A 56,013-nucleotide genomic window follows, 5' to 3' on the forward strand; every position below is an offset into this window, starting at 1 on the left:
CAGATAGGTCAGCAGCATGACCAGCACCAGGGGCAGCGCATCCCTGGCGGCGGCAAAGGCCTGCATGCCGAAGTTGGCCAGTACGCCCGCCAGGAGGGCGGCAGCGATTTCCATGGGGATGCGGTTCATGACGCGCTCGAACCAGCCTGTGGCTCCCACTAGGATGATCAGCCCCGCGCTGATGATGAAGGCGCCAACGGCCTCGCCCATGGAAAAGCCCCCGGCAAGCCCTGCCGTGGCAAGGACGGCTGCGCCTGGCGTGGACCAGGCGACCATGACCGGCATGCGCAGTATCAGCGAGGGCAGCAGAGAGCACAGGCCCATGCCCAGTCCCAGCGCCCAGATCCAGGACGTGATCTGCTCGGGCGTGGCATGGAAGGCCTGGGCGGCCTGAAAGACCAGGGCCACCGAGCTGGTGAAGCCCACGAGCACGGCCACGAAGCCGGCTGCGAAGGCAGAGGGACTCAAGTCACGGAAAAAGCGCATCGCGCGATTCTGTCACCACAGCCGCCGACCGTGCGATGCGCTGGCGACGCCTACAGCTCGATCTTGGAGCCCAGCTCCACCACGGAGTTGCTGGGCAGGTGCAGGAAGTCGGAGACACGGCTGGCGTTGCGGTGCATCTGGGCAAACAGCTTTTCGCGCCAGGGCGCCATGCGGTGGCTGATGCGCGGGATGATGACATCGCGCGACAGGAAGTAGCTGGTCTCCATGGCGTCGAGCTGGCAACCCCGGGGACGCAGCAGGGACAGTGCCGCCGGCACGTCCGGTTCGTTCTTGAAGCCGTAGTTGATGATGACCTGCCAGCAGTCGCTGCCCAGCGCCTCGATCTCGGTGCGCTTGTCCAGGCCCACCCAGGGAATTTCATGGTTGCGCACCGTGACGAAGATGTTCTGGTTGTGCAGCACCTTGTTGTGCTTGAGGTTGTGCAGCAGGGCGTTGGGTACGGTGCCCGGTTCGCCGGAAAGAAAGACGGCCGTGCCCGTCACGCGCGCCGGCGGATGGCGCCAGACCGATTCGAGGAAGCTCTTGAGGTCGATGGCATCGGCCTGCAGCTTTTCGTGCAGCAGCTCGCGGCCCTTGCGCCAGGTCATCATCAGCGAGAACACCGTGCCGCCGATCAGCAGCGGGAACCAGCCGCCGTCGAACAGCTTGAGCAGGTTGGACGAGAAGAAGGCCAGGTCCACCAGGAAAAAGAATCCGGTGGCCGCGATGCACAGGGCCAGCGGGTAGTTCCAGCGGTAGCGGATCACGAAGAAGGTCAGCGTGGTGGTGATCAGCATGTCCAGCGTGACCGCAATGCCGTAGGCGGCCGCCAGGTTGCCGCTGGAGCGGAACAGCACCACGGCCAGCGCAATCGCCACGAACAGGCTCCAGTTGACCAGGGGCATGTAGATCTGGCCGGTCTCGCGCACGCTGGTGTGGCGCACTTCCAGGCGCGGCAGATAGCCCAGCTGTATGACCTGGCGCGTGACGCTGAAGGCGCCCGTGATCAGGGCCTGCGAAGCGATGACCGTGGCCATGGTGGCCATCAGCACCAGGGGCAGCAGCGCCCAGGCCGGGGCCATCATGTAGAAGGGATTCTTGACGGCGGCCGGGTTGGCCAGCAGCAGCGCACCCTGGCCGAAGTAATTGAGCGTGAGGGCAGGCATGGCCACGGAGAACCAGGCCAGGCGGATGGGCTTCTTGCCGAAGTGGCCCAGGTCGGCATAGAGCGCCTCCGCCCCGGTCACGCACAGCACGACGGCGCCCAGGATGATGAAGCTGGTGCCGGGGTTGTCCCAGATGAAGCGCACCGCGAAGTGCGGGCTGATGGCCGCCAGGATTTCGGGATGGCCCGCGATCTGGTGCACGCCCAGCGCTGCGATGGTGGCAAACCAGACCAGGGTGATGGGGCCGAAAAACCGACCGATCCCCGCCGTGCCGTGCTTCTGGAACCAGAAAAGCAGGAAGAGGATCACCAGGGTGAGCGGGATCACGGCCTTGGTGAAGTGCGGAGAGACCACTTCCAGGCCTTCGACGGCCGAGAGCACGGAGATGGCCGGCGTGATCACGCCATCACCATAGAACAGCGAAGTGCCGAAGATGCCGATGAGCAGCAGCACGTTGCGCAGGCGGGGCTTGTCCTTGACGGTCTGCGAGGCCAGGGCCAGCATGGCGACCAGGCCGCCTTCGCCGTTGTTGTCGGCACGCAGCACCAGGACCACGTACTTGAGCGAGACGATGACCGTCAGGGTCCAGAACAGCAGCGACAGGACGCCGTAGATGTTCTCCTGGGTGAACGGCACATGGCCGGAGCCGAAGACCTCCTTGACCGAATACAGCACGCTGGTGCCGATATCGCCATAGACCACGCCGATGGCGCCCAGGGTGAGCGCGGCCAACGAAGATTTGGTTTTCTGCACAGGTCTATGCGCCATCCCGTGGGGAGATGGCTTCAGTCAATTGAAATGCCGGCATTGTCCGCTGTCCTGATGACGAGCGCATCGGACAGCACCCCGATCAGTCGTAGATTTCCGCGTTGGGGTTGGTCGCCTCCAGCTCATAGCTGGCCGCCAGCATGGCGACCCGGGCCACCACGCCATACATGTAGAAGCGGTTGGGCATGCTGGCACCCGGGCGCGCGCCGATCTGGGGCAGCTGGGTGCTGTGCTGGAAGGCCAGCGGCACGAAGCCGGCTCCGGGCGCGTTGAGGTTTTCGTCCACATCGCGTTCGGGATGCATGCGGTAGAAGCCGCCGACCACGTAGCGGTCCATCATGTAGACCACGGGCTCGGCCACGGCGTTGTTCATGCGCTCCTGGGTGAGCACGCCTTCCTGGATGATCACGTCGTGCACGGTCTGGCCGTCCTTGATCATGCCCATCTTGTTGCGGCTCTTGCGCGGCAGCTCGGCCAGCTCCTTGGCATCGCGCACGGTCATCACGCCCATGCCATAGGTGCCGTTGTCGGCCTTGACGATGGCAAACGGCTTTTCCTTGATGCCGTACTCCTTGTACTTGCGGCGCACCTTGGCCAGCAGCACATCGACCTGCTCGGCCAGGCCTTCCATGCCCACGCCATTGGCGAAGTCGATGCCTTCGCTGCGGCCAAACAGCGGGTTGATCAGCCAGGGATCGATGCCCAGCAGCTTGCCGAAGCGCTTGGCCACTTCCTCATAGCTCTGGAAATGGCGGCTCTTGCGGCGCACGCTCCAGCCTGCATGCAGGGGCGGCAGCAGGTATTGCTCGTACAGCTCCTCGACGATGCCCGGGACGCCGGACGACAGGTCGTTGTTGAGCAAGATGGTGCAGGGATCGAAATCCTTGAGACCGATGCGGCGCTTGCTGCGGATCACCGGCTCCAGCGTCACCGTGTCGCCATGCGGCAGGGTGACGGTGGTGGTCTTCTTGACATCGGGGCTGATGGAGCCGATGCGCACGTTCAGACCGGCCATGTTGAAGATGCGCTTGAGCTGCACCACGTTGGCCAGGTAGTGCGTGTTGCGCGTGTGGTTCTCGGGAATGATGAGCAGATTGCGCGCTTCGGGGCAGATCTTCTCGATCGCCGCCATGGCCGCCTGTACGGCCAGCGGCAGCATTTCGTCGGTCAGGTTGTTCCAGCCCCCGGGAAAGAGGTTGGTGTCCACGGGTGCGAGCTTGAAACCGGCGTTGCGGATGTCCACCGAGCAATAGAAAGGCGGCGTGTGTTCCATCCATTCGAGCCGGAACCAGCGCTCGATCGCCGGCATGGAGTCGAGGATGCGCTGCTCAAGCTCGTTGATCGGGCCGGTCAGGGCCGTGATGAGATGTGGAACCATAAAGACCCTCTGGGTACGACGGTGGGGGGCAATTGTAGAGATTGGACCATGGTCTAGGTGTTTTCCCCAGTCTTTGCAGCGTCAGCGGCGCCAGAAAGCCGGCGAAAGCAAGGCCATGAAGCTGAGGATTTCCAGGCGTCCCAGCAGCATGGCCAGGGTGCAGACCCAGGTCTGGAATTCGGTGAGCACAGCATAGTTGGAGGACGGGCCCACCGCGCCCAGGCCCGGCCCCATGCAGTGCACGCTGGCCAGCACGGCGGAGAAGGCGGTCACCGGGTCCAGGTCGGTGAGCAGCAGCACCATGCTGAGTGTGATCACGGTGGCGCCATAGACCAGCATGAAGGCCAGCACCGAGAAGATCATGCGGTTGTCCACCACGCCGGTGCCCAGCCGCACGGGCTGCAAGGCGCGCGGATGCGCGAGCCGCGTGAGTTCACGCCGCGCCTGCTTGAGCAGGATGAGCATGCGCACCATCTTGATGCCGCCGCCCGTGGAGCCCGCACTGGTGGCCACACCCGACATCAGCAGCATGAGCACGGGCGCAAAGACGGGCCAGGTCAGGTAGTCCACCGTGGTGAAGCCGGTCGTCGTGGCCACCGAGACCACATGGAAGAGACCGTAGCGCAGGGCCTCCACGGGCCCGTACACGCCCTTGGCCCACAGCAGCAGCGCCACGATCAGCCCGCCCCCCAGCAGCACGGCCAGCGTGGCGCGCATTTCCGGATCGCGCCAGAAGCCGTCCCAGCGGCCCTTGCGCATGGCCACGAAGTACAGCGCGAAGTTGCAGCTGGCCAGCAGCATGAAGACCAGGGCGGTCAGTTCGATCAACGGCGAGTCGAAATACGCAAAGCTGGTGTCATGCGAGGACAGGCCACCGAGGCTGACGGTGGCGAACATGTGCATCAGCGCATCCAGCGGCGACATGCCTGCCGCCCAGAAGGCCAGCAGACAGGCCAGCGAGAACACGCCGTACACGCCCCACAGGCCCTTGGCGGTCTCGGTCACGCGCGGCGTCAGCTTGGTGTCCTTGATGGGACCAGCGGCTTCGGCACGGAACAGCTGGGCGCCCCCCACGCCCAGCAGGGGCAGGATGGCCACGGCCAGGATCAGGATGCCCATGCCGCCCAACCATTGCAGGAAGGTGCGCCAGACATTGATGGACACGGGCAGCGCATCCAGCCCCGTGAGCACGGTGGCGCCGGTGGTCGTCAGGCCCGAGACGGCCTCGAAATAGGCATGGGTGAAGCTGATGCTCAGCCCCACATGGCCCATGCCCAGCACCAGGGGCAGCATGGCGCACAGCGGCAAAACCACCCAGACCAGGGTGACGAGGATGACGCCGTGGCGCGGCTGCAGCTCGCGCCGGAAGTGGTCCAGGCCTATCCACAGCGACAGCCCCGCCGCCGCCGTGATGCCGATGGCCCAGGGGTAGATGCGCCAGATGCCGTCGTCGGTGAACCAGGACACTGCAAAGGGCAGCAGCATGGACAGCGCAAACATGACCATGAGCATGCCAAGCACGCGCAGGACGGGTAACAGGTCGCGCATGGTGTCGGCTCAGAAGAAGGTGGCGCTGACGCGAAACAGGTTCTCCACGTCCCGTACCAGCCGCTTGTGGGGCAGGAAGAAGATCACGTGGTCGCCGCTCTCGATCACGGTGGTGCTGCGCGGGATGATGACCTCGGGCTCGGCACCGGCCGCGATTTCGTCGGCCGGCACGCCTTCGGGTATGCCGCGCACGATGAGGCCGATGTGGGCATCCTCGGGCACGCGCAGGTCCTCGACCTTGCGGCCGACCACGCGCGAGCTTTTGCGGTCGCCGCGCGCCACGATCTCCAGCGCCTCGGCCACGCCCCGGCGCAGGCTGTGCACGGCCTGCACGTCGCCGCGGCGCACATAGGCCAGCAGTTCGCCAAGCATGGCCTGGGCCGGCGACAGCGCAATGTCGATCTGCGTGCCGTGCATCAGGTCGGCGTAGGCACGCCGCGTGATCAGCGACAGCACGCGCCGCGCGCCCATGCGTTTGCCCAGCAGGCTGGCCATGATGTTGTTCTCATCGTCGTCGGTCAGGGCCAGGAACAGGTCCACGTCCTCCACGCTTTCATCGGCCAGCAGGTCCTCGTCGGTGGCATCGCCGTGCAGCACCAGCACCTCGGCCGGCAGCAGCGAGGCCAGGTCCTGGCAGCGCTGCTCGTCGGGCTCGATGATCTTGATGTGGAAGCGGCCCGGCACGCGCGACAGCTGCAGCGCCAGGCGCTGGCTGACCTGGTCACCGCCGGCGACCATGATGCGGTAGACCGGGCGCGAAGGCCGGCCGGCAGGCTGGTGGATGGCACGCAGCACCTCGGCCACATGCTCGCGCGCGGCCAGGATGAAGACCTCGTCGCCGGGCTCGATGCGCGTGTTGCCGTCGCAGCGGACGAAGCGGTCGGGCTCGTCCAGGAAACGCCGGTAGATGGCCACGATGCGCATGGCCAGCTCGGGCATGCAGTCGCGCAGCTCGCCGATGCGCTTGCCGACGGCGGGGGCGCCGTCGCGCGCGCGCACCGAGGCCAGTGCGGCCCGCCCGCCCGCGAAGGCACGCACCTGCATGGCTTCGGGAAACTCGATGAGCTTGCTGATGTAGTTGGTCAGCGATTCCTCGGGGCAGATGATGCGGTCGACGCCAAAGCCTTCCTTGCCCAGCAGCGCCTCGTCCTCGCCAAAGCCCGAGGAGCGCACGCGCGCGATGCGTGTGGGAATCTCGAACAGGACCTGGGCCAGCTTGCAGCACACAAGGTTGGTTTCGTCGAGCGCGGCGCAGGCGATCAGCAGGTCCGTGTCCTTGGCACCGGCCTCGGCCAGCACATGGGGATCGATGCCGCTGCCCACGACGCCACGCAGGTCGAAGCGCGACTCCAGCTCGCGCAGGCGCCGTGCGTCGGTGTCGATCACCGTGATGTCGTTGCGTTCGGACACCAGGCTTTCTGCCACGCTGTAGCCCACACGGCCGGCGCCAAGAATGATGATTTTCATGGATTCATTGCAGTGCTGCGGTGCCGGCGCGGGGCATTCCGGCGCGCAGCACGGCTCGGTCAGGTGCGGACTTCGCCTTCACCCAGCACCACGTATTTGAGCGAGGTCAGACCTTCGATGCCCACAGGACCGCGCGCATGGAACTTGTCGGTGCTGATGCCGATTTCCGCGCCCAGGCCGTACTCGAAGCCATCGGCAAAGCGCGTGCTGGCATTGACCATGACGCTGGCCGAGTCCACTTCGCGCAGAAAGCGCTGGGCGTGCATATGGTCGCGCGTCAGGATGGCGTCCGTGTGGTGGCTGGAGTAGCGGTTGATGTGGGCGATGGCCTCGTCCACGCCGGACACGATCTTGACGCTGATGATGGGCGCCAGGTATTCCTCGCTCCAGTCCTGCTCGGTGGCCTCGGCCAGTTGAGCGCCGGCCACAGACTTCAGGATGGCCAGCGATTCGGGGCAGCCGCGCATCTCCACGCCCTTGGCGGCGTAGATGGCGCCGATCTTCGGCAGGAATTCGGCGGCCACGCCGCGCGCCACCAGCAGGCTTTCACTGGCATTGCAGGGGCTGTACTTGTTGGTCTTGGCGTTGTCGGCCACCTTGACGGCCATGGCGATGTCGCAGGGATCATCGACATAGGTGTGGCAATTGCCGTCCAGGTGCTTGATGACGGGCACCTTGGCCTCGCGGCTGATGCGCTCGATCAGGCCCTTGCCGCCGCGCGGGATGATGACGTCCACGTAGTCGGGCATGGCGATGAGCTGGCCCACGGCCTCGCGGTCCGTGGTCTGCACCAGTTGCACGCCGTGCTCGGGCAGGCCGGCTTCGGCCAGCGCCCTGGCGACGAGGGCAGCCAGCGCCTTGTTGGAGTCGATGGCCTCGGAGCCGCCGCGCAGGATGCAGGCGTTGCCGCTCTTGATGCTGAGGCTGGCCGCCTCGATGGTCACGTTGGGGCGGCTTTCGTAGATCATGCCGAACACGCCGATCGGCACACGCATCTGGCCTACGCGGATGCCGCTGGGCATTTGCTTCATGCCGATGATCTCGCCGATCACATCGGCCATGGAGGCCAGCTGCTCACATCCCTGGGCACAGGTTTCCAGCACCTTGGGCGTCAGGCGCAGGCGGTCCACCATGGGAGCGGACAGGCCGTTGGCCACGGCGCGGTCGAGGTCACGGGCGTTGTCGGTCTGCAACGGCTCCACGTTCTCCCGCAGCAGGCGCGCCAGCGCCAGCAGGGCGCGGCTTTTGACGGCAGCCGAGGCTCGGGCCATCTGGGCGGAGGCCACTTTGGCCTGAACGCCCAGGTTGTGGGTGTATTCGACGATATTGAGCGCGTTCATTCCGAGATTCTCGCCGAGTTGCGCCCATTTGCGCACCGAGAGCGGGCATGCCCCGCGCCAACATGCGGCTGGGATGCGGCTGGGATGCGTCCTCGCAGGGCCACTAGAGGGCAAACCCCGCGTTCCGGCGGCCGGCAGGATGTCGCGGCCACCCTACACTGCTGCCCAGTACGCAGAGGTTTTCCCGCCATGTCCACCAGCCACGACACTCTTCTCGCCGCCCAGCAGCTCGCACAGTTGCGCGCGGGCTTCGCCCAACTGGCACAGCAGCAGCTGCCGGCCGCCGTGCTCGGGCAGCAGGCCAGGGCTTCCTCGGAGTTGCTGCAGGCCCTGCCGCCGCGCTACGGCGAAGTGCTGCTCAATCTGCTGGACCGATTGGAGTCCAGCGCGCTGTTCAGCGAGGAAAGCTGCTCCTTCAGCCAGAAGGACCTGCTGGACAACCTCGAGACCTGGGCCACCAAGGCCCAGGCGCAGCTGGAAAAGACGCGCTAGGAACGGTACGTCAGCCCTTGGCGCCGGCCTGGGCCAAGTCCATGGCCAGGCGGCGCAGGGCCTGCCAGCCGTCGCGGGGCCAGCCCTCGAAGGCCAGGCCCTTGACGATGCCGTCCACCGCGTGGGCCGATTGCAGCAGGCGCGCGGCCTGGGCGTCGGTGATGCGCGGCAGCAGGCGCTCGAACAAACGCTCCTTGACGCCCCAGACGCGCTGGGCGCGCAGGGCCATGGGCAGGGGCTGACCTGCGGCCATGGCGTCCTTGACGCGGCAGATGGAGCGGATGTCCTCGGCCAGGGTCCAATGCACCAGCACCTCGGCCGTGCCCTCGGCCTGCAGGCCGTCGAGCATGCGCGAGACGCGCGCCAACTGGCCGGACAGCACGGCCTCGGACAGCTTGAACACGTCGTAGCGCGCCACATTGAGCACTGCCTGCTCCACCTGCGCCTGGCTCAGCTCGCCGGCGGGGTGCAGCAGGGCCAGTTTCTGGATCTCCTGGTGTGCGGCCAGCAGGTTGCCCTCGACCCGGTCGGCAAAGAACTGCAGCGTGCGCTGGCCTTCCTCGCCGGGTGCCACGCGCTGGCCCTGGGCTGCCAGGCGCTGGGCAATCCAGGCCGGCAGCTGGCCGCGCTCTATGGGATCGATCTGCAGCGTCATGCCCTGGGCTTCCAGCGCGCTGAACCAGGCGCCGGTCCTGGTGGCCTTGTCCAGGCGCGGCAGCATGACCAGGGTGAGCGTGCTGTCATTGCCGCGCGCCGCCTCGGCGATCTGCTGCAGCGCGGCGCCGCCGTCCTTGCCGGGCTTGCCCGAGGGAATGCGGATCTCGATGATCTGCCGATCGGCAAACAGCGACAGCGAGCCACCGGCCGCCAGCACGGCGCTCCAGTCGAAATGGGCGCCGGCCACGGTGTAGCTGCTGCGCTCGGTGTAGCCCGCGGCGCGCGCGGCGGCACGGATGGCGTCGGCAGCCTCCTGCTGCTGCAGCGGCTCGTCGCCGTGCAGCACGTAGAGCGAGCGCAATCCCTTGGCCAGATGGCCGCCGAGCTGGTTCAGGGCAAGCTGCATGGGGCTCAGGTCAGGCTCTTGACGGCCGACAGGCGGCGCAGCAACTGCTGGACGATGTCGGTACGCATGTCCTTGTAGAGCATGGCCTCCTCGGCCTCCTTGGACAGCGCATTGGTTTCGTTGTACGTCACGTCGCGCTGCTGCAGGATCTCGGTCTCGGGGATCGGCTCGTCTCCATTGGGCGTGCGCAGCTTGAAGCGCACGCGCAGGCGCAGCTGCAGCTCGCGCACCTGGCCCAGCGCGTTCATGCCGACGATGACCCGCTCCTGCCGCTCGCTGATGATCTGGAAGATCGCATCCGCATCGTCGGGCGATGCCGGATCGCGCAGCACGGTCAGCTTGTCGCTGGCACTGGCCAGGTTGCGAGACAGCTCCCGCGCCACCGGAGAGCCCCGGCCCGCCTGGATGTAGAGCGAGCGGAACACGAAGGTCGGCACCCCCCGCAGGCGAAAGCCGCAGGCCCCCAGCAGCGGAGCCAGGGCCAGGGCGGTGAGCAGGGTACGTTTTTGCATATCAGTTCTCCAAGGCGCTTGCGCCACTCACAGCCCTTGCAACGGTCGCGCCCAAAGCGAGGGACACCGAGCAAGGGCCGCCCCGCAGCGAGGGTGTCGTCCCCCCCGCGAAGCGAGAGGGGGAAGGCGCGCAGCGCCTCAGGGGGCATGCCATGGCCTAGACCACGACGTTGACCAGGCGGCCCGGCACCACGATCACCTTCTTGGGCGCCGCGCCATTGGTGAACTTCTGGCATTCCTCGTTGGCCAGGGCAATGCGCTCGATCTCGGCCTTGTCGGCCGTCGAGGACACGAGGATGGCCCCGCGCAGCTTGCCATTGACCTGCAGCACCAGAGAGATCTCGTCCTGCACCAGGGCCAGGGGATCGACCTGGGGCCAGGGCGCGTCCAGCACATCGCCCAGGTGGGCGGCGTAGCCCAGTTCGCTCCACAGCACATGGGCCAGGTGGGGCGTTGCCGGGTAGAGCACGCGCAGCAGGATGCCGAAGCCTTCGATCAGCGCCACCTGGGCGCCCGCGTCGTCGTGGGACTTGAAGTCCTCCAGCGCGTTGATCATCTTCATGGCGCCCGAGACCACGGTGTTGTACTGCATGCGCTGGTAGTCGTACTCCACCTGCTTGAGCACGGTGTGGATCTCCAGGCGCAGGGCCTTGGCGGCCTTGCCGAATGCCACGTCGTCCAGCGACTTGGCGCCGGCCACGCTCTGCACGGCGCCGGCCATGTCCATCTGCGACAGTTTGGCGCCGAAGTTGTAGACGCGGCGCAGGAAGCGGTAGCTGCCTTCGACGGCGGCATCGTTCCACTCCAGCGTCAGCTCGGGCGGCGCGGTGAACATGGTGTACAGGCGCGCGGTGTCGGCGCCGTACTTCTCGATCAGCTCCTGCGGATCGATGCCGTTGTTCTTGGACTTGGACATGGTGCCCACGCCCTCGTAGTCGATGTCCGTGCCCACGGGCAGCAGGCCGTCGGCGCTGTCCACCTCGGCCTTGAGCCTGGCGCCCACGATCTTGCCGGTCTCGTCGAACACATGCTCGACATCCTTGGGCCAGAAGTACTCCTTGGCACCCTTGGCCGTGCGGCGGCTGTAGATGTGGTTGAGCACCATGCCCTGGGTCAGCAGCTTGGTGAAGGGCTCATCGACCTTGACCAGGCCCAGGTCGCGCATGACCTTGGTCCAGAAGCGCGCGTACAGCAGGTGCAGGATGGCGTGCTCGATGCCGCCGATGTACTGGTCCATGCCGCTGCCGCCGGTGGCGGCATGCTGGTCCCGCATCCAGTAGTCCGTGCCCTTGCCCACCATCTGCTCGCTGTTCCTGGCGTCGCAATAGCGCATGAAGTACCAGGACGAGTCCACAAAGGTGTCCATGGTGTCGGTCTCGCGGCGCGCGCTCTTGCCGCAGCAGGGGCAGACCACGCCGGCGTGGAAGGCTTCGCTCTTGACCAGGGGGTTGCCCGAGCCATCGGGCACCAGGTCCTGGGGCAGGACCACGGGCAGGTCCTTGGCAGGCACGGGCTGGGCGCCGCAGTCCTCGCAGTGGATGATGGGAATCGGCGTGCCCCAGTAGCGCTGGCGGCTCACGCCCCAGTCGCGCAGGCGCCAGGTGGTTTTCTTCTCGCCAAGGCCCTTGGCGGCCAGCAGTTCGGCCACCTTGTCCACGGCAGCCCCATGGGGCAGGCCGTCGAGTTCGCCGGATTCGAAGCAGACAGCGCGCTGCTTGTCGCCGTACCAGTCGGCCCATGCCTCGGTGCTGAAGGTCTCGCCCTCGACCGCGATGACCTGGCGGATGGCGATGCCGTACTTCTTCGCAAAGGCGAAGTCGCGCTCGTCATGCGCGGGCACGCCCATGACGGCGCCGTCGCCGTAGCTCATGAGCACGTAGTTGCCGACCCAGACCTCGACCTGGGCACCCGTCAGCGGATGGGTGACGAACAGGCCCGTGGGCAGGCCTTCCTTTTCCTTGAGCGCGAGTTCGGCCTCGGTGGTGCCGCCCTTCTTGCATTCTTCGATGAAGGCCGCGAGCTTGGGCTGCGATGCCGCGGCATGCTGGGCCAGCGGGTGCTCGGGCGCCACGGCGCAGAAGGTCACGCCCATGATGGTGTCGGCGCGCGTGGTGAACACATACAGGCGCCCGTCCTGGATGGGCTGGCCGTCGGCGCCACGGATGTCGTGGGTGAAGGCGAAGCGCACGCCCGCGCTCTTGCCGATCCAGTTTTCCTGCATCAGGCGCACTTTTTCAGGCCAGCCGGTCAGCGTGGCCTTGTCGCCGCCCACCTGGACATGGTCCAGCAGCTCCTGGGCGTAGTCGGTGATCTTCAGGTAGTAGCCGGGGATTTCGCGCTTTTCGACCGGCGCGCCCGTGCGCCAGCCGCGGCCGTCGATGACCTGCTCGTTGGCCAGCACGGTCTGGTCCACCGGGTCCCAGTTCACGATCTGGGTCTTGCGGTAGGCAATGCCCTTTTCCAGCATCTGCAGGAACAGCCACTGGTTCCACTTGTAGTAGTCGGGATCGCAGGTGGCCACTTCGCGGCTCCAGTCGATGGCCAGACCCATCGCCTGCATCTGCTTTTTCATGTAGGCGATGTTGTCGTAGGTCCACTGCGCAGGCGGCACCTTGTTCTTGAGCGCCGCGTTCTCGGCCGGCAGGCCGAAGGCATCCCAGCCCATGGGCATGAGGACGTTGTAGCCCTTCATGCGCAGCTGGCGCGCCAGCATGTCGTTGATGGTGTAGTTGCGCACATGGCCCATGTGCAGCTTGCCGCTGGGGTAGGGCAGCATGGAGCAGGCGTAGAACTTGGGCTTGGCCTGGTCTTCGGTCACGCGGTAGGCGTCGCGGGCGGACCAGTGGTCTTGCGCTGCGCGCTCAACGTCGATGTGGTTGTATTTCTCTTGCATGGTGCTGCGGCCCCAAGGGCCGGACAAGGTGGCCGGACGAGCCGGATGGCCGGAATCAACCGACGATTTTAGGGCCCCGGCCCGCCGGTGCCGCAAGCAGCCCACAAGCCCGCAGACGGTACTGCGCCATCGGCACCCGGTTGCCCGGCCGCCGCGCGGGGAAAAGCCGCGCTGCGTATGCTTGGCACCCTCTGTGGCAGTGCGCCGCAGACGTTCCGCCATCGCCAGCCCGGACTTGCGCAGGAACGGATACGGACATCCCGGGCATGCCGCCATCGCGCGGCAGGTTTTTCCGCGCCCTGGAGTTTTCTCTTGCTGAACTGGTCTTTGATTTCCGGCTGGGATCCCGTCATGCAGGCCCTGGCTGCGCTGTGCGCGCTGGTGCTGCTGGCCCGCTCCGCGGGTTTTGTCGTGCAATGGCTGCTGTTGCGCGTGCTGCCACGCATGCGCAGCACGCTGGTGGAGATGGAGTGGGCCCAGGTGCTGCTGCACGACAGCGTGCTGCAGCGGCTGGCCAAGGCCGTGCCTTCGCTGGTCATGCAGTCCGGCGTGCAGGCCATACCGCAGCTGCAGCCGCAGTGGGCCACCCTGATCCTGAACCTGGCCATCGCCTGCACAATCTACCACGTGGCCCGCGTGATCAGCGCCCTGCTCAATGCCATGAACGAGGCGCACGACCTCAAGGAAGAGCGCAAGGCCACGCAGGCGCACTCGATCAAGAGCTATGTGCAGCTGGGCAAGCTGCTGGTGTTCCTGATCGCCATCGTGCTCATCGTCGCCACCCTGGTGGACCGCTCGCCGCTGCTGCTGCTGTCCGGCCTGGGCGCGGCCTCGGCCGTGCTGATGCTGATCTTCAAGGACACCATCATGTCCTTCGTGGCCGGCGTGCAGCTGGGCTCCAACGACATGCTGCGCGTGGGCGACTGGATCGAGATGCCCCAGGTCGGCGCCGACGGCTTCGTGATCGACATCGCGCTGCACACGGTCAAGGTGCAGAACTGGGACAAGACCATCACCACCATTCCGACCTGGCGGCTGATGAGCGACAGCTACAAGAACTGGCGCGGCATGTTCGAGTCGGGCGGGCGCCGCATCCGCCGCTCGCTGCACATAGACGCCCACACCATCCGCCTGCTGACGGCAGAGCAGCGGCAGAAATTGTCATTGCTTGAGCCCCTCAAGGACTATTGGAGCAGTGATGGCGGCCTGCGCATGGCCGATGCGCCGGCGGGCAGCGAGATGGCAGCGCAGCATCTGAGCAATCTGGCCGCGTTCAAGGCCTATGCATACGCCTACCTGCTGCGCCATCCGCACATCCACAAGACGCCGAACATGTTCCTGCTGGTGCGCACCATGGAGCCTTCTCCCATGGGGGTGCCGCTGGAGCTGTTTTGCTACACCAGCACCACGGTCTGGGTGGAGTACGAGGCCATACAGGGCGCGATCTTCGATCACCTGATCGGCATGCTGCCGCTGTTCGGGCTCAGTCTGTACCAGCGCTCCTCGGACCATGGCCAGCATCTGCGGCTGGCGGGCAACGAGCGCTGGCCCGAAGGACAGGACTAGGTTCGCGGGCGCAGGCCCGGCGGCGCTTGAGCGCTTGAGCGCCTGATCGCTTCAGCGCCCGGCGCCGGTGGGACCCAGGACGGCTGCGGGTTTTCCATCCTGGTTTCGCGCCGGCTCAGCCACGAAGCCTATGCGCGTCAGCCCTGCCGCGTGGGCCCAGCCCATGAGTTCGGCCACGCGGCCATAGGGCACGGCCTGGTCGGCACGCAGTTGCAGTTCTGCCTGGGGGTTGCGCGCGCCGAGCTGAGCGAGACGCTCACGCAGCGCATCCGCCGTGGCGGGCTGGCCCTGCATCCAGAGCGCGCCCTTCGCATCGACCTCCAGCAGCAGCGCATCGTCCTCGCCCGCGGCGGCCATGGGCTGGGTGCCCTGGGCCTGGGGCAATTGCACGCGCAGCGAGGCGGCCAGCATGGGTGCCGCGAGGATGAAGATAACGACGAGCACCAGCATCACATCCACCAGCGGGGTGACGTTGATGGCGTGCATGGGCTGGGAGGAGCTTTCCTTGCCGCTCAGTCGTCCAAAGGCCATGTGCGCTCCTGGCGAGCCGCCCCGTCAGGGCGCTTCCATGGGGCCGGCCGGCAGGCCGGCGACGGCCATGCCGTCATCGTGCGGCGCCTGCTCCGCCGGCTGGGTGCCGAACATGGCCTGCAGGTCATGGGCAAAGCCTTCCAGCAAGGCCTCCATCTGGGCCGCAGCCCGGCCCAGCAGGTTGTAGGCCAGCACGGCCGGCAGGGCCACGGCCAGTCCGGCCGCCGTCATCACCAGGGCCTCGCCCACCGGGCCGGCCAGTTGTTCGATGCCGATCTGCCCGCTGCCCGCCAGCGTGGCCAGCGCGTGGTGAATGCCCCAGACGGTGCCCAGCAGGCCGACAAAGGGCGCCGTGGCGCCCACCGTGGCCAACAGGGTCTGGCCCCATTGCAGCTGGTGGCTGGCCGATTGCAGCGCCTGGCGAAGCCCCCGCGTCAGGCGGACGGAATGCGCCGCGCGTCCCGCAAGCGCCAGGCCGCTGCCCATGGGTGCCAGCGCCTGTGTCACGGCCTCGGCCATGGGTGCCACCAGTTGCTGGCGATCCCCCTCGCCCATGCGGGCCTGGCCCGAGGCCAGGTCCGGCGCGCTCCAGAAGGCCGCAATGGCCTGGGGAACGCGGCGCCGGCTGGCGGCCATGAACCAGACCTTCCAGACGATGACCACCCAGCTGGCCACCGACAGCGCCAGCAGCAGCAGCGCCGTGCCGCGCGCGACGGCATCGCCTTGCTGCCACCAGAGCCAGAGTGGACCGCTCATGGTCTTACCTTGCCCGTGCTGCGAGCCTCGTCACAGGCCCAATACGGCGTACATGTCGTACTGGCCGCTGGTCTTGCCCGCCAGGAAGCGCGCGGCACGCAGGCTGCCCTGGGCATAGCCGGCACGGCTGCTGGACTTGTGCGAGATCTCGATGCGCTCGCCCGTGCCCGCAAACAGCACCGTGTGGTCGCCGATGATGTCGCCACCGCGCACGGTGGCAAAGCCGATGGTGTTGTCCTCGCGCGCACCGGTGTGGCCGAAGCGCTCGTAGACGGCGCGGTCGGCCAGCTTCGTGCCCTGGGCTTCGGCGATGACCTCGCCCATCTTGAGGGCGGTGCCCGAAGGCGCATCCACCTTGTGGCGGTGGTGGGCCTCGACGATCTCGATGTCGTAGCCGCTGGACAGGGCCTTGGCCGCCATCTCCAGCAGCTTGAAGGTCACGTTCACGCCCACGCTCATGTTGGGCGACAGCACCACGGCCGTGCGCTGGGCGTACTCGGCGATGCGGGCCTTTTGCTCGTCGCTGAAGCCCGTGGTGCCGATGACCAGCCTGACGCCCAGTTCGGCGCAGATGGCCAGGTGCTCCAACGTGCCCTCGGGGCGCGTGAAGTCGATCAGGCAGTCGGCCTTGGACAGCGCGACGCGCACATCGCTTTCGATGACGATGCCGCTGGCCAGGCCCAGGAAGGCCGAGGGATCGGTGCCCAGCGCAGGGCTGTCGGGACGGTCCAGCGCGGCGGTCAGCGCAAGGTCATCGCTTTGCGCGATGGCCTCGATCAGCATGCGGCCCATGCGGCCGGAGGCGCCGGCCACGGCCACGCGCAGGCGCTGGTTGTTGCTGGAGGAAGTGGCGGTCGTGGCGTTCATGTCGGGAAAGAGATGCAAAGGCTCAATGCGTGGAAAGTGGACTGCCCGGGCGCACGGCAGGCACCGCGGCAGCCGCCATCCACGGAAAAACGCCCGCATGCCTTGCGGCGCGCGGGCGGCGATATCAGCGGGCGCCGGGCTCCAGTGGCGGATAGCTGGCCGCCGCGGGCGGCGGCTCGGCGGCCACGGGCTCTTCGACCGGCTTGGCAGCGGGGAACTTGGACAGCTGCTCCTCGCTGGCTTCCAGCTGAGGAATCTTGCCCAGCTTCTTCTTGGAGCCCAGGCTGGCGACGAATTCGGCCTCGGTGGGCATCTCGTCGCCTTCGGAGCGGGCGAACAGGTCGCCGTTGAAGAAGACGGTCAGCTTGCGCACCTGGGAATCGACGCCGGGACGCTTGATGGTGAACACATATTCCCAGCGGTCGGCGTGGAATACGCTGGTGACCAGCGGCGTGCCGAGGATGTCACGCACCTGCTGGCGGCTCATGCCGGGCTGCAGGGCCTCGACCTGTTCGCGGGAGACGAAGTTGCCTTGGACGACCTCGACCTTGTAGGGAGTGACGACATTGGCGACTCGGTGCGCGGCGCCATCGAGGCTGCTGCAGCCTGCCAGCGCCACCCCGATCGACAGCATCAGGGCCGCACTCGTGCGGCAACGGGCTTGAACATGCATTGGTATCAGCATAGGGATATGATCGTGGATCATTGTAGCGGCTGGTCCCTAGGGCTTGCGATCATGCGACGCCCCTGGCACCAGGGCCATTTTGTTCGCCGCCCCGCGCCTGCCATGGTGGCAGTCCAGCGGGCAGTCTCTGCCAAAGACCCAGACATGAAGAACATCGACGAACTCAAGAGTACCGGCCTGAAGGCCACGCTGCCCCGCCTGAAGATCCTGGAGATCTTCCAGACGGGTGCGCAACGCCACATGACGGCCGAAGACGTGTTCCGCGTGCTGCTGGACGAGCGTTCGGACATCGGCCTGGCCACGGTCTACCGCGTGCTCACGCAGTTCGAGCAGGCAGGCATCCTCATCCGCAGCAATTTCGAGAGCGGCAAGGCCGTCTACGAGCTCAATGAAGGCCAGCACCACGACCACTTTGTCTGCACCAGCTGCGGCAAGGTCGAAGAGTTCTACGATCCCGATATCGAAAAGCGCCAGAACCTGATCGCCAAGGCCAAGGGCTGGGTGATCCAGGACCATTCGATGGCCCTGTACGGACAGTGCGCTGAATGCGCGAGCCGGCCCAGCAAATAAGGCAGGGTCCCTCAGAAAAAGCGGAGTGCTTCACACTCCGCTTTTTTTTGCCTTTTACTTTTTGCTACCGGCGCTTTACAGGGCGAAGCACATGGGTGGAGGATGCTGGCGTCCAATGGATGCCCCCTACCCACCGAGACACCATGCGCCGCACTTCGCCGTTCGCCATCGCTCTCACTTTCTCCGCCATCGTCCTGGCCACAGGCTGTGCGCCCTTGCAGGCCCCGCCGTCGTCCGCAGCGGCCGCGCTGCAGGGAGTGGCCGAGGCACCGCTCACCGCCGCGCAGCGCCAGCAATGGCTGGACCGCGTCACCTGGGGCGCCACCGACAGCGAGGATGCGCAGCTGCAGCGCCTGGGCCTCAAGGCCTGGCTGGCACGGCAACTGCAGCCGGTGCCTCAGCCGCTGCCTGCGCAGGCGCAGCAGCGCATTGATGGGCTGGGCATCAGCCAGCGCCCCATGGACCAGGTTCTGCTGGAGCTGGGCGACCAGCGCAAGGCCGTGCAGGACGCCGCATCGGCCGATGAAAAGGCCGCGCGGCAGCAGGCCTACCAGCGCACGCTGAACCAGCTGGGCAGCGATGCCCAGAAGCGCTTCGTGATCCGCGCGCTGTACTCGCCGGCACAGCTGCAAGAGCAGATGACCTGGTTCTGGATGAACCATTTCAGCGTCAGCCTGCGCAAGGCCGATATCCGCGCCTGGGTGGGCGACTACGAGGAGCAGGCCATACGCCCGCATGCGCTGGGCAGTTTCCGCAGCCTGCTGGAGGCCTCGCTGTGCCACCCGGCCATGCTGCGCTACCTGGACAACGCCAGCAATGCGGCGGGCCGCATCAACGAAAACTACGCGCGCGAGCTGCTGGAGCTGCACACCATGGGCGTGGGCAGCGGCTACACCCAGGCCGACGTGCAGGAGATGGCGCGCATCCTGACAGGCGTGGGCATCAATCTGCAGCCGGCCGGCACGGCGCCGCCGCGCATGCGCGGCGGGCGCCAGGGCGACTACCTGCGCTCGGGATTCTTCGAGTTCAATCCCAACCGGCACGACTACGGAGCCAAGACCTTCCTGGGCCAGCCCCTGCAGGCACGCGGCATGGCCGAGGTCCAGGAGGCGCTGGACCGCATCGTCGCCGCGCCGGCCACCGCGCAGTTCATCGCGCACAAGCTGGCGGTGTTCTTCATTGCCGACGATCCGCCGCCGGCCCTGGTGCAGCGCACGGCACAGGCCTTCACGCGCAGCCGGGGCGACATCGCAGCCACCGTGGCGGCGCTGCTGACCGATCCGGAGGCCGCGCGCTTTGGCCGCAAGTTCCGCGATCCGCTGCACTACGTGCTGGCCGCCACGCGGCTGTCGGTGGACCAGCGCGTGGCGGCCGACGTGGCGCCCGTGCTGGGCTGGATCAACCGGCTGGGCCAGAACCTCTACGCGCATGAGACGCCGGACGGCTATCCGCAGATGCAGTCCGACTGGGCCAGTTCGGGCCAGATGGCGGCACGCTTCGAGGTGGCGCGCCAGATCGCCACGCGCAGCGCCGTGCTGTTTCGCGCCGACCCCAAGGAGGCGCTGGAGAAGCCGCCCTACCCCATGCTGTCGGAACGGGCCAGCGTGCGCCAGCGCCTGCCCCAGTGGAGCCAGGCCACGCAGGCGGCACTGGCCCAGGCCCGCAATCCGGCGGACTGGAATACCTACTTCCTGTCCGCACCCGAGATGATGTTCCGCTGAACCCCGGAGACTTTCCATGCAGCGACGCCACTTCCTGACCATGGCATCGGCCCTGCCCTTTGCCGCCCACCTGGGCCGGCTGCAGGCGGCCGCCCTCCAGCCAGCCACGCCGCGCCTGCTGCTGGTGTTTCTGCGCGGTGCCTATGACTGCAACAGTCTGCTGGTGCCCACGCACAGCGACTTCTACTACGAGGCCCGTCCCAGCATTGCCATCCCCCGTCCCGGCGAGGCCGGCGGCGCGCTGGCGCTGGATGGCCGCTGGGGCCTGCACCCGATGCTGGAGGACAGCATCCATCCGCTGTTCCAGGCCGGCCAGGCCTGCTTCGTGCCCTTTGCAGGCACGCACGACCTGTCGCGCAGCCATTTCGAGACGCAGGACTCCATCGAGCTGGGCCAGGGCCTGGACGGGCGCCGCAGCTACCAGTCGGGCTTTCTGAACCGGCTGGCCCAGGTGCTGGGACAGGATGGCCGCACGGCGGTATCGCCCATGGCCTTCACGCCCCAGCTTCCGCTGCTGCTGCGCGGCAGCCTGCCGGCCGCCAACATGGCGCTGGCATCCGTGGGCAAGGGCGGCCTGGACGATCGCCGCAGCCAGGCCATTGCCGCCATGTATGCGGGCACGGCCCTGGGCCCGGCCGTGCAGGAGGGCTTTGCGGTGCGTGATGCCGTGCAGCGCAGCGTGCAGGAGGAAATGGACCAGGCCGGGCGCAATGCCATCAGCGCACGCGGCTTTGCCCTGGTGGCGCAGCGCATGGCGGCCCTGATGCGCGATCGCTTCGACCTGGGCTTCGTCGATGTGGGAGGCTGGGACACGCATGTGGCCCAGGGCGGCGCCACGGGCGCGCTGGCCGGGCGGCTGGACGAGCTGGGCCGGGGCCTGGCCGGCTTTGCCCAGGAGATCGGCCCCGAGGCCTGGCGGCATACGGTGGTGGTGGTGATCAGCGAGTTCGGCCGCACCTTCCGCGAGAACGGCAACAAGGGCACGGACCACGGCCACGGCACGACCTACTGGCTGCTGGGCGGCGGGCTGTCCTCGCGCGCTGGCGGGCGCATCGTGGGCGAGCAGGTCGAGGTCAGCCAGAAAAACCTGTTCCAGAACCGCGACCATCCCGTGCTCAACGAGTACCGCGCCGTGCTGGGCGGCCTGTTCCAGCGCATGTATGGATTGAGCCCGGCCCAACTGCAGCGTGTCTTCGAAGGCGCGACGCCCCGCGACCTGCAACTCGTCTGACTACGGCAGCGCCTGCGGCGGCACTGGCACGCCGGACAGCTTGTCGGGATTGCGCAGCGTGTAGATGCGGCGGATCAGGCCGTCTTCGACCAGCAGCGTCTGCACGGATTCCAGCTCGCCGTCGATGCAGCGCAGCAGGCCCGGCAGGCCGTTGATGCGAGCCAGGTGCAGGGTCTGGCGCTGGCCGTTGCGCCGCATGCGGCGCGTGGTGGCGAAGTACAGCAGGGCCAGGCGCCGGCCGGTCTCCAGCACGCGGCCGAACGAGGGCACCTTGCCGCCGCCGTCGCTGATGAGTTCGGCATCGGGCGCGAACAGCGCCTGGATCTGCGCAAAGTCCCCACCCTGCACGGCCTGCGCAAAGCGCTGCAGCAGCGCGGCATGGGCCTCGGGCGGCGCCGCAAAGCGCGGGCGGCCGGCCTGAACATGGGTGCGGGCGCGGTGCACGAGCTGGCGGCAGGCGGCCTCGCTGCGGCCCAGGGCCTGGGCCACCTCGGCATAGTCGGCATCGAAGACCTCGCGCAGCAAAAAGGCGGCGCGCTCGTCGGGCGTGAGCTGCTCGAGCACGAACATCAGCGCCGTGGACACGTCGTGGGCACGCTCCAGCAGGTCTTCGGCCGAGGGTGCGGACTCCTCGGCCCAGGGCTGGACCAGGGGCTCGGGCAGCCAGAAGCCCTGGTAGTGCTCGCGCTCGGCGCGCAGGCGGCGCAGCCGGTCTATGGCCAGGCGCGTGGTCACGGAGACCAGCCAGGCCTCGGGCTGCTCTATGCCGGCGCGCTCGGCGCCATGCCAGCGCAGCCAGGCCTCCTGGACCAGGTCCTCGGCATCGGCGCGCTGGCCGAGCATGCGGTAGGCCAGGCCGAACAGGCGCGGGCGGTGGCGCTCGAACAGGGCCAGGGGATCGTCGGTGGCGGAGGAGGTCTGCATGCCATCAAGACGCGGGAGCGTGGCGTTGTGTGACAGACAGGGCCGGCATGGTGCTCGGTGCCTTGGTGACTCAGTGGGGCTGCGGAGCCTGCAGCACGCTGGGATCGGTGTGGATCAGCTCCAGCGGGTAGCGGCGGCCGGCCAGGTAGTCCTCTATGCTTTGCATCACCAGCGGACTGCGGTGCTGGGCGGTGCAGGCCTTGAGTTCGTCCAGCGTCATCCAGACCGTGCGGATGATGCCGTCGTCCAGCGGCTGGCCGGCCCGGAAGTCACCCAGCTCGCCCGTGAAGGCAAAGCGCAGATAGGTGATGTCGGAGCCGGTGCGCGTGCGAACGAAGCGGTTCAGGTAGACGCCGACCAGGGCCGTGGGCACGAAGTCGTGCGCCGTCTCCTCATCGACCTCGCGCACACAGGCGGTGATGGGCGACTCGGCAGGGTCGAGATGGCCGGCGGGGGTGTTGTAGCGCACGCCATCGGCCGTGTCTTCTTCCACCAGCAGAAAACGGCCATCGCGCTCAATGATGGCCGCCACAGTGACATTGGGTTTCCAGCGATCGGGCATGGCGCGCATTATGACCAGAGGCGGCCGGCCCGTCCCCGGCCAAAAACCCCATCACCGCGCCTTGCAGACCACCACGCGACAGGGCGCCCTGTAGCACCCTGTAGCGCCCCATAGCACCGCCCTACAGCGGCCGGGCCATGTACAGCGCACCGTCGCCGTAGCTCACCAGGCGCTGCTGCTGCAGCGGATCGGTCAACGCCTGCACGGCATAGCCATGGCGCTCCCAGTAGCCGCGCGAGCCCTGCACCGACACCAGGGCCGTGTGGCGCAGGCCCTCGGCGCGCGCCCGCTCCCACAGCGGAGCCAGCAGCGCACGGGCCAGGCCCTGGCCTGCGGCCTCGGGGTGCACGGCCATGTCGTGCAGGTACAGGGTGTCGGCCTGCTCGACGGCCTCGAAGTCACCGTGCAGCGGCGTGATCTTGGCCATGAGGCTGCGGTAGGCCGCGAGATAGGCTCGCACACGGCCGTCCTGCTCCAGTGCCAGCGAGCAATGGGCCGTGCCGGCCAGGCGCCGCGCAAAGACCTCGCCGCTCTCGGCATAGTCCTCGCCATAGCAGGCCCGCTGGATGTCCAGCAGACCGGGCAGGTCGGCGGCGGTCAGTGCGCGGACATGGAAGCGGTCAGCGGCAGGCAAGGAAGAGGAGGGAGAAGGCGAACAAGACATGGGCAGGACAGGCAGGTGCCGGAGACAGGCCGCCCAGGGTAAGCGATTGCCCAAGCCCCGGCGCACCCTGCCGGAATCGGTTCCCCGTCAATCCTTCCAGCGCTCGCGTATGTCTTCCAGCTGCGGGCGCAGGCCGATGAACAGCGGCACCAGGCGCGGGTCGAAGTGGGCGCCGGCCTGCTGCTCTATGTGATCCATGGCGTCGTCCACCGTCCACGCGTGCTTGTAGGGGCGTTCCGTGGTGAGGGCATCGAACACGTCGGCCACGGCCACGATGCGCGAGGCCAGCGGGATGTCCTCGCCCGCCAGGCCCTGCGGATAGCCCGTGCCGTCCCATTTCTCGTGGTGGGTCAGCGCGATGCTGTAGGCCATCTGCAGCACCTGGGAATCGTGCTCGCCGATGATCTCGGCGCCGATCTGCGGATGGCGACGCATGACGGTCCATTCCTCGGCCGTCAGCGGGCCGTTCTTGAGCAGGATGGCGTCGGGGATGCCGATCTTGCCCACATCGTGCATGGGCGCGGCGTTGAGCAGGTCGTCCGCCCACTCGTCGGTGCAGCCGGCCGCCAGCGCCAACGTCTTTGCGTAGTGGCTCATGCGGATCACATGCATGCCGGTTTCGTTGTCGCGGTACTCGGCCGCGCGGCCCAGGCGCTGCACGATCTGCAGCCGCGTGCTGCGCAGCTCGTCGAGCTTGACCAGCGACAGGTGGTTGCGCACCCGCGCCCGCACCACGGGCGCGCGCACGGGCTTGACGATGTAGTCCACCGCGCCCGAGGCAAAGCCCAGGGCCTCGTCCTGTCCGTCCGACAGGGCCGTGATGAAGATCACCGGGATGCGGGCCGTGTCGGCCTGCGCCTTGAGCTGGCGGCACACGGCGTAGCCGTCCAGCTCGGGCATCATGATGTCCAGCAGGATCAGGTCCGGCTGGTGCTGGGCCAGCTGCAGAGCCTTGCGCCCGTCCGTGGCGAACGAGAGCCGGTAATCCTCGCCCAGGATCTGGCGCAGCACATGCAGGTTGGTCGGGTCGTCATCGACCAGCAGCAGGCGCGGGCGCTTGTCCGTTGCCAATAGATTGGGCGCATTCATGCTCTGTCTCCATCGTTCGAGGGCAGTTGCTGCTGCAACTGCTGGGCGCATTCCTGCGCGCGCTCGAAGTCGAAATTATCCAGTGCCTGCTGCAGCGGCTGAAGCTGTTCGGCCGTCAGCATGCGCACGAGGGCCTGCATGGCCTGCCCGTCCAGCTCCCCGCTGTGCAAGGCTGCCACGATGCGCTCCAGCCAGGGCCGGGCATCGGCAGGCAGGGCGGGTGCGCCCGCCTGGGGCGCCGCATCGCCGTCGGCCTGCGTCCACGCATGGCCCTGCGCCTGGCCCTGCGCCTGGCCCGGCGCCTCGCCCGATGCCGCCCCCTGCGCCTCGGTCATCGGCATGGCGGCCGGGTGGCGCTGGCGCAGCTCGCGCGCTACGGCATCCAGCGCCTGGTGCAGCTGGTCGATGAGGGCAAGCAGCTGCGGCTGCCCGGCGCCCTCCTGCGCCAGGCCTTCCAGGCGCGATGCCAGCCGGTACACGGCCTGCAGGCCCAGGTTGCCGGCCGCGCCGCGCACGCGGTGCGCCAGGCCGATCAAGGCCTCGGGTCCGGGGCGCTGCAGGGCACGGCGCAGGCGGTCGGCCAGGTCCAGCTGTTCGTTGAGGAAACGCCGAATGGCGGCCACCAGCGGATCGACCCGGCCCCACAGCGCAATGCCCGAGGCCCAGTCCACCGTGACATCAGGCAGCCCCGGCTGGGCGCTGGCGGGCGCGGGCGGCCTGGCCTCCTTGAGCGCCACCTGCAGCGACAGCAGGCGTGCGATCTCGGCCTGCAGCCGCGCCATGTCCAGCGGCTTGGAGGCAAAGCCGTCCATGCCGGCGGCGGTGGCGTCGCTGCGGTCCTTCTCCAGCACGCTGGCCGACAGCGCGACGATGGGCACGGGCCGGCGCTGCAGCTGCCGCTCCCAGACACGGATGGCGCGCGCCGCCGCCAGGCCGTCCATGCCCGGCATCTGCAGGTCCATCAGCACCACGTCGAAAGGAGGCTCCTGCGCCTGCACGCAGCGCAGCGCCTCGGCACCGTCGTGGGCCAGCACCATCTGGTGGTTCTGGCTGGAGAAGTTGATCTGCAGCAGCTCCAGGTTCTCGGGCACATCGTCCACGGCCAGGATGTGCAGCGGCGGCAGGCCGCGGCTGGCCGCCCCGCGCTCGGACAGCGGGCTCTCGCCGACCGGCAGGGGCAGGCGCACCTCGAACACCGTGCCCACGCCCACCGTGCTGTGCAGCTGGATGCTGCCGCCCATGAGTTCGGCCAGCTGGCGCGAGATGGTCGTGCCCAGGCCCGTGCCGCCGAAACGCCGCGTGGTCGAGGCGTCGGCCTGGGCAAAGGGGTCGAAGATGCGGTGGATCTTCTCGGCCGCGATGCCTATGCCCGTGTCATGCACATCGAGCTGGAGCACGCCCTGCTCGTAGCGCACGCGCAGCAGCACATGGCCGCGTTCGGTGAACTTCACGGCATTGCCCAGCAGGTTCACCAGGATCTGCTGCACACGCATGCCGTCGCCGCGCAGCGCGGCCGGCGTGTGCGGGTCGTAGTCCAGGCGCAGGTCCAGGCCCTTGCGATCGGCCGTGATGCGCAGCGATGCCAGGATCTGCTGGCACAGCTCGCGCACCGAGAAGTCCTCTATCTCCAGCTCCACCGCGCCCTTGTCGAGCTTGGCCGTGTCCAGGATGTCGTTGAGCAGGCGCAGCATGGAGCGCGCCGCGTAGTGCACCGTGTCCAGGTAGCGCGCCTGCGTGGGCTGCAGCGCGGTTTCGCGCAACGCCTCGGTGAAGCCGATGATGGCGTTCATGGGCGTGCGGATCTCGTGGCTCATGTTGGCCAGGAAGGTGCTGCGCGCGGCGGCCGCGGCTTCGGCATGCTCCTTGGCCAGCACCAGCTCCTGGGCCAGCTTGCGCTGGGCGCTGATGTCGGTGAGCAGCTTGACGATCTTGTAGGGCCGGCCGTCGGCACCACGTATGGGGTTGTAGGTGGCCTGCACCCAGATGCGCCGCCCCTCGTGCCCGCAGCGCAGGAACTCGCCGGCCTGGAACTCGCCCTCGGCCAGGCGGCGCCAGAACTGCACATGCTCGGGCGAATGCGCATAGCCGGGCTCGCAGAACATGCCGTGGTGGCGGCCCGCGACCTCGTCGAGCCGGTAGCCGAACAGGTCCAGGAAATTGCGGTTGGCGCGCAGCACATGGCCGCGCAGGTCGTACTCGATGGTGGCCAGCGACAGGTCGATGGCGCGCACCGTGCCCTCGAACTCGGCATTGCGCGCGCGCGCCGCCGTCTGGTCCATGATCACGCCGTCGATCCAGGTCAGTTCGTCCTGTTCGTTGAAGACGCCGCGCCCGGTCTCGGACACCCAGCGCGTGCTGCCGTCGCGGTGCAGCAGGCGGTAGTCGGCGTTGTAGGTCTGGCGCCGCGCCAGAGAATGCGCCACCGCAGCCTCCAGCCGGTCGCGGTCCTCGGCGTGGATGAGCCGGTCCCAGCCCGTGAGGCCATCGGTGAAATCCTGCTCGGTCCAGCCCGTCAACTCCTCGATGGAGCGGCTGAGCAGCAGCGGCGTCCATTTGCCGTCGTACAGGCAGCGGAACGTGGTGCCGGGCACGTTGTTGATCAGGGTGCGGTACTGCTCCTCGCTGCGGCGCAGCGACTGCAGCATCTGGCGGCGCTCGCGGATATCGGTCACAAAGCCCACGTACAGCGGATCGCCGGCAATCGCCACCCGCCCCACGGCCAGGCGCACGGCGATCTGGGTGCCGTCCTTGTGCATGGCGTTGATATCGCGGCTGGAGCCCAGTAGGCCCGCAAAGCCCGTGGCCAGATGCTTTTGCAGCGAGCCGCCATCGCCATCGCAGCCCGACGCGGGCATGAGCAGGCTTGCGCTGCGGCCCACCACCTCCTGCGCCGTCCAGCCCAGCAGCCGCTCGGCCGCGCCGTTGAACGACACGATGCTGCCGCGCCCGTTGATCATCACGATGCCGTCCACTGCCGTCTCCACCACGGCGCGCAGGCGCGATTCGCTGCGCTGCACCTGGCGGTAGATCTGGCGGTAGCGCAGCGTCATGTTGACCGCGAACACCAGACCGAAGATCAGCACCACCATGCCGACGATGGAGAACACCAGCAGCGCGTGCGTGGGCGACTCCACCTGCGCCAGCACATCGATCTCGGGCTTGAGGCGCAGTGCATACAGGCCCGCATAGTGCATGCAGGAAATGGCCAGGCCCATGACGATGCCGGCCACCAGCGTGGGCCACAGCCGGCCCGTGTTGCCCAGCCTGAAGCGCACCCACAGCGACAGCACGGCCATGCCTGCCGCCACGATCACCGACAGCAGCACGCCCCAGGGGTCGTAGAGCATCGAGGTCCAGGTCTGGGCCGCCGCCATGCCGATGTAGTGCATGGAGCCAATGCCCAGCCCCATGAGCACGCCGCCGCCCACCAGCGCCTGCGTGGACAGCTGCGGCCGCACCATCAGCGTCAGCGCCAGCCAGGACGCCAGCATGCTGGGCAGCATGGACAGCGTGGTGATCCAGGGGTCGTAGTCGCCAAAGGTGCAGGGCACGAAGGCCAGCATGCCGATGAAGTGCATGGCCCAGATGCCCGCGCCCAGGCAGAAGGCGCCCGTGAGCACGCCCACGCGGCGTATGCGCGGCGACGCGGCATCGCGCGCCAGCCCGGCAATCTGCATGGCCATCACCGACGTGGCCACGGCCACCAGCACCGACAGCGTCACCAGGCCCGGATGCAGCCACTGGAACCACTGCGGATGCGGCGCCCAGCCGAGCACGAAAATCTGGTCCCAGCTCATGGCGCGCCCCCCGCATGGCACAAGGCCGCAGCACGCAACCGCCGGCCATCGATAGTATTTATAACTTTGATGATCATTTTCGATTGGCCATAACTATTCCGCGCACCTAGCATGGAGTCTCATCCCGAGGAGAGCCCCATGAGCCGCATCCGCCAGACCCTTCACCACCACCGACGCACGCTGTTGAAGACCGCCAGCTACTACGTCATCCATGTCACCGTGGCAGCGGCCGTGGCCTATGCCGTGACCCGCAATCTCTGGGCCGCGCTGACGCTCAGCCTGCTGGAGCCCACGGTGCAGGCCGTGGCCTTCTTCTTCCATGAAAAGCTGTGGGAGCGCGGCCTGCGCCGCCGTGCCGACGCGGGCGCCGGCATGGCGCCGCCCGCAGCAGCCACTGCGGCTGCGGCCTGAACCCGCCAGGAGCACGAACATGCCCACGCCCCTGCGGTCCTTCAGCGCGGACGCCTCATTCGGCAATTGGCTGACCGAAACCCTGGCAAGGATGGTCGATGGCGGCACGGGCTGAAACCCGGCCCTGCCGTGGCGGCAAGAGAGGTGGACATGGCGGCGCATGGTGGCAAGAACCCGGGAAATGCGAAATCGTTGGTATCAAGGCGCTGCCCGTGCGGCCCATGGCCGGCACGGAATCCATACATGCCTTTCGACCGCATCGGGGCGGACTGAAGCCCCGGCGCCGGTCACAATGCCAAACATTGTCAAGCGCATACGCTGGAAAATATGTGCACAAGCTGTGTGAAAAGCTGTGCATAGCCTCTTCGCAAACCTGTGATTTTCCTCTTGCCAAGGCTGTGGCAAAGCCGTTCATTCACGGTGCACGCCCAGCAGCGCGTCGATGAACACACGGGCTGCACGGCCAGGCACCACGGCACTGCGCCAGACCGCGAAGAAATCACAGAGATAGAAGAACCGGTGGGGGGCCACGGCCTGCAGCAGACCCTGGCCCTCCATGGCCTGTGCGTAGTGGTCGGGCAGAAATCCCAGGTAGCGGCCCGAGCGCACCAGCATGGCAATGGCCTCCTGGTCAAAACCCGTGGCCTGGCGCTGCAGGCCGGCCTGGTGGCTGAGCGCCATATTGGGTGACTGGTAGCCCAGGCCTGCAAAGGCATGTGCGCCCAGGCTGTCCCAGTCCAGCCCGCCATGGTCGGCGCCATGCAGCGGATGGCCGGGAGCGCAGTACAGCTGCATGCGCTCGCCGAACAACCGGGCACTGTCCAGCGCGCTCGAACTGGGTGCAGAGGGCAGCACGCCCACCTGCCAGCGCCCCTCCATCAGTCCGCGCTCGATGGCCTGTATCGAGGCCACGTGCAGCCGCAGGTGCAGTTGCGGCGCCTGATCGTGCAGCAGGCCTATCGCCTCGGGAATGCGTGACTGCGGATTGCCCACGGTCTTGTCGAACAGCGCCACGTCCAGCGTACCGGCCAGCCGGCCATGGATGTCGTCCACCTGGCCCAGAAACCCCTCCACGCCGCCCAGCAGCTGCAGCGTGGCCTCGTAGATGCGGTGGCCTTCGGGCGTGAGCGCGAAGCCGGCGCGCCCGCGCCGGCACAGCGTCAGGCCCAGGCGCTCTTCCAGGTCCTTCATGTGGCGGCTCAGCGTGGAGCTGCCGATGTTCAGCTCCAGCTCGGCAGCCGACATGCCGCCGCACTCGACCACGGCCTTGAACACGCGCAGCAGGCGCAGATCCATGTCGCCCAGCTGGCCCAGCGCCGCGCGCGAACGGCCATCGCGTGCCCGGCGGCTCGCAGGGGTATCCAGAGAAAATTCCGCCATCGCCATTCGCCTCCCGGTGTGCTTGCCGGACATGGCCACCGCTACAGGGGAGCCACTATAGGGGAGCCACGGGGCGGCAGTGGCGACGGATTCCCCCAATGCGCGCACGCCATGCCGCGACCGGCAGGCGCTTGGTCACTTGCAGAAATATGCAAGTAAACCTCGATATCGCGCTCTTCGCGAAATCAAACAGCGCGCTCACAATGGGCCGATCCACATTTCTTCCCTAGGCTCGAGGAGATCGCCATGACCCTGGTTCCCACCGAACAAAGCGCCGCCCCCGCCACGCGCACCGATGCCGCCTGGCTCGAGGCCCACTGGATGCCCTTCACCGGCAACCGCGAGTTCAAGGCGCGCCCGCGCATGATCACCAGCGCCCAGGGCGCCTACTACACCGATGCCGACGGCCGCAAGATCTTCGACGGCCTGTCGGGCCTGTGGTGCTCGGGCCTGGGCCATGGCCGCCGCGAGATCGCCGAAGCCATCGGCCGCGCGGCCCAGCAGCTGGACTATGCGCCGGCCTTCCAGTTCGGCCACCCGGCCTCGTTCGCGCTGGCCAACAAGATCAAGGAGCTGACGCCCGCAGGCCTGGACCATGTGTTCTTCACGGGCTCGGGCTCGGAAGCCGCCGACACGGCGCTGAAGATGGCACGCGCCTACTGGCGCGCCAAGGGCCAGGGCGGCAAGACCCGGCTGATCGGGCGCGAGAAGGGCTACCACGGCGTGAACTTCGGCGGCATCTCGGTCGGCGGCATGGTGGGCAACCGCAAGACCTTCGGCCAGGGCGTGGAGGCCGACCACCTGCCGCACACGCAGCCGGCGCTGGGGTCCTTCCACAAAGGCATGCCTGCCACCGATGGCCGCGCGCTGGCCGACCGGCTGCTGGACCTGATCGCCCTGCATGACGCCAGCAACATCGCAGCCGTCATCGTCGAGCCCTTCTCGGGCTCGGCCGGCGTGGTGATTCCGCCGGCCGGCTACCTGCAGCGCCTGCGCGAGATCTGCACGCAGAACAACATCCTGCTGATCTTCGACGAGGTCATCACGGGCTTCGGCCGCTGCGGCGCCATGACGGGAGCGGAGGCCTTCGGCGTCACGCCCGACATCATGAACATCGCCAAGCAGGTGACCAATGGCGCCCAGCCCCTGGGCGCCGTGGTGGCCAGCAAGGAGATCTACGACACCTTCATGGCAGCGGGCGGCCCCGAGTACATGCTGGAGTTCCCGCACGGCTATACCTACTCGGCCCACCCCATTGCCTGCGCAGCGGGCGTGGCCGCGCTGGACCTGCTGCAGCGCGAGGACGGCCCGGGCCGCGTGCGCGCGCTGGCCCCGTTCTTCGAGCAGGCCGTGCACAGCCTCAAGGGAGCAAAGCATGTGGCCGACATCCGCAACTTCGGCCTGGCTGCGGGCTTCACCATCGAGTCGCTGCCCGGCGAGCCGGCACGCCGTCCCTACGAGATCGCCATGAAGTGCTGGGACAAGGGCTTTTACGTGCGCTACGGCGGCGACACCATCCAGATCGCGCCGCCCTTCATCAGCGAGAAGGCCGAGATCGAGCGGCTGGTCAGCGCCCTGGGCGATGCCCTGACCGAAACGAACTGAGCATCTCCGGCACATGAGAAAAGCCCCTGGGCCGTGAGGCCACAGGGGCTTTTTACATGGCAACGGCAAGGCTGCGAAATCAGTCCAGCGTGATGCCCGCGTTCTTGATCACATCGCGCCACTTGTCCACTTCCACGCGCAGGAACTGGGCCGAGGTATCGGGCTTGAGGCCCGAGGGCAGCACGCCCATGGCATCCAGCTTTTCCTTGACCTCGGGCGCAGGCAGGGCCTTGGCGATCTCGGCGTAGAGCCTGTCCACGATGGGCTTGGGCGTGCCTGCGGGCACGGCCGCGAGGAACCAGGCATCGGCCGTGAAGTCCTTGAGGCCGGCCTCGGACATGGTGGGCACGTCGGGCATGGACTGCAGGCGCTCGTTGTGGGCCACGGCCAGGGCGCGCACCTTGCCGGCCTTGAGCTGCGCGGCAATCGTCACGGCCGTGAGAAAGCCGAAGTCGGTCTCACCGGCGGCCAGCGAGACCACCGAAGGCGCGCTGCCCTTGTAGGGCACGTGGCCGATCTTGACCTTGGCCTGCATGGCATACAGCTCGGCGCCCAGGTGGTTGGGGCCGCCCGTGCCCGACGAGGGGTAGTTGAGCTTGCCGGGCTGGGCCTGGGCCGCCGCCGTCAGCTCCTTGAGCGAGTGGAACGGGCTTTGCGCGCCCACGGTGAGCACCAGCGGGCTGCGTGCCACCAGGCTGATGGGCGCGAAGTCGCGCAGCGGGTCATAGGGCAGCTTGGTGTACAGGCCCTTGGCCATGGCCATGCAGCCCACATCGCCCAGCACCACGGTGTAGCCGTCGGCCGGCGCCTTGGCCACCAGGTCGCAGCCGATGGTGCCGTTGGCACCGGGCTTGTTGTCCACCACCACCGTGGTGTGCATGCTCTCGCCCATCTTTTGCGCCAGCAGGCGGCCCAGGATGTCGGTGGAGCCGCCAGGCGCAAAGGGCACGACCAGGCGAATGGTCTTGGACGGATAGCTGCCTGCGCCCTGGGCATGGGCGAGGGGCGCCGCCAGCGTGGCCGCCAGCGCCAGGCCGCCGGCCAGGGCGCGCCACAGGGCAGGGGTACGGGAAGATGCGAAAGGGGTTTGTCTCATGCTGTTGTCTCGTGAGGGGGTGGAATGCGTGAAGGCCGAGCGCGCGGCAGCATACCAGCAGCGAGCGGCGCGAAACGCGTGGCCTGGGCCGGCAATGACCGGCGCGGGACAGTTCAGGAGGCCGCGCGCTTGCGTGCGGCGGCGGGACGCGCCGACGGTGACTTGGCGGGCGCCTTCGGAGCCGCCTTTGCGGTGGTCTTCGCGACGGCTTTTGCGGCGGTCTTTGCGGCCGGCCTTGCCGTTGTTGTTGGCGCTGCTTTTGCTGCCGGTTTCGGTGCCTTTTTTGGTGCAGTCCTCGGCACTGCCATCGCCGGCTTTTCCACCGTCTGCACGGCGCGTTGCGGACGCGGGCTGCGCAGGCTGTCGGCATCCAGGATGAGCCGCCCCTGGATGCGGCCCTTCATGCGCTTGACGCTGCTGGCCGCATCCCGCATGTGCTGCTGCATCAGCGCATGCACCTTCACGGCATCCCGTTCGCGTGCGGCCTGCACGATGTCGCGGTGGATCCGGGCATTGGCCTCGCCGAAGCGCCGGTGCTCGGCCTGCGGAGTACGGTTGGCGAAGACGATGAGCTGGCGGATCATCTCGTTGATCAGCTCGCAGGTGAAGCGCAGGAACGGGTTGGGGTTGGCGGCCGCCAGGATGTCGTGGAAGTTCACGTCCTCGCGCCGCTGGCTCACCAGGTCGTCGCTGCTTTGCGTGGGATCGCAGCAGGCGATGCTGTGCTCCAGGGCCTCGAAATCGGCCTCGGTCAGATGGGGCACGGCGCCTGCCGCCAGCTCGGGCTCCAGCATCTGGCGCACCGTGTAGATGTCGTCGATGGTCACCTCCTGGAAGAACAGGTAGTTCTGCATGAACTGCAGCGTGCGGTCCAGCGGCACCTCGACGACCGTGCCACCGCCCGAAGGGCCGGTGGAGATGGTGATCAGCCCCTGCACTTCCAGCGATTTGAGGGCCTCGCGGATCGTGCCCTTGCTGACCTGGAACTGTGCCTGCAGCTCGCTTTCGCGCGGCAGGCGGTCGCCGGGGCTGAGGTTCTTTTCGGTGATCAGGCGCTTGATCTCCTGGGCCACGAGATCCGGGCGCTTGAGCTGCCGGATTGCCAGGGAGGGCGACTTGGGTGTATCCATTGTTGTGTTCTCCGGAAGGGCACCGGATCGTGTCCGCGCCCAATCTGCATGCGGGTTTGGTGCAGTATGCACCGCCATGGCGCGTGGCCGTGCCCGCCTAGGGTTAGCACGCGCCCTATTTCTTCTATTTATCACTATAAATATGAATCAAGGAGCCTGCACGCACCCATTTCGACTGGCATGCAACTTGCTCTGAAAAGCGTACCCGGGCCGCCGCGCCTTCAGTTCCCATCACGGAGATCCCATGCAACGTCGTCACCTCCTGCAACTCTCGGCACTGGGCGCATTGCCCGCATCGCTGGGCCTGGGCCGCAGCGTCTGGGCACAGTCCAAGGACAGCATCCAGTTCGCCTGCCCCGTGCCCATGTCGGGCGCCTTCGCGGCCAACGGAAAGTATGCGGACCTGGGCATGAAGCTGGCCATCGAGCAGTACGGCAAGGCGCTGGGCCGCCCGCTGGCCTACACCGTGCTGGACACCGAGGGCAAGCCCGCCACGGCCGTGCGCAAGCTGCAGGAGTCTTCGCAGCAGCAGGGCACGCGCTTCTTCGCAGGCGGCATCCTGTCGTCGGAGGCGCTGGCCATGGGCAAGGAGGCCGAGAAGGCCGGCGGCATCTTCATCACCACCGCAGGCGCCGACGAGATCACGGGCAAGGACTGCAACAGCGCCACCTTCCGCTGGTCGGCGCCCACCTTCGGCGCCATCGAGCAAACCGTGCGCCCGCTGGTCGAGTCCCTGCCCAAGGCCAAGCGCTGGTACACCATCACGCCGCAGTACGTGTTCGGCGACGGCCTGCTGACGGCGGCCAAGAACATCTTCAAGGAAAAGGGCATCGAGCATGTGGGCAACAGCTACCACTCGCTGACCGAAAAGGAGTTCAGCGGCTACCTGACCAATGCCGTGGCCGCCAAGCCCGACGTGCTGCTGCTGCTGAACTTCGGCGCCCAGTCCTCGGACACGCTGCGCCAGGCCATCAGCTTCGGCATGAACAAGAACATGACCATCCTGATCGCCTGGGCCTCGGGGCTGGAGCAGTTCGAGTCGCTGGGTGCCGACCTGTGCGACGGCGTGTACTTCGGCGCCCAGTACTGGCACACGGTGGACACGCCGCTCAACCGTGATCTGGTGCAGCGCTGCAACGACAAGTTCAAGGCCAATCCCAACTACAGCCTGGCCGGCCACTACATCTGCACCAAGCTGATGATCGATGCCATCGTCAAGGCCGGCACGGTCGACCCCAAGGCTGTGGTCGCCGCGCTGGAAGGCATGAAGTACCAGGGCCTGACGGGCGAGGAAGAGGTGCGCAAGGCAGACCACCAGGTGCTCAAGAACTACTACCTGCTCAAGGGCAAGGCCAAGTCCAAGATGAAGAACAAGGACGACTACGTGGATGTGGTCAGCTCCGGCAAGTCCTTCCTGCCCGTAGACCAGACCGGCTGCAAGCTGGTTTAGAGCTCCCCCTGAGGCGCTGCGCGCCTTCCCCCTCTCTCGCTTCGCGGGAGGGGGACGACACCCTCGGTGCGGGGCGGCCCTTCCTCGGTGTCCCTCACTTAGGCTGCGCCAGTTTCATAGGCGCAGCACCATGACCGGCGTGCTTCAGAGCCACCGGGCACTTCGCCTCCTTCGTCCATCGTTTCGGACCCTGTATGAGCATCTATCTGCTTCAGACCATCAACGGGATCGGCATAGGCATGCTGTATTTCCTGTTGGCCGTGGGCCTGTCCATCGTTTTCGGCCTGCTGCGTTTCGTGAATTTCGCGCACGGTGCCTTCTACCTGCTGGGCGCCTATTTCTGCTACCAGATGACGCGCTGGGGCATGAGCTTCTGGCTGTCCCTGGTCGTGGTGCCGCTGGCCGTGGGCGCGCTGGGCTGGCTGGTGGAAAAGCTCATGCTGCGCCATGTGTATGCCAAGGCGCATGAGTTCCACATCATCGTCACCGTGGGCCTGGCCCTGGTGGTGCAGGAGCTGGTGATCGTGCAATGGGGCCCGCTGGGCGACAGCGTGGCCGTGCCCGATCTGCTGCAGGGCGTGGTGATGTGGGGCAGCTTCGTCTATCCCAAGTACCGGCTGTTCGTGATCGGCTTCACCGCCGTGCTGGCCGTGCTGCTGTGGTGGCTGCTGGAAGGCACGAGGCTGGGCAGCGCGGTGCGCGCGGGCAGCGAATCGACCGAGATGGTGTCCCTGCTGGGCGTGAACGTGCTGCGCATCTTCAGCCTGGTGTTCGCGCTGGGCGCCGCCACGGCGGCGCTGGCCGGCGTGCTGGCCGCGCCCATACGCGGCGCAGAGCCCTTCATGGGCGTGGAGGCACTGGGCGTGGCCTTCGTGATCGTGGTCGTGGGCGGGCTGGGCAGCTTCGGCGGCGCACTGGTCGGCGGCCTGCTGATCGGCATCGTGCAAAGCGTGATGAGCACGCTGTGGCCCGAGGGCGCGCGCCTGATGATCTACGTGGCCATGGCCGCCGTGCTGCTGCTGCGACCCCATGGCCTGCTGGGCCGCAAAGGATGAAGACCATGACCAGGCATTCCCATCTCCTTCTCGCGCTGGCCATCGTGGTGGCCATGCCGCTGTGCATGCAGTCGGGCTCGCTGGCCAGCGAAGTGCTGATCTTCGGCCTCGCGGCCATGGGCTGCAATCTGCTGCTGGGCTACACGGGGCTGCTGTCCTTCGGGCAGGGCATCTTCTTCGGGCTGGGCAGCTACACCATCGCCCTGCTGCTGACACGCTGGCCCCTGCCCATGCCGCTGGCCCTGCTGGCCGCCACCGCCATGGGCGCCGTGGGCGCGGCCATCGTCGGCTGGGTGGCCATACGCCAGCGCGGCACCTATTTCGTGATGCTCACCCTGGCGTTTGCGCAGATGTTCTACTTCATCGCCTACTCGGCCACGGACATCACCGGCGGCGACAACGGCCTGCTCGATGTGCCCCGCCCCGCCCTCGCGGTGGCCGGCCAGACGCTGTGGCCGCTGGCCACGCCCTGGCAGTACTACGGCTTTGTGGCCGTGCTCTTTCTGGTGGTGTTCTGGCTGCTGCGCCGCGTCTGCGACTCCATGTTCGGCCGCACGCTGCTGGCCGTGCGCGACAACGAGGAGCGCGCCGCCGCCGTGGGCTACGACCTGAGGCTGCTGAAGCTGCAGGCCTTCGTGATCTCGGGCGCAGTCACGGGCCTGGCCGGCGCGCTGCACGCCATGATGACGGGCATCGCCCCGCTGTCCAATGCCGAGTACCACACCAGCGAAATGATCCTGGTGATGACCGTGATCGGCGGCACGGGCAACCTGCTGGCCTCGGTGCTGGGCGCGGCCTTCTACGTGCTGCTGGGCGACTGGCTGTCCACGCTGTGGCCGCGCTGGCTGCTGCTGCTGGGCGTGGTGCTGATGATCGTGAGCCTGGGCCTGCAGCGCGGCCTGTGGGGCCTGGGCGAGAGCCTGTGGGCCCTGGTGCGCCGCAAAGGGCCGGCAGATGCCGCGGCGGCCGCTGCAGAAACCAAAGGAGGCCAGGCATGAGCGCCGCAGCATCTCCCATCCTGCTCGAGGCCGTGGGCGTCGAGAAGCGCTATGACAAGTTCGTCGCCCTGGGCGGCGTGGACCTCAAGGTGCGCGCCCATACCGTGCACTCGGTGATCGGCCCCAACGGCGCGGGCAAGACCACCCTGTTCCACATGCTCACGGGCACCAAGAGCGTGAGCGGCGGGCGCATCGTCTTCGACGGCCACGACGTGACGCGCGAGCCCGACCACCGCCGCGTGCGCCGTGGCATGGCACGGTCCTTTCAGGTCACCAGCCTGTTCCTGACCCTGCCCGTGCGCGAGAACCTGCGCCTGGCCGCACAGGGCGTGGCCCCCGCCAGGGCCCTGGACTGCTGGAACGCGCCCGTGGGTGCTCGCGCCCTGGCCGATACCGTGGCCAGCGTGCTGTCGCGCCTGGGCCTGGAGCGCCACGCGGACACGCCGGCCGGCAACCTCTCGCACGGCCAGCAGCGGCGGCTGGAGGTGGGCATGGCCCTGGCCGCACGGCCTAAGGCCATCTTCCTGGACGAGCCGACCTCGGGCATGGGCATCGACGACCTGGACGAGATGAAGCGCCTGATCCAGGGCCTCAGGGACGAGCACACCGTGGTCCTCATCGAGCACAACATGAACATCGTCATGGACATCTCCGACACCATCACCGTCATGCAGCAAGGCCGCGTGCTGGCCGAAGGACTGCCCCACGAGATCCGCGCCGACGAGCGTGTGCGCAGCGCCTATCTGGGCAACATGATCACGGGAGGAAAGGCATGAGCGGTCCCCTGCTTTCGGTCGAGGGCATACACGCCCACTACGGCAAGAGCCATGTGCTGCAGGGCGTGTCGCTGCAGGTGCAGGACGGCGAGCTGGTCACGCTGCTGGGCCGCAACGGCGCGGGCAAGACCACCACGCTCAAGTCCATCGCAGGCGTGATGCAGCCCTCGCAGGGGCAGATCCGCTTCGGCGGCGAGCCCGTGCACCGGCTGGCCACACACCAGGTGGCCCAGCGCGGCATCTGCCTGGTGCCAGAGCACCGCGGCATCTTCAAGCTGCTCACGGTGGAGGAGAACCTGCTGCTGGGCCAGCGCAAGCGCTCGCCCTGGCAGCTGGCCGACATCTACCGCATCTTCCCGCGACTCAAGGAGCGGCGCGGCAACGGCGGCGGGCAGCTGTCGGGTGGCGAGCAGCAGATGCTGGCCATAGGCCGCGCCCTGATGAACGCGCCGCGCCTGCTCATGCTGGACGAGCCCGTCGAGGGCCTGGCGCCCGTGATCGTGGAGGAGATCGTGGCCCAGCTCAAGACCATCAAGGCCGCTGGCGTGGCGATCTTGCTGGTGGAGCAGAACCTGGAGGTCTGCACCCAGCTGGCCGACCGCCACTACATCATCGAACAGGGTGCGATTGCGCACGAGGCAGGCAATGCCGCTTTCCTGGCCGATGACGCCATCAAGGACCGGTATCTCGGTGTAGGGATCGCCTGATCCACCGCCTTTCGCATTCCCAGGAGTCATTCATGGATCTCAGTACCCCTCTTGCAGCCGCCGCCGTTGCGGCCGGGCTGCGCACCGACGGCGCCCGCCTGTGGCAATCGCTGATGGACCTGGCGCGCATAGGCGCCACACCCAAGGGCGGCGTGTGCCGCCTGGCGCTGACGGACCTGGACCGCCAGGGGCGCGATCTCTTCGTGCAGTGGGCGCGCGAGGCCGGCTGCAGCATCCGCGTCGATGCCATCGGCAACATCTTCGCGCGCCGCGCAGGCCTGGACGATGCGCTGCCGCCCGTGATGACGGGCAGCCACATCGACACCCAGCCCACGGGCGGCAAGTTCGACGGCAACTACGGCGTGCTGGCCGGGCTGGAGGTGCTGCGCACGCTGGGCGATGGCGGCGTGCGCACGCGCGCCCCGTTGGAAGTGGCCGTGTGGACCAACGAGGAAGGCTCGCGCTTCGTGCCCGTGATGATGGGCTCGGGCGTGTTCGTCAATGCCTTCACGCTGGAGCATGCGCTGGCCCAGCGCGATGCCCAGGGCGTGAGCGTGGACGAGGCGCTGCGCGCCATCGGCTATGCCGGGCCGGCCGGCCCGGCGCCTGCGGTGGGCGCGTATTTCGAGGCCCATATCGAGCAGGGCCCGGTGCTGGAAAACCATGAACGCGTGATCGGCGTGGTCAGCGCCGCGCTGGGCCAGCGCTGGTACGACGTCAGCGTGCAGGGCATGGAGGCCCATGCCGGCCCCACGCCCATGGAGCTGCGCCGCGACGCCCTGCTGGCCGCCAGCGACCTCGTGGCCGAGGTCAACCGCATCGCCCTGGACCGCCTGCCGCATGCGCGCGGCACCGTGGGATCGCTGGAGGTGTTTCCCAACTCGCGCAACGTGATCCCGGGCGGCGTCAAGCTCAGCGTGGACCTGCGCGCGCCGGACGACGGCCAGTTGCTGGACATGGATGCCGCACTGCGCGCGGCCTGCGAGCGCATTGCGGCCGCGCATGGCGTGACCGTTGGCGTGGAGCAGGTCGTCTACTTCCCGCCCCAGCCGTTCACGCCACACCTGGTGGAGGCCGTGCGCGCCAATGCCGCCGACCTGGGCTACAGCGCCATGGACGTGGTCAGCGGCGCAGGCCACGATGCCGTCTACCTGGCGCGCGTGGCGCCTGCCGCCATGATCTTCGTGCCCTGCGCCGACGGCATCAGCCACAACGAGATCGAGGATGCCGAGCCCGCCCACCTGGAGGCCGGCTGCAACGTGCTGCTGCGCGCCATGCTGGCGGCTGCGGGCGTGGTGCAGGCAGCGGACGGCGGGGTGCCGGCATGAAGATCCTGATCGCCCGGCTCAACCACGAGACCAATACCTTCTCGCCCGTGCCCACGCCCATCGAGGCGTTTGCGCCCACCTATGGCGAGGCCGCCTATTCGGCCAACAAGGGCATGCGCACGGCCATGGCCGCCTTCATCGACCTGGCCGAGGCGGCGGGCGCCACCCTGGTCACGCCCGTGTCGGCCACCTCCAATCCCAGCGGCCCCGTGCATGCGGCCGCCTATGACGAACTCACTCGCCGCATCGTGGCGGCCGCGCCGGGCTGCGATGCCATCTTGCTGGACCTGCACGGCGCCATGGTGGCCGAGAACAGCGCCGACGGCGAAGGCGACCTGCTCGAACGCGTGCGCGCCGCCGCACCCGGCGTGCCCGTTGGCGTGGCGCTGGACCTGCACGGCAACATCACCGAAAAAATGGTGGGCAATGCCGATGTGATGGTGGGCTTCAAGACCTATCCGCACATCGACATGTACGAGACCGGCGAGCACGCGGGCCGGCTGCTGCTGGACATGCTGGCCGGCCGCGCGCGCTACGCCGTGTGCTGGCACCGCCTGCCGCTGATGAGCCACACGCTGCGCAGCACCACGCTGGACGGCCCCATGCTGGACGCCGTGAACGCAGCGCGCGCCCTGGAAGCGGAGGGCCTGCCGGCGGTCTCGGTGTTCGGCGGCTTCTCGCTGGCCGACATCGCCGCGCCCTGCGTGAGCGTGGTCGCCACCTGCAGGACCGACGAACGCGCGGCCACCCAGGCGAGCGTGGACTCGCTGGCCGCCCGGATCTGGCAGCGCCGCGCCGACTTCGTCTACCGCAGCGAGCCGCTGGCCGATTCGCTGCGCCGCGCCCAGGCCCTGGCCGACGGCGCCGACCGCCCCGTGCTGCTGCTCGACCATGGCGACAACTGCATGTCCGGCGGCACCTGCGACACCATGGACGTGCTGCAGACCGCGCTGGAGCTGGGCCTGTCAGGCATTGCCGTGGGCCCGCTGTGCGACCCCGAGGCCGTGGCCTCGCTCACGGCGGCCGGCGAAGGCACCGAGGTGGAGATCGCGCTGGGCAACAAGGTCTCGCTGGAACGCATCGGCCTTCACAAGCAGCCGCTGCGGCTGCGCGGCACGGTGCGCGCCGTCAGCGACGGCGCCTACACGGTCAGCGGCCCCATCTACACCGGCCAGCGCTGCCACATGGGCCGCACGGTCTGCCTGGACACGGGCGCAGCGCAGATCGTGATCACCGAGCAGACGCACGAGCCCTGGGACCTGGGCGTGTTCCACTGCGTGGGCATGGACCCGACGCGCTTTCGCTTCGTGCTGCTCAAGTCGCGCATGTACTGCCGGCCCGTCTTCGTGCCGCTGTCCGCCGGCCTGGTCGAGTGCGACAGCCCAGGCGTGACCACCTCGGACTATTCGCGCTTTCCGTTCGCCCAGGTCAGCCGCCCGGTGTTTCCGCTGGACGCCATCTGATGGACGCCATGTGATTGCCCGGCTTTGCGGCGCCGCGCAAGCAAAGACCGCCGCCGCCGCGGGACATTGGGCAACCAGGCATCACAACAGTTTCACAGCAGGGCCCGGCTATTGCCTGTCGGCCTACAATCGGTTCCCCCCTACCTCGGCCGACGGCACGCGGGATGATCCGCGCGTGCGTTGGCCATGCCTTCGCTGGAGACGCTTGATGTCCGACAACACGGCCCCGACCCCTTCCGATAAACGTGCCCAGCTGCGCCGTGCCGCACTCGAATACCACGAGTTTCCCAAGCCCGGCAAGTTGACCATCGTGCCGACCAAGCCCATGGCCAACCAGCATGACCTGGCCCTGGCCTACTCGCCCGGCGTGGCAGCGCCCTGCGAAGAGATCGTCAAGGACCCGGCCGCCGCCTTCAAGTACACGGCGCGCGGCAACCTGGTGGCCGTGATCTCCAACGGCACGGCCGTGCTGGGACTGGGCGACATCGGCGCGCTGGCCTCCAAGCCGGTGATGGAAGGCAAGGCCGTCCTGTTCAAGAAGTTCGCGGGCGTGGACGTCTTCGACATCGAGATCAACGAGAAGGACCCGCAAAAGCTGGTCGACGTGATCGCCGCGCTGGAGCCCACCTTCGGCGCCATCAACCTGGAAGACATCAAGGCGCCCGAGTGCTTCTTCGTGGAGCGCGAACTGCGCCGCCGCCTGAAGATCCCCGTCTTCCACGATGACCAGCACGGCACGGCCATCACCGTGGCTGCGGCCATGGTCAACGCGCTCAAGGTCGCGGGCAAGAAGATCGAGGAGGTCCGGCTCGTCGCCTCGGGCGCGGGCGCCGCTGCCCTGGCCTGCCTGAACCTGCTGCTCAAGGTCGGCCTGCGCCGGGAGAACGTGTTCGTCACCGACCTGGCCGGCGTGGTCTACGAAGGCCGCACCGAACTGATGGACGAGGACAAGGCCCAGTTCGCACGCGCCACCGAGCTGCGCACACTGGGCCAGGTCATCGAAGGCGCCGACGTCTTCCTCGGCCTGTCCGCTGGCGGCGTGCTCAAGCAGGACATGGTGGTCAAGATGGCCGCGCGCCCGGTGATCTTCGCGCTGGCCAATCCCAACCCCGAAATCGTTCCCGAAGACGTCAAGGCCGTGCGCAGCGACGCCATCATCGCCACGGGCCGCTCGGACTATCCCAACCAGGTCAACAACGTCCTGTGCTTCCCGTACATCTTCCGCGGTGCGCTGGACTGCGGCGCGACCACCATCACCACCGAGATGGAAATCGCCACCGTCCACGCCATCGCCGAACTGGCCCAGGCCGAGCAGAGCGAGGAAGTGGCGGCAGCCTACGTGGGCGAGCAGCTGAGCTTCGGTCCTGAGTACCTGATCCCCAAGCCCTTCGATCCGCGCCTGATGATGAAGATCGCCTCGGCCGTGGCCCAGGCTGCCGCCGAATGCGGCGTGGCCCAGCGCCCGATCCAGGACATGGACGCCTACCGCGCCCATCTGCAGACCTTCGTCTACGCCTCGGGCACGATGATGAAGCCGCTGTTCGCCACGGCCAAGAAGGCCACCAAGAAGCGCGTGGCCTATGCCGAAGGCGAGGAAGAGCGCATCCTGCGCGCCGCGCAGATCGTGGTGGACGAGCGCATTGCGCGCCCCACGCTGATCGGCCGCCCGGCCATCATTGCCCAGCGCATCGAGAAGTTCGGCCTGCGCCTGAAGGAGGGCCAGGACTACGACGTGGTCAACGTCGAGCACGACGAGCGCTACCGCGACTTCTGGCAGACCTACCACCGCATGACCGAGCGCAAGGGCATCACCGTGCCCATCGCCAGGATCGAGATGCGCCGCCGCCTGACCCTGATCGGCTCCATGCTGCTGCACAAGGGCGAAGTGGACGGCCTGATCACCGGCACCTGGGGCCAGACATCGCACCACCTGCAGTACGTGGACCAGGTGATCGGCCGCCGCGCCGGCGTGCAGACCTATGCCTGCATGAACGGCCTGCTGCTGCCCGACCGCCAGGTCTTCCTGGTGGACACCCACGTCAACTACGACCCCACGGCCGAGCAGCTGGCCGAGATCACCATCATGGCCGCCGAGGAAATGATGCGCTTCGGCGTCAAGCCCAAGGCAGCCCTGCTGTCGCACTCCAACTACGGCTCCAGCAACCAGCCCAGCGCCGTCAAGATGCGCCAGACCCTGGAGCTGCTGCGCGAGCAGGCCCCCTGGCTGGAAGTGGACGGCGAGATGCACGGCGACGTGGCCCTGGACGGCAAGGCCCGCGCCCAGCTCATGCCCAACAGCACGCTGCTGGGCAATGCCAACCTGCTGGTCATGCCCAACATCGACGCGGCCAACATCAGCTACAACCTGCTCAAGCAGGCCGCTGGCGGCGGCATTGCCATCGGCCCCGTGCTGCTGGGCGCCGCCCGTCCCGTGCACATCCTCACGCCGAGCACGACGGTGCGCCGTATCGTCAACATGACGGCGCTGACGGTGGCGGACGCTAACGCTAACCGTTAAGCACCCCCTGAGCGGCTTCGCCGCTTCCCCCGTGTGCACGGCGCCCTCTCTCGCTTCGCGGGAGGGGGACGACACCCTCGCTGCGGGGCGGCCCTTGCTCGGTGTCCCTCGTTTTGGCCGCGCGCGTTTTTGAGACAACGGGCGGCATTTGCATTGAATGGAAGGCAACTCAGGCGCAGAGTTGCCTTCTCACTGTTCAATCCCCAGACATTTCCTCGGTCAAGCTGCCTGTTTTTTAGGCAGAACTTGCATTTTGAGGGGGGTTCCGTCACACTAGCGGGTCGAGATTTCAGGGCTTCCCTGGATTTCTGAAAGGTGTAGTTGATGCTGAAGGCAGCCGCCGCCAAGGCGTACCAGTCCGGTCTAGCGCTCATCGTCGGGGCCGCCTTTGTGCTGTCGCCCTCGCTCGCTGATGCGCGCCGCTCGGCGCCCGAGAGCGCGGATTCGACGGCGGCCATGGCCACCGTCACCCTGTCAGAGCTGCCGCGCGAAGGCCGTTCCACCTATACGCTGATCCTGCGCGGCGGGCCTTTTGCCCACGACAAGGACGGCACGGTGTTCGGCAACCGCGAGCGCATCCTGCCGCGCCAGTCGCGCGGCTACTACCGTGAGTACACGGTGCGCACCCCCGGCTCGCGTGACCGCGGAGCCCGCCGCATCGTCTGCGGCGGAGAGCCACGGCAGCCCGATGCCTGCTACTACACCAGCGACCACTACAGCAGCTTTCGCAAGATCATCGAATGACCTCGACCCAGCCTTTGCAGCCAGTTCGACCCTCCGCGTCCGACGCAGTGCGCTGGCAGGGGTCTGCATTTCATCCACAGCCCGGGGACGCCGCAGGCCACGTGCCCGTACCCGCAGGCCACATCCACGTTAGAGAAAGAGCCACGGAGATGGATGCACCACTTCGTAAGATCCCGGACACCCCTTTGCGGAACGTGCGCGCCAACATCGTGCAGTCCATCCGCGCCTACAGGGTGGAGGATCTGCAACAGGCGGCCGAGACGCTGGGGTGCCATTTCCTGTATGCCAACCTGGCCCATGCGCAGACCAAGGCCGACATCCTGGAGCTGCTGGCCACGCAGTTCTTCTTCCCCGCGCATTTCGGCAAGAACTTCGACGCGCTCTACGACTGCCTGACCGACCCCATCCACAAGGCCGGCCCGCAGCCGGGCTTTGTGCTCGTGCTCGACCAGATCCCGACCACGCCCAAGTTCGACAAGGAAGTGCGCGAGCAGCTGCTGGACAGCTTCCGCGACGCGGCCGAGTACTGGGCCGAGCGCAAGATCCCGTTCCGCTGCTTCTACTCTTTCCTGTAAGAGCCGCACATTGATTGCACGGCGCCAGCGTCCCATGCGGGCGCTGGCGCCGTGCGTCACCTGCGTCTAGCTGCGCGTGAACCGGGCTGCAAGTGCCTCGTACTCGGACACCGGCACTTCCTCGGCGCGGCGCTGCAGGTCGAACTCCCCGTCAAAGCCCTTGGCTTCCAGCCAGCGCCCCAGCGTGTTGCGCAGGATCTTGCGCCGCTGGCTGAAGGCCACCTGCACCATCTCCTCCAGCAGCTTCGCGTCCAGGGCCGCCGGCGCCTCGCGCGGGACCATGCGCACGACGGCGCTGTCCACCTTGGGCGGCGGATTGAAGCTCTCGGGCGGCACGTACAGCACGCTCTCCATCGCATAGCGCCACTGCAGCATGACCGTCAGCCGCCCATAGGCCGCCGTGGCCGGAGAGGCCACCATGCGGTCGATGACCTCCTTTTGCAGCATGAAGTGCTGGTCCTCGACCACGTCCACCTGCTCGAGCAGGTGAAAGAGGATGGGGCTGGAGATGTTGTAGGGCAGGTTGCCCGCAATGCGCAGCTTGGGCACGCCCAGGCGCGCGGCAATGGCACGGAAGTCCACCTTGAGCACGTCGGACTCGACCACGTCGAGCTGCTCGTGCAGGCGCAGGCGCACGGCCAGGTCGCGGTCCAGTTCGATCACGGTGAGCCGGCCCAGGCGCTCGACCAGGGGCTGGGTCAGGGCCATCAGGCCCGGACCGATCTCGACCATGGACTGGCCCGGCCGGGGATCGATGGCACGCACGATGCCGTCGATGATGCCGCCATCGGTCAGGAAGTTCTGGCCGAAGCGTTTGCGAGGAATGTGTTTCATAGAAAAAGCAAGGCGGTGCGCCATGGCACCGCCTTCCATTGTGGACTGCCGCAGCCATGGCTGCTTGGGGGGTGTCTTATTGCGGGGGCTCGCGGTACTCGACGTAGGCGCGGCCACGCAGCTCCTGCAGCCAGGTCTGGTAGTCGGTTTCGAGCTTGCGCTCGCGCACCACGTTGCGCACCATGTCGCGCTGCTCGCGCGGCGTCAGCGCGGCCTGGCGACGCTCGATGAGCTGGATCAGGTGCACACCGAAGCGCGAGACCAGCGGGTCGCTGACCTGCCCGGGCTGCAGCGCATTGAGCACCTGCTCGAACTCGGGCACGAACTGGCCGGGCGAGGCCCAGCCCAGATCGCCGCCGTTGCGCGCGCTGCCGTCCTGCGAGAACTCGCGGGCCAGCGATTCGAAGCTGGCCTGGCCGCTGTCCACGCGGCGCTTGTAGTCGGCCAGGCGCTTGGCGGCATCGGCCTCGGTCATCTGGTCGCCGATGCGCAGCAGGATGTGGCGCGCATGGTTTTGCGTGACCACGGAAGGCATGCCGGCCTGCGACTTCTCCAGCACCTTGAGCACGTGAAAGCCCGCGCCCGAACGGAAGGGGCCGACGATGCCGCCCTGCGGCGTCTGGCCCACGGCCTTGGTGAACAGTTCGGGGTAGCGGTCCAGCGGGCGCATGCCCATGGCGCCGCCGCCCTGGCCGTCGGGCACATCGGAGAACTCCTTGACCACGGCCAGGAAGTCGCCTTGCGTGCGGGCCGCCTCGGCAGCCTGCTTGGCGCGGGCTTCGCGCTCGGCCACTTCGGCGGGGCTGGCATCCTCGCGAACGGCGATCAGGATGTGGCCCAGGTTCACGGCCGCCGGCGCCTTGTCGGCGCCGCCGCTGCGCTGCTCGGCCAGGTAGCGGTCGATGTCGGCTTCGGTCACGCGCACGCGGCCGTCCACATCGCGCTCGCGCAGGCGCTGCAGCGTGATCTGGCGGCGCAGTTCTTCGCGGAACTGCTTTTCGTTCACGCCCTCGGCCCGCAGGCGTGACTGCAGGCCGGCCTTGTCCAGGCCGTTTTGCCGCGCCACATTGGTCAGCGCCTGGTCCACGGCGTAGTCATCCACGCGCAGGCCCGTGTCCTTGGCTTCCTGCAGCTGGGCCTTTTCCACGATCAGCCGCTCCAGCACCTCGCGGGCCAGCAGCGCCTCGGGCGGCATCTGGCCGCCCTGCTCGGCAATGTTCTGCGCCACGCGCGCCATGCGGGCCCGCACCTCGTTGTTGGTCACGGGCTCGGAGTTGACCACGGCCACGATGTAGTCGGCCGAGCGCACGCCGGCATTGCCGCCGCGATCACGCGACAAGGGCTGGTTGGTGGCGTCCAGCGCGCGCGAGACGGAGGCATCGCCGGCCTGGGGCGCCCTGGACTGGCCCGGAACACGCAGGCCTTGCGCCTGGGCTGTGGTGGCCAGCAAGGCCAGCGCCACAGCGGCCGCTGCGCAGCAATGGGTCTGGGAAAGAAAACGCATGGGAGAGATGCCTTGCAAAAAGCGTGTTTGGAGCCTTGGCTCTAATCGTAATTGGTGAAGCGGCTGGGCGGCGTCACCGACTCGCGCAGGTACTGGTAGCGCGGCACATTCTGCTTGAGGCTGCGCTGCGGGTCGGCACCCAGGCTCAGCCGCGAGAAGCCTACGAACTCGATCTGGAACAGCAGCCGGGTGTTGGACTGGGTGATGGAGCTTTGCAGGCGCTCCAGCACCACGCGGCCAATCCAGCAGCAGCCGTCGTACTCCAGCCCGACCACGGTATCGACGAGCTTGCGGTCCTTCAGGCTGTAGTTCAGCCGGCCCACCGTGTACCAGCGGCCGCCGCCCTGGCCACGGCCGGCACCCAGGTCACGGCCCTTGTCGCCCCAGAGGTCGTTGATGGGCCATTGCCAGCCCACATCGACCAGCTTGCTGGCATCGGTGCGTGCCACGGTGTCGTACTGGGTACGGTAGGCCACGTTCACCGTGCGGTAGGAGCTGGGGCTGTAGCGCGCGCCGAAGGTGGTGCGCACCGGGCGGTTCAGGTCGCGGTTGTACTGGGTCGTGCCTTCGGTGGACCAGGCATCGGTCCAGTTGATGGCCGCACCCAGCAGCACGTCGGACAGCCGGCTGGTGGCAGGCACCTCGCCGGGCAGGATGACCTTCTGGTCGGAGAAACGCACGCGCTGCGCAATGCCGAAGCGCGCCTTCTCCGCGCCCGTGGCCCCGTCGATCAGGCGTGTGGTCGCGCCCAGGGTCAGCAGGTGGTTGTCGGCAATGCGGTCCTGGCCGTTGTAGTCGTTTTCGGAGTAGATGCTCGCGAAGTTGAAGTCGTTGCGCGCCGTGTCGTACAGCGGCAGAAAGCTCTGGTCGCGGTAGGGCGTGTAGGTGTAGAAGGCGCGCGGCTCGAAGGTCTGCAGCAGCTGGCGGCCGAACAGCGTGGTGTCGCGCTCGAACACCAGGCCGCTGTCCACACTGACCGTGGGCAGCGTGCGCGAGGCATTGCGGCTGCCGTTGCTCATCAGGCGGTCCACCTGGTAGTTGCTGGTGTGCAACTGGATCCTGGGCGTGATGAAGGCGCCCGGCGACAGGAAGGGACGGCTCAGCTGCGCCTGCATGTAGCTGCGCTGGCCGTTGTTGTAGGTCATGCCGGCCAGGGGCTTGTCGATCTCGAAGCGCGTGGTGTCGGCCACGAAGCTGAAGTCCAGGCCGTGCGGCAGGTCCAGCGGCGTGTAGCGCCATTGCAGCTGCGGCTTCATGCCGTAGGGCGGGGCAATGGGCGCCGATGCGTCCTGCATGGTCTGCCAGTACAGGGTGCGCAGGGTCAGCACCCCGTCGCCACGCGCCCAGGACAGGTTCACGTCGCTGGGCAGCAGGCGCTCGCGCAGCGTACGGGCGGCCAGCGGGAAATCACGCCAGTAGTTGTCGTCGCTGACGCGGTTGAGGTTCATGTTCAACCCCAGGCCGCCGATGGGCGAGCTGATGACGCCCCGGTGCTGCAGCGAGTAGGCCCAGCGGTCACGGTCGCGCTGGCGGTCGCCCGGCATGTAGGCCGCGTAGGCCTCGCCCGAATAGGTGGGCTCCAGATAGCGGAACTGGGCGCCCAGGTTGACGCCGCGCTTGCTCATGACCGAGGGATACAGGGTCATGTCGCGGTTGGGCGCGAGGTTCCAGTAGTAGGGCTGCGTGTATTCGATGCCGCTGAGCTTGTCCAGGCCCATGGTGGGAGGCAGCAGGCCCGACTTGCGCTTGTCCGACAGCGGAAAGCTCATGCGCGGCACGGGCAGCACGGTCACGCCCTTGAACTGCAGGGCCGCGCCTTCGGCCACGCCGACTTCCTCGGCCATGTCGATGTGCAAGGTCCGGGCGCGCAGCATCCAGGCCGGCTGCCAGGTGGCTTCGTCATCGCGCTGGCAGGTGGTGTAGGTCGCGTCATGGACCACGGCATGGTCGCGGTCGATGAAGTCCACGCGCGAGGATTTGCCGTAGGCCCCGTTGGCCAGGAAGCGGTAGCCGGCGTTGTCGAAAAAGCCCTTGAAGGCATCGACCTGCAGGTCCAGCTGCGAGCCTTCGTAGACATTGCCGGCCTGGTTGATGTGCACGGCGCCCGAGGCATTGACGCGGTCGTCGGGCACCTGGTATTCGAGCCGGTCGGCGCGGATCATGGTGTCGCCGCGGCGCAGTTCGGCATTGCCCTCGATCACCGCATTGATGTCCGGCTGGCCGCTGAGCGCGTCGCCACGCACGTAGACGGGCTGCTGGGAGCGGACCGCCTCAGGGTAGGTTTCCTGCATCAGCGTGCTGGGGCGCAGCGGGCGCACCTGCTGCAGCCGGCCTTCATCGGCCGCAGCGGGCTGGGCCTGGGCCAGCGTCGAGCCACCGGCCCATGCGAGAGCCACAAGCCAGGCCAGCGGGCGTACAGCGGGGCGCGCGGGCGCGCGGGCAGCCAGCGGATCGGGGAGCGGCGGTCGGAGGTACACGGTGGTCAACAGCGGCGGGTGGACAAAGGCGCAAGCCTAGCATCACCGCCGGGCATTCGCCGGGGTGGCGGTTTGTAGAATCGCGATTATCCATGAGCCATCCAAACACCCCCACGGCCGGCGTTGTCTGGGCCGACCCCGCCCGCCATGCCGCCTTCGACGCCTGGCTGGCCCCGCTGTCCGCCCGCCACGCGCTGCGCCCCGAAACCCTGCGCCCTGCCTCGGCCGATGCCAGCTTTCGCCGCTATCTGCGCCTGGACACCGCCGCCGGCGCCAGCCTCATCGTCATGGATGCCCCGCCGGACAAGGAAGACTGCGCGCCCTTCGCCAAGGTGCAGGCGCTGATGGCCTCGGCCGGCCTGGCCGTGCCGCAGATCCTGGACTGGGACGCCGTGCACGGCTTCATGCTGCTGTCCGACCTGGGCGGCCACACCGTCATCGAGGCGCTGGACCCGGAAAAGCCCCAGGACGCGGAAGCCTGGTACCGCTCGGCGCTGGAGGTGCTGCTGGCCTGGCAGACCGCCTCGCGCCCCGACGTGCTGCCCGCCTATGACGACGCCCTGCTGCGCCGCGAACTGCAGCTGTTCCCCGACTGGTACATCGCGCGCCACCGCGAGACCGTGCTCGACGACAGGCAGCAGGCCACGCTGGCCAAGGCCTTCGACCAGATCGTGGCCCACAACCTGGCGGCGCCCAGCGTCTTCGTGCACCGCGACTTCATGACGCGCAATCTCATGCAGCCCGTGACCGCCAGCGGCCCGCTGGGCGTGCTGGACTTCCAGGATGCGGTCTACGGCCCAGTGACCTATGACATCGCCAGCCTGCTGCGCGATGCCTTCATCAGCTGGGAAGAGGACTTTGTCATCGACATTACCGTGCGTTACTGGGAAAAGGCACGCAAGTCGGGATTGGTGGGCGCGCGCAGCCAAAGCGGCTGGGGCGACGATTTCGGCGAGTTCTACCGTGGCGTGGAGTGGATGGGGCTGCAGCGCCACCTCAAGGTGGCCGGCATCTTTGCACGGCTGACACTGCGAGACGGCAAGCCCCGCTACCTGGCGGATACGCCGCGCTTCATCCACTACATCCGCGCCACCTGCAGCCGCTACCGCGAGCTGACGCCGCTGCTGCGCCTGGTGGACCAGATCGAGAACATCCAGCCCCAGGTGGGCTGGGCCTACGGGCGCGTTTGAGGACAGGTACGCCATGCCACGCTTTCACTGCCCCATCGCGCTGCACAGCGGCGACGACATCGAACTGCCGCCCGGTGCGGCGCGCCATGTGCAGGTGCTGCGCCTGCAGCCCGGCGACGGCATCACCCTCTTTCAGGGCCGTGCCGGCGAAGGCTTCAGCGGCGGCGAGTTCGAGGCCACCGTGCTGCGCATGGGCCGCAGCGACGTAGCCGTGCGCATAGGCGCGCACCACGCCGTGGAACGCGAACCGCTGCGCCCCGTGCACCTGCTGGCAGGCATCACGGCCAACGAACGCATGGACTGGCTGGTGGAGAAGGCCGCCGAGCTGGGCGCCGCCAGCATCACGCCGCTGGTGGCCGAGCGCAGCGTGCTCAAGCTCAAGGGCGAGCGCGCCGAGAAAAAGCTGGCGCACTGGCAGGCCGTGGCCGTGTCGGCCTGCGAGCAGTGCACACGCAACCGCGTGCCGCCGCTGCATGCGCCCACCGACCTGCAAGACTGGCTGGAGGGCGGCGCGAAACAGCTGCCGCCCGGCACGCTGCGGCTGCTGCTGTCGCTGGGCGAGGGAACCCGGCCGCTGGGCGAGATCGTGGACGCCACGGCCGAGGATGCGCCCGTGGTCTTTCTATCGGGCCCCGAAGGGGGCCTCTCTCCGGCCGAAGAGGCCCTGGCCCGCGCCCAGGGTTTCGTGCCCGTCACGCTGGGTCCACGCGTTCTGCGCGCGGAAACCGCGCCCTTGGCCGCGCTGGCGGCGCTCACGCTGGACTGAACCGGCCCAGCCACTGCCGCAGCCTGGCGAACACGGGCGCGGCGAAGGCATCGCTTTCGTTGAACAGCTCGTGGTAGGCGCCGTCAAAGCACTGCGCCTGCACCACGGCCGGCGGCGCACGGTCGGAAAAGGCCTGGCTGCCGGCCGGCGCCACCAGCCTGTCGTCCCCTGCCCACAGCAACAGGCTGGGCACACTCCAGCTGCCCGCACGGGCCAGCACCTGCGGGCCGCCCTGCGCCAGAAAGCGCGCCAGCCGTGCGCTGATGCGGTCGTGGCACAGCGGATCGGCGCGGTAGGCATCGCAGACCGCCACGTCATGCGAGAGATACGGAATCTGCAGGCCGTTGGACACGCGCAGATCGGGCAGCAGGCGCGGCAGCGTGCCAACGAGCAACTTCTGGATCGGCGACAGGCCCACATCGAGGGCTGGCGAGGACAGCACCAGCGCATCGACAGGCCGGATGGCCCGGGCCACGAACAGCGCCGCCACCAGGCCGCCCAGGCTGTGGCCCAACAGCACCAGCGGCTGGCCGGCCGGTTGCCGGGCGCGCGTGTCATCCACCACGGCCGCCAGGTCGTCCAGAAGCCGGTTGTCGCCCGTCAGGCCACCGCGCGGCCCTGCCGAGCGTCCGTGGCCATATTGGTCGTAGCCGCGTACGGCATAGCCCCAGGCATTGAGCCGCTGGGCCAGCGCCGCATAGCGGCCGATGTGCTCGCCCAGGCCGTGCACCAGCAGCACGGTGGCGCGCGCCGGGCCCTCGTCCACGGGCCAGTCGCGCAGTGACAGCTCGGCGCCGTCGCTGGACGCAAGGCGCGTGACCTGGCCTTGCGAGGCAGATGCAGGAACGGGTGCGGGGGCAGACGCTGCCATCACGCCCCGCCGGCAGTGCCGGCACCGGCTTCGGAAGCTGCCTGCGTCCCGGCCATGGCGGCGATCACCTGGGCCACGGCGGCCGTGAGCTTCTTGGCATAGGGCACGTGCAGGAATTCATTGGGACCGTGGGCGTTGCTCTTGGGACCGAGCACGCCGCAGACCATCATCTGGGCCTTGGGAAAGCCCTGGCTGAGCATGTTCATCAGCGGAATCGTGCCGCCTTGCCCGATGTAGCCGCAGGAAGCGCCGAAATGCGCCTGGCTGGCGGCGTTGAGCGCGTCCTCGAACCAGCCGTCCATGGCTGGCGCATTCCAGCCGCTGGCACCCGACAGCCCTTGCCAGGTCACACGGGCCTGGTAGGGCGCGTTGTCCTCCAGCAGCGCCTTCATCTCCTGCACGCAGGCGGCGGCATCGACCAGGGGCGGCAGGCGCAGGCTGAGCTTGAAGGCCGTGTAGGGCCGCAGCACGTTGCCGGCATCCTGCAGCGCGGGCAGGCCCTCTGCGCCTGTGACACTCAGCGTGGGCTCCCAGGTGCGCTTGACCAGCGCCTGCACCGGGTCGGTGGTGGTGGGCAGGGCAAACAGCGTGGAGCCGCCGCAGTCGTAATGCGCCCAGGGAAAGCGCGCATAGGTCTCCTCGCCGAGGATGGCCGCCGTGGCGCGCATCTGGGCCATGCGGTCGGCCGGGACCTCGCAGTGGAAGCTGGCGGGCAGCAGGCGCCCGGTCTTGCTGTCCTCCAGACGGTCCAGCACCTGGCGCAGGATGCGGAAGGACGACGGCACGACGCCCGAGGCATCGCCCGAGTGCACGCCCTCGGTGAGGATCTCCACCTTCAGCGTGCCGCTGGCCATGCCGCGCAGGCTGGTGGTCAGCCACAGCTGGTCGTAGTTGCCGGCGCCGCTGTCCAGGCAGATCACCAGGCCCACATCGCCCAGGCGCGGACGCAGGGCATCGACATAGGGCAGCAGGTCGCGCGAGCCGCTTTCCTCGCAGGTCTCGATCAGGCCCAGGATGCGCGGGTGCGGCACGCCCTGGCGCTTGAGCTCCTGCACGGCGGCAATGCTGGCGTAGACCGCATAGCCGTCGTCGGCGCCGCCACGGCCATAGAGCTTGCCGTTCTCGTACTTGGGCGTCCACGGACCCAGATCGCTGCGCCAGCCGTCGAACTCGGGCTGCTTGTCCAGATGGCCGTACATCAGCACCGTGGGGCTGGAGGCCGCCTTGTCCTGCGTGCCTTCCACCTCGAAGAACAGCACTGGCGTGCGGCCCGGCTGACGCACGATCTCCAGCGTCAGGCCGGCCACCTTCTGCGCCTGCACCCAGTCGGCCGCATTGCGCAGCACGGTCTCCAGGTGGCCCTGTTGCTCCCAGTCGGGCGCGAACATGGGCGACTTGGCGGGAATGGCGATGTACTCGGTCAGCGCCGGGACGATGCGCTCGTCCCAGGAGCGGCTGATCCGGTCCAGCGCGGCTGCGGGCTGCAGCAGTTGTGAAGGAGTGCGTGCATTCATGGTGGGTCCTCGTGTCAGGGATGGGCGCACCGTTCGAGCGAAGCCAGCGCCGCGATCCGGTCATTGTGCGCCAACGCCATGCAGACCATGAGAGCCCGGTGCCAGCGACTACGATCACGCCCCATGTATATCGGAGAACTCGCCCGACGCGCCGGCTGCTCGCCCAAGGCCGTCAGGCTCTATGAATCACGGGGCCTGCTCGGTGCCGTGGCGCGGGCAGGCAGCTACCGCGTGTATGGACAGCAGGATCTGGTGCTGGTGCAGCGCATCCGCCAGGCGCTGGGGCTGGGCTTTCGGCTCGACGAGCTGCATGGCCTGCAGCGCCTGGACCACGCCGACAGCTGGGACGCGCTGGCCCGGCTGCTGCGCGGCCGCCGCGAGCAGGTGCAGGCGCAGATGCAGCACCTTCAGGGACTGCAGACGCAGCTGGCCGCACTGGAGCGTGAGCTGCTCGAATGCCGCCTGGAGCCGGCGGATTCCAGAGAACGCGCCTGCGAAACCGCCATGGCTTGATCCAGGGTCTTGACCCTGCCCCTTGGGGCAAGGCGAACATGGCCGCCATGTCTCCAAGCACTACGCACCCCCATCATCCCCAGCGCATCCTGATCATCCTCGGCCACCCGTCGGCCGGCAGCCTGTGCGCCGGCCTGGCCGATGCCTACGCCCAGGGCGCACGCGACAGCGGTGCCCAAGTGCGCACGCTGCGCCTGGGCGAACTGGAATTCGACCCGCTGCTGCGCGCCGGCTATCGCCAGGATCAGCCTCTGGAGCCTGACCTGCAGCAGGCCCAGGCCGACATCCTGTGGGCCAGCCACCTGGCCTGGGTCTATCCGACCTGGTGGGGCGGCCTGCCGGCCTTGCTCAAGGGCTTCATCGACCGCATCTTTCTGCCGGGCTTCGCCTTCAAGTACCGCAAGGGCTCGATGCTGTGGGACCGGCTGCTGGCCGGCCGCACCGCCGATCTGCTGGTGAGCATGGATTCCCCGCCCTGGTATTACCGCTGGCTGGCGCACATGCCGGGCCATCACCAGATGCGCCGTGCCATCCTGGAGTTCAGCGGCATCCGGCCCGTGCGCATACACAGTTTCGGACCCGTGCTCGGCGCCGATGCCGCACGCCGCCAGCAGTGGCTGGAGCAGGCGCAGGCAGCGGGCCGGCGCACGGCAGCACGTCCGGTCAAGGCCGCGACTTGAGCAATGCGTCAATGGCGGCTCGCCCCACCGACGGGTCGTCGGTGAAGATGCCATCGATGCCCGTGCGCAGGAAATCGTCCATGTCGGCGCGCGCATTGCCACGCCGGGCGCCGTCCTGTGCGGGCGGAGATTTCAGGCTCAGGGGAAGGAAGGCGTTCTCGGGCCGCAGCGTCCAGGGATGGACCAGCAGCCCCGCGCGATGGGCATCGGCCACCAGCGCAGTGGGCGCGGCATTCGCACCCTGCACCACGGGGATCACCATGCTTTTGCTCGGCCCTATGCCGTTGGCGTAGCGCGCAATCTCGGCCAGGCCTGCGGGCGTGACCATGTCGGCATAGCCGGGGCCCGTGCC

General features: G+C 67.9%; 48 protein-coding genes (2 of these 48 only partly in view). 21 read left to right on the forward strand and 27 right to left on the reverse strand.

Annotation, left to right across the window (positions count from 1 at the left end):
* The 6 genes from AAN986_RS27980 to AAN986_RS28005 all read right to left on the reverse strand — a co-directional run.
* Nucleotides 1-486 carry the 5' end (the start) of a benzoate/H(+) symporter BenE family transporter gene (locus tag AAN986_RS27980; protein ID WP_016454228.1) on the reverse strand. The gene continues 696 nt to the left of window position 1, outside the view, so the window shows 486 of its 1,182 coding nt (coding positions 1-486); it begins with the start codon at nucleotides 484-486; the stop codon falls past the left edge of the window.
* Between the two features lie 50 nt (nucleotides 487-536).
* Entirely contained in the window at nucleotides 537-2,405 is a 1,869-nt protein-coding gene (locus tag AAN986_RS27985) for a potassium transporter Kup (RefSeq protein WP_026062036.1), read from the reverse strand.
* Between the two features lie 97 nt (nucleotides 2,406-2,502).
* Entirely contained in the window at nucleotides 2,503-3,798 is a 1,296-nt protein-coding gene (gene gshA / locus AAN986_RS27990) for a glutamate--cysteine ligase (protein WP_012207794.1), read from the reverse strand.
* Nucleotides 3,799-3,879: 81 nt separating this feature from the next.
* A complete protein-coding gene (locus AAN986_RS27995; RefSeq protein ID WP_016447201.1) occupies nucleotides 3,880-5,346 on the reverse strand; it encodes a potassium transporter TrkG in 1,467 nt (488 codons plus the stop codon).
* Between the two features lie 9 nt (nucleotides 5,347-5,355).
* Entirely contained in the window at nucleotides 5,356-6,813 is a 1,458-nt protein-coding gene (trkA, locus tag AAN986_RS28000) for a Trk system potassium transporter TrkA (protein ID WP_016447202.1), read from the reverse strand.
* Nucleotides 6,814-6,872: 59 nt separating this feature from the next.
* Nucleotides 6,873-8,153, reverse strand: coding sequence for a glutamate-5-semialdehyde dehydrogenase (locus AAN986_RS28005; RefSeq protein WP_016454225.1), 1,281 nt, complete (start codon nucleotides 8,151-8,153; stop codon nucleotides 6,873-6,875).
* A gap of 189 nt (nucleotides 8,154-8,342) precedes the next feature.
* Here AAN986_RS28005 and AAN986_RS28010 point away from each other — a divergent pair, with 189 nt between their 5' ends.
* Nucleotides 8,343-8,645, forward strand: coding sequence for a hypothetical protein (locus AAN986_RS28010; RefSeq protein WP_016454224.1), 303 nt, complete (start codon nucleotides 8,343-8,345; stop codon nucleotides 8,643-8,645).
* 10 nt (nucleotides 8,646-8,655) lie between these two features.
* Here AAN986_RS28010 and holA read toward each other — a convergent pair whose 3' ends face one another.
* The 3 genes from holA to leuS all read right to left on the reverse strand — a co-directional run bounded on the left by holA (nucleotide 8,656) and on the right by leuS (nucleotide 13,113).
* Nucleotides 8,656-9,708, reverse strand: coding sequence for a DNA polymerase III subunit delta (gene holA / locus AAN986_RS28015; RefSeq protein ID WP_016447205.1), 1,053 nt, complete (start codon nucleotides 9,706-9,708; stop codon nucleotides 8,656-8,658).
* Nucleotides 9,709-9,713: 5 nt separating this feature from the next.
* Complete coding sequence (gene lptE / locus AAN986_RS28020) at nucleotides 9,714-10,220, reverse strand: LPS assembly lipoprotein LptE (RefSeq protein ID WP_016447206.1); 507 nt, start codon at nucleotides 10,218-10,220, stop codon at nucleotides 9,714-9,716.
* A gap of 157 nt (nucleotides 10,221-10,377) precedes the next feature.
* Complete coding sequence (gene leuS, locus AAN986_RS28025; RefSeq protein WP_016447207.1) at nucleotides 10,378-13,113, reverse strand: leucine--tRNA ligase; 2,736 nt, start codon at nucleotides 13,111-13,113, stop codon at nucleotides 10,378-10,380.
* Nucleotides 13,114-13,464: 351 nt separating this feature from the next.
* Between leuS and AAN986_RS28030 the strand changes: the two genes are divergently transcribed.
* A complete protein-coding gene (locus AAN986_RS28030) occupies nucleotides 13,465-14,679 on the forward strand; it encodes a mechanosensitive ion channel domain-containing protein (RefSeq protein ID WP_016447208.1) in 1,215 nt (404 codons plus the stop codon).
* A 51-nt stretch (nucleotides 14,680-14,730) separates the two neighbouring features.
* Here the strand turns inward: AAN986_RS28030 and AAN986_RS28035 are convergent, their stop codons facing one another.
* The 4 genes from AAN986_RS28035 to AAN986_RS28050 form a co-directional block, all read right to left on the reverse strand.
* On the reverse strand, nucleotides 14,731-15,210 hold the full coding sequence (locus AAN986_RS28035) for a biopolymer transporter ExbD (protein WP_016447209.1): 480 nt from the start codon (nucleotides 15,208-15,210) through the stop codon (nucleotides 14,731-14,733).
* Nucleotides 15,211-15,234: 24 nt separating this feature from the next.
* A complete protein-coding gene (locus tag AAN986_RS28040) occupies nucleotides 15,235-15,966 on the reverse strand; it encodes a MotA/TolQ/ExbB proton channel family protein (RefSeq protein ID WP_016447210.1) in 732 nt (243 codons plus the stop codon).
* 30 nt (nucleotides 15,967-15,996) lie between these two features.
* Complete coding sequence (gene dapB, locus AAN986_RS28045) at nucleotides 15,997-16,833, reverse strand: 4-hydroxy-tetrahydrodipicolinate reductase (protein ID WP_047219245.1); 837 nt, start codon at nucleotides 16,831-16,833, stop codon at nucleotides 15,997-15,999.
* Nucleotides 16,834-16,957: 124 nt separating this feature from the next.
* Nucleotides 16,958-17,506, reverse strand: coding sequence for an outer membrane protein assembly factor BamE (locus AAN986_RS28050; protein ID WP_047219246.1), 549 nt, complete (start codon nucleotides 17,504-17,506; stop codon nucleotides 16,958-16,960).
* A 156-nt stretch (nucleotides 17,507-17,662) separates the two neighbouring features.
* On the opposite strand from AAN986_RS28050, the gene fur reads away from it, so the two are divergent.
* The 3 genes from fur (at nucleotide 17,663) to AAN986_RS28065 (ending at nucleotide 21,040) form a co-directional block, all read left to right on the forward strand.
* Nucleotides 17,663-18,088, forward strand: a complete 426-nt coding sequence (gene fur / locus AAN986_RS28055) for a ferric iron uptake transcriptional regulator (RefSeq protein WP_013804774.1) — start codon at nucleotides 17,663-17,665, stop codon at nucleotides 18,086-18,088.
* 143 nt (nucleotides 18,089-18,231) lie between these two features.
* Nucleotides 18,232-19,809, forward strand: coding sequence for a DUF1800 domain-containing protein (locus tag AAN986_RS28060; RefSeq protein WP_047219247.1), 1,578 nt, complete (start codon nucleotides 18,232-18,234; stop codon nucleotides 19,807-19,809).
* Between the two features lie 16 nt (nucleotides 19,810-19,825).
* Complete coding sequence (locus tag AAN986_RS28065; RefSeq protein ID WP_047219248.1) at nucleotides 19,826-21,040, forward strand: DUF1501 domain-containing protein; 1,215 nt, start codon at nucleotides 19,826-19,828, stop codon at nucleotides 21,038-21,040.
* Here AAN986_RS28065 and sigJ read toward each other — a convergent pair whose 3' ends face one another.
* The 5 genes from sigJ to AAN986_RS28090 all read right to left on the reverse strand — a co-directional run bounded on the left by sigJ (nucleotide 21,041) and on the right by AAN986_RS28090 (nucleotide 28,076).
* Entirely contained in the window at nucleotides 21,041-21,964 is a 924-nt protein-coding gene (sigJ, locus tag AAN986_RS28070; RefSeq protein ID WP_047219249.1) for an RNA polymerase sigma factor SigJ, read from the reverse strand.
* A 70-nt stretch (nucleotides 21,965-22,034) separates the two neighbouring features.
* Nucleotides 22,035-22,535, reverse strand: a complete 501-nt coding sequence (locus tag AAN986_RS28075; RefSeq protein ID WP_017407282.1) for an NUDIX hydrolase — start codon at nucleotides 22,533-22,535, stop codon at nucleotides 22,035-22,037.
* A 112-nt stretch (nucleotides 22,536-22,647) separates the two neighbouring features.
* The gene (locus AAN986_RS28080) at nucleotides 22,648-23,190 is read right to left on the reverse strand and encodes a GNAT family N-acetyltransferase (protein ID WP_043791589.1); all 543 of its coding nucleotides are present in this window, start codon (nucleotides 23,188-23,190) and stop codon (nucleotides 22,648-22,650) included.
* A gap of 87 nt (nucleotides 23,191-23,277) precedes the next feature.
* Nucleotides 23,278-24,279, reverse strand: coding sequence for a two-component system response regulator (locus tag AAN986_RS28085; protein WP_016447218.1), 1,002 nt, complete (start codon nucleotides 24,277-24,279; stop codon nucleotides 23,278-23,280).
* The gene (locus tag AAN986_RS28090) at nucleotides 24,276-28,076 is read right to left on the reverse strand and encodes a PAS domain S-box protein (RefSeq protein WP_047219250.1); all 3,801 of its coding nucleotides are present in this window, start codon (nucleotides 28,074-28,076) and stop codon (nucleotides 24,276-24,278) included. The genes AAN986_RS28085 and AAN986_RS28090 overlap by 4 nt, the downstream gene beginning before the upstream one ends.
* 138 nt (nucleotides 28,077-28,214) lie before the next feature.
* Here AAN986_RS28090 and AAN986_RS28095 point away from each other — a divergent pair, with 138 nt between their 5' ends.
* The gene (locus tag AAN986_RS28095; RefSeq protein WP_016447220.1) at nucleotides 28,215-28,487 is read left to right on the forward strand and encodes a DUF2061 domain-containing protein; all 273 of its coding nucleotides are present in this window, start codon (nucleotides 28,215-28,217) and stop codon (nucleotides 28,485-28,487) included.
* A 411-nt stretch (nucleotides 28,488-28,898) separates the two neighbouring features.
* Here AAN986_RS28095 and AAN986_RS28100 read toward each other — a convergent pair whose 3' ends face one another.
* The gene (locus tag AAN986_RS28100) at nucleotides 28,899-29,867 is read right to left on the reverse strand and encodes a LysR family transcriptional regulator (protein WP_047219251.1); all 969 of its coding nucleotides are present in this window, start codon (nucleotides 29,865-29,867) and stop codon (nucleotides 28,899-28,901) included.
* Nucleotides 29,868-30,113: 246 nt separating this feature from the next.
* Between AAN986_RS28100 and AAN986_RS28105 the strand changes: the two genes are divergently transcribed.
* Nucleotides 30,114-31,472 carry an aspartate aminotransferase family protein gene (locus tag AAN986_RS28105; RefSeq protein WP_016447223.1) on the forward strand — a complete coding sequence of 453 codons (1,359 nt, stop codon included), beginning with the start codon at nucleotides 30,114-30,116 and terminating at the stop codon, nucleotides 31,470-31,472.
* A gap of 79 nt (nucleotides 31,473-31,551) precedes the next feature.
* Here the strand turns inward: AAN986_RS28105 and AAN986_RS28110 are convergent, their stop codons facing one another.
* A complete protein-coding gene (locus AAN986_RS28110; protein WP_047219252.1) occupies nucleotides 31,552-32,568 on the reverse strand; it encodes a tripartite tricarboxylate transporter substrate binding protein in 1,017 nt (338 codons plus the stop codon).
* Between the two features lie 113 nt (nucleotides 32,569-32,681).
* Complete coding sequence (locus AAN986_RS28115) at nucleotides 32,682-33,698, reverse strand: FadR/GntR family transcriptional regulator (RefSeq protein ID WP_047219253.1); 1,017 nt, start codon at nucleotides 33,696-33,698, stop codon at nucleotides 32,682-32,684.
* A 244-nt stretch (nucleotides 33,699-33,942) separates the two neighbouring features.
* Here AAN986_RS28115 and AAN986_RS28120 point away from each other — a divergent pair, with 244 nt between their 5' ends.
* From AAN986_RS28120 to AAN986_RS28165, 10 genes are all read left to right on the forward strand, one after another.
* Nucleotides 33,943-35,148, forward strand: a complete 1,206-nt coding sequence (locus tag AAN986_RS28120; protein ID WP_047219254.1) for an ABC transporter substrate-binding protein — start codon at nucleotides 33,943-33,945, stop codon at nucleotides 35,146-35,148.
* 194 nt (nucleotides 35,149-35,342) lie between these two features.
* Nucleotides 35,343-36,203 (forward strand): branched-chain amino acid ABC transporter permease, encoded by an 861-nt coding sequence (locus AAN986_RS28125; protein ID WP_012207821.1) that lies wholly within the window; start codon nucleotides 35,343-35,345, stop codon nucleotides 36,201-36,203.
* Nucleotides 36,204-36,208: 5 nt separating this feature from the next.
* Entirely contained in the window at nucleotides 36,209-37,201 is a 993-nt protein-coding gene (locus AAN986_RS28130) for a branched-chain amino acid ABC transporter permease (RefSeq protein WP_026062103.1), read from the forward strand.
* Nucleotides 37,198-37,977 (forward strand): ABC transporter ATP-binding protein, encoded by a 780-nt coding sequence (locus AAN986_RS28135; RefSeq protein ID WP_012207823.1) that lies wholly within the window; start codon nucleotides 37,198-37,200, stop codon nucleotides 37,975-37,977. Before AAN986_RS28130 ends, AAN986_RS28135 begins: the two co-directional genes overlap by 4 nt.
* The gene (locus AAN986_RS28140; protein ID WP_013804788.1) at nucleotides 37,974-38,684 is read left to right on the forward strand and encodes an ABC transporter ATP-binding protein; all 711 of its coding nucleotides are present in this window, start codon (nucleotides 37,974-37,976) and stop codon (nucleotides 38,682-38,684) included. The genes AAN986_RS28135 and AAN986_RS28140 overlap by 4 nt, the downstream gene beginning before the upstream one ends.
* 32 nt (nucleotides 38,685-38,716) lie before the next feature.
* Nucleotides 38,717-40,012 (forward strand): Zn-dependent hydrolase, encoded by a 1,296-nt coding sequence (locus AAN986_RS28145; RefSeq protein ID WP_047219255.1) that lies wholly within the window; start codon nucleotides 38,717-38,719, stop codon nucleotides 40,010-40,012.
* Nucleotides 40,009-41,475, forward strand: a complete 1,467-nt coding sequence (locus AAN986_RS28150; protein WP_047219256.1) for a M81 family metallopeptidase — start codon at nucleotides 40,009-40,011, stop codon at nucleotides 41,473-41,475. Before AAN986_RS28145 ends, AAN986_RS28150 begins: the two co-directional genes overlap by 4 nt.
* A gap of 208 nt (nucleotides 41,476-41,683) precedes the next feature.
* Entirely contained in the window at nucleotides 41,684-43,993 is a 2,310-nt protein-coding gene (locus AAN986_RS28155) for an NADP-dependent malic enzyme (protein WP_016447231.1), read from the forward strand.
* 324 nt (nucleotides 43,994-44,317) lie between these two features.
* Nucleotides 44,318-44,737 (forward strand): ribonuclease, encoded by a 420-nt coding sequence (locus tag AAN986_RS28160; RefSeq protein WP_047219257.1) that lies wholly within the window; start codon nucleotides 44,318-44,320, stop codon nucleotides 44,735-44,737.
* A 149-nt stretch (nucleotides 44,738-44,886) separates the two neighbouring features.
* Entirely contained in the window at nucleotides 44,887-45,312 is a 426-nt protein-coding gene (locus AAN986_RS28165) for a barstar family protein (protein WP_013804792.1), read from the forward strand.
* 66 nt (nucleotides 45,313-45,378) lie between these two features.
* On the opposite strand, the gene rsmA is transcribed toward AAN986_RS28165, so the two are convergent.
* The 3 genes from rsmA to AAN986_RS28180 form a co-directional block, all read right to left on the reverse strand.
* The gene (gene rsmA, locus AAN986_RS28170; protein ID WP_017404994.1) at nucleotides 45,379-46,146 is read right to left on the reverse strand and encodes a 16S rRNA (adenine(1518)-N(6)/adenine(1519)-N(6))-dimethyltransferase RsmA; all 768 of its coding nucleotides are present in this window, start codon (nucleotides 46,144-46,146) and stop codon (nucleotides 45,379-45,381) included.
* Between the two features lie 76 nt (nucleotides 46,147-46,222).
* Entirely contained in the window at nucleotides 46,223-47,650 is a 1,428-nt protein-coding gene (locus tag AAN986_RS28175) for a peptidylprolyl isomerase (protein WP_034365467.1), read from the reverse strand.
* Between the two features lie 41 nt (nucleotides 47,651-47,691).
* The gene (locus AAN986_RS28180) at nucleotides 47,692-50,127 is read right to left on the reverse strand and encodes an LPS-assembly protein LptD (RefSeq protein ID WP_126312534.1); all 2,436 of its coding nucleotides are present in this window, start codon (nucleotides 50,125-50,127) and stop codon (nucleotides 47,692-47,694) included.
* 92 nt (nucleotides 50,128-50,219) lie between these two features.
* Here AAN986_RS28180 and AAN986_RS28185 point away from each other — a divergent pair, with 92 nt between their 5' ends.
* Both AAN986_RS28185 and AAN986_RS28190 read left to right on the forward strand, forming a co-directional pair.
* A complete protein-coding gene (locus AAN986_RS28185; protein WP_016447236.1) occupies nucleotides 50,220-51,317 on the forward strand; it encodes a phosphotransferase in 1,098 nt (365 codons plus the stop codon).
* A gap of 13 nt (nucleotides 51,318-51,330) precedes the next feature.
* Complete coding sequence (locus tag AAN986_RS28190; RefSeq protein ID WP_047219258.1) at nucleotides 51,331-52,083, forward strand: 16S rRNA (uracil(1498)-N(3))-methyltransferase; 753 nt, start codon at nucleotides 51,331-51,333, stop codon at nucleotides 52,081-52,083.
* On the opposite strand, the gene AAN986_RS28195 is transcribed toward AAN986_RS28190, so the two are convergent.
* Together AAN986_RS28195 and AAN986_RS28200 are read right to left on the reverse strand one after the other, a co-directional pair.
* Nucleotides 52,070-52,954, reverse strand: coding sequence for an alpha/beta hydrolase (locus AAN986_RS28195; RefSeq protein ID WP_047219259.1), 885 nt, complete (start codon nucleotides 52,952-52,954; stop codon nucleotides 52,070-52,072). The two genes, AAN986_RS28190 and AAN986_RS28195, sit on opposite strands and share 14 nt — an antisense overlap.
* Nucleotides 52,954-54,468 (reverse strand): M20 family metallopeptidase, encoded by a 1,515-nt coding sequence (locus AAN986_RS28200; protein ID WP_047219260.1) that lies wholly within the window; start codon nucleotides 54,466-54,468, stop codon nucleotides 52,954-52,956. The genes AAN986_RS28195 and AAN986_RS28200 overlap by 1 nt, the downstream gene beginning before the upstream one ends.
* 123 nt (nucleotides 54,469-54,591) lie before the next feature.
* On the opposite strand from AAN986_RS28200, the gene AAN986_RS28205 reads away from it, so the two are divergent.
* Both AAN986_RS28205 and AAN986_RS28210 read left to right on the forward strand, forming a co-directional pair.
* A complete protein-coding gene (locus AAN986_RS28205) occupies nucleotides 54,592-54,981 on the forward strand; it encodes a MerR family transcriptional regulator (protein WP_016447240.1) in 390 nt (129 codons plus the stop codon).
* A 38-nt stretch (nucleotides 54,982-55,019) separates the two neighbouring features.
* Nucleotides 55,020-55,661: an NAD(P)H-dependent oxidoreductase gene (locus AAN986_RS28210; RefSeq protein ID WP_016447241.1), complete on the forward strand. Its 642-nt coding sequence runs from the start codon at nucleotides 55,020-55,022 to the stop codon at nucleotides 55,659-55,661.
* Here AAN986_RS28210 and AAN986_RS28215 read toward each other — a convergent pair.
* Nucleotides 55,645-56,013, reverse strand: partial view of a glycerophosphodiester phosphodiesterase gene (locus tag AAN986_RS28215; protein ID WP_252651921.1) — the 3' portion only. Its footprint extends 795 nt past the window's final position; 369 of the gene's 1,164 nt are visible here — the last part of the coding sequence; its start codon lies beyond the right edge, outside the window — the gene reads right to left on this strand; it ends in the stop codon at nucleotides 55,645-55,647. The genes AAN986_RS28210 and AAN986_RS28215 overlap by 17 nt on opposite strands.

The sequence above is a fragment of the Delftia sp. DS1230 genome, assembly GCF_040112715.1.
Classification (GTDB): Bacteria; Pseudomonadota; Gammaproteobacteria; order Burkholderiales; family Burkholderiaceae_C; genus Comamonas; species Comamonas tsuruhatensis.

Excerpts from the sequence above, each read along its gene's own strand:
- gshA (WP_012207794.1), bottom strand. The coding sequence starts at position 3,798 with ATGGTTCCACATCTCATCACGGCCCTGACCGGCCCGATCAACGAGCTT.
- AAN986_RS27995 (WP_016447201.1), bottom strand. The coding sequence starts at position 5,346 with ATGCGCGACCTGTTACCCGTCCTGCGCGTGCTTGGCATGCTCATGGTC.
- trkA (WP_016447202.1), bottom strand. The coding sequence starts at position 6,813 with ATGAAAATCATCATTCTTGGCGCCGGCCGTGTGGGCTACAGCGTGGCA.
- AAN986_RS28005 (WP_016454225.1), bottom strand. The coding sequence starts at position 8,153 with ATGAACGCGCTCAATATCGTCGAATACACCCACAACCTGGGCGTTCAG.
- AAN986_RS28010 (WP_016454224.1), top strand. The coding sequence starts at position 8,343 with ATGTCCACCAGCCACGACACTCTTCTCGCCGCCCAGCAGCTCGCACAG.
- holA (WP_016447205.1), bottom strand. The coding sequence starts at position 9,708 with ATGCAGCTTGCCCTGAACCAGCTCGGCGGCCATCTGGCCAAGGGATTG.
- lptE (WP_016447206.1), bottom strand. The coding sequence starts at position 10,220 with ATGCAAAAACGTACCCTGCTCACCGCCCTGGCCCTGGCTCCGCTGCTG.
- leuS (WP_016447207.1), bottom strand. The coding sequence starts at position 13,113 with ATGCAAGAGAAATACAACCACATCGACGTTGAGCGCGCAGCGCAAGAC.
- AAN986_RS28030 (WP_016447208.1), top strand. The coding sequence starts at position 13,465 with ATGCAGGCCCTGGCTGCGCTGTGCGCGCTGGTGCTGCTGGCCCGCTCC.
- AAN986_RS28035 (WP_016447209.1), bottom strand. The coding sequence starts at position 15,210 with ATGGCCTTTGGACGACTGAGCGGCAAGGAAAGCTCCTCCCAGCCCATG.
- AAN986_RS28040 (WP_016447210.1), bottom strand. The coding sequence starts at position 15,966 with ATGAGCGGTCCACTCTGGCTCTGGTGGCAGCAAGGCGATGCCGTCGCG.
- dapB (WP_047219245.1), bottom strand. The coding sequence starts at position 16,833 with ATGAACGCCACGACCGCCACTTCCTCCAGCAACAACCAGCGCCTGCGC.
- AAN986_RS28050 (WP_047219246.1), bottom strand. The coding sequence starts at position 17,506 with ATGCATGTTCAAGCCCGTTGCCGCACGAGTGCGGCCCTGATGCTGTCG.
- fur (WP_013804774.1), top strand. The coding sequence starts at position 17,663 with ATGAAGAACATCGACGAACTCAAGAGTACCGGCCTGAAGGCCACGCTG.
- AAN986_RS28060 (WP_047219247.1), top strand. The coding sequence starts at position 18,232 with ATGCGCCGCACTTCGCCGTTCGCCATCGCTCTCACTTTCTCCGCCATC.
- AAN986_RS28065 (WP_047219248.1), top strand. The coding sequence starts at position 19,826 with ATGCAGCGACGCCACTTCCTGACCATGGCATCGGCCCTGCCCTTTGCC.
- sigJ (WP_047219249.1), bottom strand. The coding sequence starts at position 21,964 with ATGCAGACCTCCTCCGCCACCGACGATCCCCTGGCCCTGTTCGAGCGC.
- AAN986_RS28075 (WP_017407282.1), bottom strand. The coding sequence starts at position 22,535 with ATGCGCGCCATGCCCGATCGCTGGAAACCCAATGTCACTGTGGCGGCC.
- AAN986_RS28080 (WP_043791589.1), bottom strand. The coding sequence starts at position 23,190 with ATGTCTTGTTCGCCTTCTCCCTCCTCTTCCTTGCCTGCCGCTGACCGC.
- AAN986_RS28085 (WP_016447218.1), bottom strand. The coding sequence starts at position 24,279 with ATGAATGCGCCCAATCTATTGGCAACGGACAAGCGCCCGCGCCTGCTG.
- AAN986_RS28090 (WP_047219250.1), bottom strand. The coding sequence starts at position 28,076 with ATGAGCTGGGACCAGATTTTCGTGCTCGGCTGGGCGCCGCATCCGCAG.
- AAN986_RS28095 (WP_016447220.1), top strand. The coding sequence starts at position 28,215 with ATGAGCCGCATCCGCCAGACCCTTCACCACCACCGACGCACGCTGTTG.
- AAN986_RS28100 (WP_047219251.1), bottom strand. The coding sequence starts at position 29,867 with ATGGCGGAATTTTCTCTGGATACCCCTGCGAGCCGCCGGGCACGCGAT.
- AAN986_RS28105 (WP_016447223.1), top strand. The coding sequence starts at position 30,114 with ATGACCCTGGTTCCCACCGAACAAAGCGCCGCCCCCGCCACGCGCACC.
- AAN986_RS28110 (WP_047219252.1), bottom strand. The coding sequence starts at position 32,568 with ATGAGACAAACCCCTTTCGCATCTTCCCGTACCCCTGCCCTGTGGCGC.
- AAN986_RS28115 (WP_047219253.1), bottom strand. The coding sequence starts at position 33,698 with ATGGATACACCCAAGTCGCCCTCCCTGGCAATCCGGCAGCTCAAGCGC.
- AAN986_RS28120 (WP_047219254.1), top strand. The coding sequence starts at position 33,943 with ATGCAACGTCGTCACCTCCTGCAACTCTCGGCACTGGGCGCATTGCCC.
- AAN986_RS28125 (WP_012207821.1), top strand. The coding sequence starts at position 35,343 with ATGAGCATCTATCTGCTTCAGACCATCAACGGGATCGGCATAGGCATG.
- AAN986_RS28130 (WP_026062103.1), top strand. The coding sequence starts at position 36,209 with ATGACCAGGCATTCCCATCTCCTTCTCGCGCTGGCCATCGTGGTGGCC.
- AAN986_RS28135 (WP_012207823.1), top strand. The coding sequence starts at position 37,198 with ATGAGCGCCGCAGCATCTCCCATCCTGCTCGAGGCCGTGGGCGTCGAG.
- AAN986_RS28140 (WP_013804788.1), top strand. The coding sequence starts at position 37,974 with ATGAGCGGTCCCCTGCTTTCGGTCGAGGGCATACACGCCCACTACGGC.
- AAN986_RS28145 (WP_047219255.1), top strand. The coding sequence starts at position 38,717 with ATGGATCTCAGTACCCCTCTTGCAGCCGCCGCCGTTGCGGCCGGGCTG.
- AAN986_RS28150 (WP_047219256.1), top strand. The coding sequence starts at position 40,009 with ATGAAGATCCTGATCGCCCGGCTCAACCACGAGACCAATACCTTCTCG.
- AAN986_RS28155 (WP_016447231.1), top strand. The coding sequence starts at position 41,684 with ATGTCCGACAACACGGCCCCGACCCCTTCCGATAAACGTGCCCAGCTG.
- AAN986_RS28160 (WP_047219257.1), top strand. The coding sequence starts at position 44,318 with ATGCTGAAGGCAGCCGCCGCCAAGGCGTACCAGTCCGGTCTAGCGCTC.
- AAN986_RS28165 (WP_013804792.1), top strand. The coding sequence starts at position 44,887 with ATGGATGCACCACTTCGTAAGATCCCGGACACCCCTTTGCGGAACGTG.
- rsmA (WP_017404994.1), bottom strand. The coding sequence starts at position 46,146 with ATGAAACACATTCCTCGCAAACGCTTCGGCCAGAACTTCCTGACCGAT.
- AAN986_RS28175 (WP_034365467.1), bottom strand. The coding sequence starts at position 47,650 with ATGCGTTTTCTTTCCCAGACCCATTGCTGCGCAGCGGCCGCTGTGGCG.
- AAN986_RS28185 (WP_016447236.1), top strand. The coding sequence starts at position 50,220 with ATGAGCCATCCAAACACCCCCACGGCCGGCGTTGTCTGGGCCGACCCC.
- AAN986_RS28190 (WP_047219258.1), top strand. The coding sequence starts at position 51,331 with ATGCCACGCTTTCACTGCCCCATCGCGCTGCACAGCGGCGACGACATC.
- AAN986_RS28195 (WP_047219259.1), bottom strand. The coding sequence starts at position 52,954 with ATGGCAGCGTCTGCCCCCGCACCCGTTCCTGCATCTGCCTCGCAAGGC.
- AAN986_RS28200 (WP_047219260.1), bottom strand. The coding sequence starts at position 54,468 with ATGAATGCACGCACTCCTTCACAACTGCTGCAGCCCGCAGCCGCGCTG.
- AAN986_RS28205 (WP_016447240.1), top strand. The coding sequence starts at position 54,592 with ATGTATATCGGAGAACTCGCCCGACGCGCCGGCTGCTCGCCCAAGGCC.
- AAN986_RS28210 (WP_016447241.1), top strand. The coding sequence starts at position 55,020 with ATGGCCGCCATGTCTCCAAGCACTACGCACCCCCATCATCCCCAGCGC.